The organism is Pedobacter sp. 05T44, assembly GCF_056395985.1.
In genome coordinates this window covers 1-57,671 of sequence record NZ_JBFTKO010000008.1, presented here as the reverse complement: position 1 = coordinate 57,671, position 57,671 = coordinate 1, and the positions used below count along the sequence as shown (strand labels likewise).

49 protein-coding genes (1 of these 49 running past the window's edge) are annotated in these 57,671 nt (G+C 38.0%); 29 read left to right on the top strand and 20 right to left on the bottom strand.

Translation table 11 applies throughout. From position 1 onward, the window contains the following. Positions 1-234 carry the end of a diaminopimelate epimerase gene (gene dapF, locus AC1DDK_RS14015; protein WP_288884290.1) on the top strand. 552 nt of this gene lie to the left of the window's left edge, so the window shows 234 of its 786 coding nt (coding positions 553-786); its start codon lies off the left edge, out of view; the stop codon is at positions 232-234. 5 nt (positions 235-239) lie between these two features. On the opposite strand, the gene AC1DDK_RS14010 is transcribed toward dapF, so the two are convergent. After that, the gene (locus AC1DDK_RS14010) at positions 240-2,534 is read right to left on the bottom strand and encodes a helix-turn-helix domain-containing protein (RefSeq protein ID WP_288884286.1); all 2,295 of its coding nucleotides are present in this window, start codon (positions 2,532-2,534) and stop codon (positions 240-242) included. 151 nt (positions 2,535-2,685) lie between these two features. Between AC1DDK_RS14010 and AC1DDK_RS14005 the strand changes: the two genes are divergently transcribed. Beyond that, the gene (locus AC1DDK_RS14005) at positions 2,686-5,493 is read left to right on the top strand and encodes an outer membrane beta-barrel family protein (protein ID WP_288884285.1); all 2,808 of its coding nucleotides are present in this window, start codon (positions 2,686-2,688) and stop codon (positions 5,491-5,493) included. 4 nt (positions 5,494-5,497) lie between these two features. Beyond that, positions 5,498-6,274 carry a GLPGLI family protein gene (locus AC1DDK_RS14000; protein ID WP_337717297.1) on the top strand — a complete coding sequence of 259 codons (777 nt, stop codon included), beginning with the start codon at positions 5,498-5,500 and terminating at the stop codon, positions 6,272-6,274. Here AC1DDK_RS14000 and AC1DDK_RS13995 read toward each other — a convergent pair. From AC1DDK_RS13995 to AC1DDK_RS13985, 3 genes are all read right to left on the bottom strand, one after another. Continuing rightward, positions 6,271-6,966, bottom strand: a complete 696-nt coding sequence (locus tag AC1DDK_RS13995) for a response regulator transcription factor (protein WP_172661814.1) — start codon at positions 6,964-6,966, stop codon at positions 6,271-6,273. The two genes, AC1DDK_RS14000 and AC1DDK_RS13995, sit on opposite strands and share 4 nt — an antisense overlap. Positions 6,967-6,976: 10 nt before the next feature. Continuing rightward, a complete protein-coding gene (locus AC1DDK_RS13990) occupies positions 6,977-8,818 on the bottom strand; it encodes a sensor histidine kinase (protein WP_172661815.1) in 1,842 nt (613 codons plus the stop codon). Between the two features lie 363 nt (positions 8,819-9,181). After that, positions 9,182-9,547: a DUF3127 domain-containing protein gene (locus tag AC1DDK_RS13985; protein WP_068887713.1), complete on the bottom strand. Its 366-nt coding sequence runs from the start codon at positions 9,545-9,547 to the stop codon at positions 9,182-9,184. 72 nt (positions 9,548-9,619) lie between these two features. On the opposite strand from AC1DDK_RS13985, the gene AC1DDK_RS13980 reads away from it, so the two are divergent. From AC1DDK_RS13980 to AC1DDK_RS13960, 5 genes are all read left to right on the top strand, one after another. Further along, positions 9,620-10,807 carry a THUMP domain-containing class I SAM-dependent RNA methyltransferase gene (locus AC1DDK_RS13980; protein WP_172661816.1) on the top strand — a complete coding sequence of 396 codons (1,188 nt, stop codon included), beginning with the start codon at positions 9,620-9,622 and terminating at the stop codon, positions 10,805-10,807. A gap of 4 nt (positions 10,808-10,811) precedes the next feature. After that, positions 10,812-11,459 carry an HD domain-containing protein gene (locus AC1DDK_RS13975; RefSeq protein WP_172661817.1) on the top strand — a complete coding sequence of 216 codons (648 nt, stop codon included), beginning with the start codon at positions 10,812-10,814 and terminating at the stop codon, positions 11,457-11,459. Between the two features lie 62 nt (positions 11,460-11,521). Beyond that, positions 11,522-12,550, top strand: coding sequence for a sensor histidine kinase (locus AC1DDK_RS13970; protein WP_172661818.1), 1,029 nt, complete (start codon positions 11,522-11,524; stop codon positions 12,548-12,550). Between the two features lie 84 nt (positions 12,551-12,634). Further along, positions 12,635-13,276 (top strand): DUF47 domain-containing protein, encoded by a 642-nt coding sequence (locus tag AC1DDK_RS13965; protein ID WP_048907832.1) that lies wholly within the window; start codon positions 12,635-12,637, stop codon positions 13,274-13,276. An 11-nt stretch (positions 13,277-13,287) separates the two neighbouring features. Then, entirely contained in the window at positions 13,288-14,298 is a 1,011-nt protein-coding gene (locus tag AC1DDK_RS13960; RefSeq protein WP_477633947.1) for an inorganic phosphate transporter, read from the top strand. On the opposite strand, the gene AC1DDK_RS13955 is transcribed toward AC1DDK_RS13960, so the two are convergent. Further along, positions 14,295-15,401 (bottom strand): hypothetical protein, encoded by a 1,107-nt coding sequence (locus tag AC1DDK_RS13955; protein WP_216854419.1) that lies wholly within the window; start codon positions 15,399-15,401, stop codon positions 14,295-14,297. The two genes, AC1DDK_RS13960 and AC1DDK_RS13955, sit on opposite strands and share 4 nt — an antisense overlap. Beyond that, on the bottom strand, positions 15,394-15,972 hold the full coding sequence (locus AC1DDK_RS13950) for an RNA polymerase sigma factor (protein ID WP_172661887.1): 579 nt from the start codon (positions 15,970-15,972) through the stop codon (positions 15,394-15,396). Before AC1DDK_RS13950 ends, AC1DDK_RS13955 begins: the two co-directional genes overlap by 8 nt. A 98-nt stretch (positions 15,973-16,070) precedes the next feature. Between AC1DDK_RS13950 and AC1DDK_RS13945 the strand changes: the two genes are divergently transcribed. The 9 genes from AC1DDK_RS13945 to AC1DDK_RS13905 all read left to right on the top strand — a co-directional run bounded on the left by AC1DDK_RS13945 (position 16,071) and on the right by AC1DDK_RS13905 (position 25,640). Beyond that, complete coding sequence (locus AC1DDK_RS13945; protein WP_477633946.1) at positions 16,071-17,966, top strand: YfbK domain-containing protein; 1,896 nt, start codon at positions 16,071-16,073, stop codon at positions 17,964-17,966. Next, positions 17,953-18,687: a DUF4197 domain-containing protein gene (locus AC1DDK_RS13940; protein ID WP_172661822.1), complete on the top strand. Its 735-nt coding sequence runs from the start codon at positions 17,953-17,955 to the stop codon at positions 18,685-18,687. The genes AC1DDK_RS13945 and AC1DDK_RS13940 overlap by 14 nt, the downstream gene beginning before the upstream one ends. Before the next feature lie 90 nt (positions 18,688-18,777). Continuing rightward, complete coding sequence (locus tag AC1DDK_RS13935; RefSeq protein WP_288884325.1) at positions 18,778-19,614, top strand: M23 family metallopeptidase; 837 nt, start codon at positions 18,778-18,780, stop codon at positions 19,612-19,614. Next, complete coding sequence (locus AC1DDK_RS13930) at positions 19,614-20,000, top strand: bactofilin family protein (protein ID WP_172661824.1); 387 nt, start codon at positions 19,614-19,616, stop codon at positions 19,998-20,000. The genes AC1DDK_RS13935 and AC1DDK_RS13930 overlap by 1 nt, the downstream gene beginning before the upstream one ends. Positions 20,001-20,055: 55 nt before the next feature. Continuing rightward, a complete protein-coding gene (locus tag AC1DDK_RS13925) occupies positions 20,056-21,288 on the top strand; it encodes a DEAD/DEAH box helicase (RefSeq protein WP_172661825.1) in 1,233 nt (410 codons plus the stop codon). A 46-nt stretch (positions 21,289-21,334) separates the two neighbouring features. Next, complete coding sequence (locus AC1DDK_RS13920) at positions 21,335-22,615, top strand: replication-associated recombination protein A (protein WP_337717295.1); 1,281 nt, start codon at positions 21,335-21,337, stop codon at positions 22,613-22,615. 1 nt (position 22,616) lies between these two features. Continuing rightward, positions 22,617-24,089 carry a DUF5687 family protein gene (locus tag AC1DDK_RS13915; RefSeq protein ID WP_172661827.1) on the top strand — a complete coding sequence of 491 codons (1,473 nt, stop codon included), beginning with the start codon at positions 22,617-22,619 and terminating at the stop codon, positions 24,087-24,089. A gap of 2 nt (positions 24,090-24,091) precedes the next feature. Next, positions 24,092-24,790 carry an ABC transporter ATP-binding protein gene (locus AC1DDK_RS13910; protein ID WP_172661828.1) on the top strand — a complete coding sequence of 233 codons (699 nt, stop codon included), beginning with the start codon at positions 24,092-24,094 and terminating at the stop codon, positions 24,788-24,790. 169 nt (positions 24,791-24,959) lie between these two features. Then, positions 24,960-25,640, top strand: coding sequence for a YiaD family glycine zipper/OmpA-like lipoprotein (locus AC1DDK_RS13905; RefSeq protein WP_099440429.1), 681 nt, complete (start codon positions 24,960-24,962; stop codon positions 25,638-25,640). Between the two features lie 78 nt (positions 25,641-25,718). On the opposite strand, the gene AC1DDK_RS13900 is transcribed toward AC1DDK_RS13905, so the two are convergent. Next, a complete protein-coding gene (locus AC1DDK_RS13900; RefSeq protein WP_048907844.1) occupies positions 25,719-26,063 on the bottom strand; it encodes a hypothetical protein in 345 nt (114 codons plus the stop codon). Between the two features lie 134 nt (positions 26,064-26,197). Here AC1DDK_RS13900 and AC1DDK_RS13895 point away from each other — a divergent pair, with 134 nt between their 5' ends. Continuing rightward, positions 26,198-27,211 (top strand): Gfo/Idh/MocA family oxidoreductase, encoded by a 1,014-nt coding sequence (locus tag AC1DDK_RS13895; protein WP_288884367.1) that lies wholly within the window; start codon positions 26,198-26,200, stop codon positions 27,209-27,211. A gap of 3 nt (positions 27,212-27,214) precedes the next feature. Then, positions 27,215-27,994, top strand: coding sequence for a M90 family metallopeptidase (locus AC1DDK_RS13890; RefSeq protein ID WP_288884366.1), 780 nt, complete (start codon positions 27,215-27,217; stop codon positions 27,992-27,994). Here AC1DDK_RS13890 and AC1DDK_RS13885 read toward each other — a convergent pair. Further along, positions 27,989-28,978 (bottom strand): alpha/beta fold hydrolase, encoded by a 990-nt coding sequence (locus AC1DDK_RS13885; protein ID WP_288884365.1) that lies wholly within the window; start codon positions 28,976-28,978, stop codon positions 27,989-27,991. The genes AC1DDK_RS13890 and AC1DDK_RS13885 overlap by 6 nt on opposite strands. Positions 28,979-29,066: 88 nt before the next feature. Here AC1DDK_RS13885 and hutH point away from each other — a divergent pair, with 88 nt between their 5' ends. After that, the gene (hutH, locus tag AC1DDK_RS13880) at positions 29,067-30,557 is read left to right on the top strand and encodes a histidine ammonia-lyase (protein WP_288884364.1); all 1,491 of its coding nucleotides are present in this window, start codon (positions 29,067-29,069) and stop codon (positions 30,555-30,557) included. A gap of 65 nt (positions 30,558-30,622) precedes the next feature. Here hutH and AC1DDK_RS13875 read toward each other — a convergent pair whose 3' ends face one another. From AC1DDK_RS13875 to AC1DDK_RS13865, 3 genes are all read right to left on the bottom strand, one after another. Further along, positions 30,623-32,944: a TonB-dependent receptor gene (locus AC1DDK_RS13875; protein ID WP_337717293.1), complete on the bottom strand. Its 2,322-nt coding sequence runs from the start codon at positions 32,942-32,944 to the stop codon at positions 30,623-30,625. 124 nt (positions 32,945-33,068) lie between these two features. Beyond that, positions 33,069-33,413, bottom strand: a complete 345-nt coding sequence (locus tag AC1DDK_RS13870; protein WP_288884283.1) for a hypothetical protein — start codon at positions 33,411-33,413, stop codon at positions 33,069-33,071. A 116-nt stretch (positions 33,414-33,529) separates the two neighbouring features. Continuing rightward, entirely contained in the window at positions 33,530-34,612 is a 1,083-nt protein-coding gene (locus AC1DDK_RS13865; protein ID WP_288884282.1) for an RNA-guided endonuclease InsQ/TnpB family protein, read from the bottom strand. Positions 34,613-34,771: 159 nt separating this feature from the next. Between AC1DDK_RS13865 and hutU the strand changes: the two genes are divergently transcribed. The 5 genes from hutU to AC1DDK_RS13840 all read left to right on the top strand — a co-directional run bounded on the left by hutU (position 34,772) and on the right by AC1DDK_RS13840 (position 39,606). Next, positions 34,772-36,424 carry a urocanate hydratase gene (gene hutU, locus AC1DDK_RS13860; RefSeq protein WP_288884281.1) on the top strand — a complete coding sequence of 551 codons (1,653 nt, stop codon included), beginning with the start codon at positions 34,772-34,774 and terminating at the stop codon, positions 36,422-36,424. A 111-nt stretch (positions 36,425-36,535) separates the two neighbouring features. Further along, a complete protein-coding gene (locus AC1DDK_RS13855) occupies positions 36,536-37,189 on the top strand; it encodes a TetR family transcriptional regulator C-terminal domain-containing protein (RefSeq protein ID WP_288884280.1) in 654 nt (217 codons plus the stop codon). Between the two features lie 6 nt (positions 37,190-37,195). After that, the gene (locus AC1DDK_RS13850; protein ID WP_477633945.1) at positions 37,196-38,497 is read left to right on the top strand and encodes an ABC1 kinase family protein; all 1,302 of its coding nucleotides are present in this window, start codon (positions 37,196-37,198) and stop codon (positions 38,495-38,497) included. Positions 38,498-38,680: 183 nt separating this feature from the next. Then, positions 38,681-39,109 (top strand): response regulator transcription factor, encoded by a 429-nt coding sequence (locus AC1DDK_RS13845; RefSeq protein WP_235207291.1) that lies wholly within the window; start codon positions 38,681-38,683, stop codon positions 39,107-39,109. Between the two features lie 20 nt (positions 39,110-39,129). Next, positions 39,130-39,606 carry a nuclear transport factor 2 family protein gene (locus tag AC1DDK_RS13840; protein ID WP_288884278.1) on the top strand — a complete coding sequence of 159 codons (477 nt, stop codon included), beginning with the start codon at positions 39,130-39,132 and terminating at the stop codon, positions 39,604-39,606. Here AC1DDK_RS13840 and hisS read toward each other — a convergent pair. The 3 genes from hisS to pdhA all read right to left on the bottom strand — a co-directional run bounded on the left by hisS (position 39,599) and on the right by pdhA (position 43,761). Next, positions 39,599-40,987, bottom strand: coding sequence for a histidine--tRNA ligase (hisS, locus tag AC1DDK_RS13835; RefSeq protein ID WP_337717291.1), 1,389 nt, complete (start codon positions 40,985-40,987; stop codon positions 39,599-39,601). The genes AC1DDK_RS13840 and hisS overlap by 8 nt on opposite strands. Before the next feature lie 96 nt (positions 40,988-41,083). After that, positions 41,084-42,736, bottom strand: coding sequence for a pyruvate dehydrogenase complex dihydrolipoamide acetyltransferase (locus AC1DDK_RS13830; protein ID WP_337717288.1), 1,653 nt, complete (start codon positions 42,734-42,736; stop codon positions 41,084-41,086). 29 nt (positions 42,737-42,765) lie between these two features. Beyond that, complete coding sequence (gene pdhA, locus AC1DDK_RS13825) at positions 42,766-43,761, bottom strand: pyruvate dehydrogenase (acetyl-transferring) E1 component subunit alpha (protein ID WP_172661841.1); 996 nt, start codon at positions 43,759-43,761, stop codon at positions 42,766-42,768. A gap of 233 nt (positions 43,762-43,994) precedes the next feature. Here pdhA and AC1DDK_RS13820 point away from each other — a divergent pair, with 233 nt between their 5' ends. Together AC1DDK_RS13820 and AC1DDK_RS13815 are read left to right on the top strand one after the other, a co-directional pair. Continuing rightward, positions 43,995-44,549, top strand: coding sequence for a C40 family peptidase (locus AC1DDK_RS13820; RefSeq protein ID WP_172661842.1), 555 nt, complete (start codon positions 43,995-43,997; stop codon positions 44,547-44,549). A gap of 69 nt (positions 44,550-44,618) precedes the next feature. Then, positions 44,619-45,731, top strand: coding sequence for a CapA family protein (locus tag AC1DDK_RS13815; protein WP_288884276.1), 1,113 nt, complete (start codon positions 44,619-44,621; stop codon positions 45,729-45,731). Here the strand turns inward: AC1DDK_RS13815 and AC1DDK_RS13810 are convergent. After that, positions 45,728-45,985, bottom strand: coding sequence for a hypothetical protein (locus AC1DDK_RS13810; protein ID WP_246269628.1), 258 nt, complete (start codon positions 45,983-45,985; stop codon positions 45,728-45,730). The genes AC1DDK_RS13815 and AC1DDK_RS13810 overlap by 4 nt on opposite strands. A 22-nt stretch (positions 45,986-46,007) precedes the next feature. Here AC1DDK_RS13810 and AC1DDK_RS13805 point away from each other — a divergent pair, with 22 nt between their 5' ends. Next, positions 46,008-46,940: an SPFH domain-containing protein gene (locus AC1DDK_RS13805; protein ID WP_172661844.1), complete on the top strand. Its 933-nt coding sequence runs from the start codon at positions 46,008-46,010 to the stop codon at positions 46,938-46,940. 71 nt (positions 46,941-47,011) lie between these two features. On the opposite strand, the gene AC1DDK_RS13800 is transcribed toward AC1DDK_RS13805, so the two are convergent. From AC1DDK_RS13800 to AC1DDK_RS13780, 5 genes are all read right to left on the bottom strand, one after another. Continuing rightward, a complete protein-coding gene (locus AC1DDK_RS13800; RefSeq protein WP_288884347.1) occupies positions 47,012-49,201 on the bottom strand; it encodes a carboxy terminal-processing peptidase in 2,190 nt (729 codons plus the stop codon). A 162-nt stretch (positions 49,202-49,363) separates the two neighbouring features. Continuing rightward, a complete protein-coding gene (locus tag AC1DDK_RS13795) occupies positions 49,364-50,068 on the bottom strand; it encodes a tetratricopeptide repeat protein (RefSeq protein WP_172661846.1) in 705 nt (234 codons plus the stop codon). Between the two features lie 53 nt (positions 50,069-50,121). Beyond that, on the bottom strand, positions 50,122-52,653 hold the full coding sequence (locus AC1DDK_RS13790) for a phosphocholine-specific phospholipase C (protein ID WP_172661889.1): 2,532 nt from the start codon (positions 52,651-52,653) through the stop codon (positions 50,122-50,124). A gap of 140 nt (positions 52,654-52,793) precedes the next feature. After that, positions 52,794-53,636, bottom strand: a complete 843-nt coding sequence (locus tag AC1DDK_RS13785; RefSeq protein WP_172661847.1) for an isoaspartyl peptidase/L-asparaginase — start codon at positions 53,634-53,636, stop codon at positions 52,794-52,796. Between the two features lies 1 nt (position 53,637). Beyond that, entirely contained in the window at positions 53,638-54,513 is an 876-nt protein-coding gene (locus tag AC1DDK_RS13780; protein WP_172661848.1) for a cyanophycinase, read from the bottom strand. 361 nt (positions 54,514-54,874) lie between these two features. Between AC1DDK_RS13780 and cphA the strand changes: the two genes are divergently transcribed. After that, complete coding sequence (gene cphA, locus AC1DDK_RS13775) at positions 54,875-57,490, top strand: cyanophycin synthetase (RefSeq protein ID WP_172661849.1); 2,616 nt, start codon at positions 54,875-54,877, stop codon at positions 57,488-57,490. Positions 57,491-57,671: the final 181 nt, after the last annotated feature.

The following is a 57,671-nucleotide window of genomic DNA, read 5'->3' as shown; positions in this document are numbered from 1 at the left end:
GTCCGCACTTTTGAAAGAGGTGTAGAAGATGAAACCTATGCCTGTGGAACCGGTGTAACTGCTGTTGCGCTATCAATGGCTCAGCACAATCATCAAATTGGACATATAGAAACTCCAATTAAAGTTCTTGGCGGAGATCTGAAAATCCAATTTGATTACGATGGAAAACAGTTTACCAATGTATTCTTGTGTGGTCCGGCCGAACAAGTTTTTGAAGGGGAGATTAGTATTTAACAATACTATCTCTCTGCAAGATGAGCTGCTACACCTATCTTAATTTCCCCGAAAGAATAATCCCGTCCAAGGTAGTCTCTAATGGGACTCATCTGCAGGGTTTTCAACTCTGTTATTGCATCCAGTATTTTATCCAGTTTTTTCGATCCAATAATATCTTTAGCCGAGACCTCTTGCCTGGCAACATAATGTGCAAGATGCCCTTCAATAGTCCCTATTACCATTTTGCGTTCGGCTGCAATTTCAGCTATCGTTTTTCCCTCCTTTAATAATACAAGCGACAGCTCTTTGGTATCAACTTTAGGTGCCTTTTCTACCTTGGCTTTACCAACACCCGATTTCGGCTTAGAGGTCTTAGATTTCTTTTCTGTAAAATCAAGCTTACCCGGCATAGCAAATACTTTTTCCATCTGAGACGCTCTCTTTGCCTGATCAATGAGCTCACTAACATCCTTCTTGGTAAATTCAACACCATTTATGGTTGCCTTTAATAATGCCGTTGCTTTACTGATTTTCTTTACCTGCTCATAAAACAACCCTTCCATCTCTAATAGCTCTGTTAAAAAAGCCACTACTTGCTTATCCTGCTTTACCAATTCCATTCGTTCAAAGATCCTCTTTGAAAATCCGGACAGTAAAGGATTAAAATAGTTCTCAGCTGCAACAGTTCTATCGAATAATGCAGACAACCCTTCTTCTGTTTTAAGTTGCGACAGTCGTTGTATTTGTCCTAGAAATTTATTTGCATGTGCCTTCAGCTCACTTAGATCCTTTAACAGCTGTGCAGCCCATTTATGATGTTTTTGCTTTGCAGATTTATTGATATCCTTGGTATAAGAATGCACGTGGTCGTAAACGTAATTATCAAGCGGATTCAGATCAAAACACTGCAATAGATAAGAACGCAAAAACGCGTCACTTTCTTCCTTTATCTGCGCTTCCAGCCGGGCTGGTTCCTGCTTATTTCTCGAAAAGAAAGACACATTCTGATCTTGTCGTATACCCGATCCTGAGATAAGAGAGGTAAGAATCAGACCATCTAATGAACGGAGACGAGAAAGCGCCACGTATATCTGTCCGGGCGCAAATGCATTCCCAATATCAATAATCGCCTTTTCAAAAGTTAAACCCTGACTTTTGTGTACTGTAATTGCCCAGGCCAGTTTAAGAGGATATTGTGTAAAAGTACCTGCCAAGTCCTCATGAATTTCGCCTGTAACCTTATCAGTAGTATACTTTATATTCTTCCAGGTATATTTTTCCAGAATGATCTTTTCGTTACTGCCTTCTGCCTGCACTTCAATCAGGTCGGTTTTTAACGCAGTAACGACGGCTATCTTACCATTAAAGAAGCGTTGCTCACCAGTTGGGTCATTTTTAATAAACATTACCTGCGCCCCAACCTTTAACTCTAAAATATGTTCTGCAGGATATGAATACTCACTAAAATCATCTTCAATTTTTGCCACATATAAATACGAAGCAGCCTTTAGCTCTTCAAGACTTTGCTTATTCAGCGTATCGGCCTTATTATTATGTGTAGTTAAGGTAATGTATTTGTCGTTTATCGAGGGCTTAAAATCTGCCTTGTAATACTTTTCAAGCAAAGCTACATCCTGCGCAGTTACCGTATTATTACGTAAATTATTAAGCAGGTTTATAAAAACTTCATCGGCCTGCCTATAAATTTTTTCAAGCTCGATATATATCGGCGGATTGTTTTGCAGAGCAAGTGCATCAAAGAAATAAGCGCTTTTATAAAATTGCCCAAGTAAATTCCACTCAGTCGATTTTACAACCGGGGGTAACTGATGCAGGTCGCCAATAAACAATACCTGAACTCCACCAAAACTTGCCGAATTGTTTCTTCTGATATAACGTAAAATCATGTCTATTGCATCCAGCAAATCTGCACGCAACATACTCACCTCATCAATAATCAGCAATTCCATATCAATAATAACCTTACGTTTTGCTGCGGTCATGTTTAAATGCCTTACAATAGATTTCGGTGTATTATATTGCTGATTGTAGTGATCTCCATCCGCATCCGGCTGTTTTGGCAAATAGGTTCCAAAAGGCAGCTGAAACAAAGAATGTATGGTAACGCCTGCTGCATTTATAGCAGCAATACCTGTAGGAGCAGCAATAACAGCTTTCTTGTGCGTAAGCTCAATTAACCTTCTTAGAAATGTTGTTTTACCCGTTCCTGCTTTTCCCGTAAGGAATATATGCTTAGAAGTATAATTCACAAACCTTGCAGCAAGTTCCGCAGGATTAGCACTTTCAGAATTCGACATGCTACAAAGTTAATAAGAACTTACTACTTAAACCTAATCGGTAAAAAATGCGTTACAATCTGCGTTTTAACATTCTTTAACAAACTTTAACAATTCCCTAATTTCATTACTAAACTTTTAGTTATATCTTGTACCCAACAAAACTCCTAATATGAAATTAACCTCTCTAACACTCCTGCTGGTGTTCAGTTCGATGTTATTGTTTGCTCAGAACCAATATTCGATCAAGGGGGCTGTAGTAGATACTGCTGCCACCTATAAGATGGTAAACACAACAATAACGGTATTAAATCAAAAAGATTCCACACTTGTAAAGTACACACGGGCCACCCCCGAAGGCACATTTGCTTTAAACAACCTAAAAGCTGGAAAATTCATCCTCATGGTAACCTACCCTGGTTATGCCGATTATATTGAAGATTTCGCTCTAGACTCTGCCAAATCAACTAAAGACTTTGGCAACATTAGCGTAATCCTTAAAGCTACCCTACTTGAAGGGGTAATTATACAAGGAAAAGCCGCAGCAATTAAAATTAAGGGAGACACAACCGAGTTTAATGCCGCCAGCTTTACCATACAACCCAACGATAAAGTAGAGGACCTGCTTAAACAACTTCCCGGCATACAGGTCGATAAGGACGGAAAAATTACTGCGCAGGGTCAAACCGTACCAAAGGTATTGGTAGATGGCGAGGAATTTTTTGGTGATGACCCAACTCTGGTAACCAAAAACCTTCGTGCCGATATGGTTGATAAAGTACAGCTCTATGACAAGAAAAGCGACCAGGCAACATTTACAGGAATTGACGATGGAGAAAAGACAAAAACCATTAATATAAAATTGAAGGAGGACAAGAAAAACGGTTACTTCGGAAAAGTTGAAGGCGGCTTAGGCACAGATAAATTCTATAAAAGCCAGGCCATGTTTAACGCGTTTAAGGGGAAACAAAAGTTCTCTGCTTATGGCATATCAGGAAATACCGGCCAAACCGGGTTAGGCTGGGGAGATAGAGATAAATACGGAGGCTCATCCAATAATATGGAGTTTAGCGATGATGGTGGAATATATTTCTATGGGAACAACGACGACTTTGACTCTTTCGACGGACAATACAATGGGCAAGGTATTCCATCAGCTCATAGCGGTGGGCTGCATTATGAAAACAAATGGGATAGTGATAAACATGCCATCAACTCAAACTACAAAATAGGCTCAATTGGTGTTGAGGGAACAAGGGATAACCTCACTCAAAACAACCTGTCTAACGGCGTTACAAACAGCAGTTCGCATCAAAAGTTTGACAACCTGATGTTCAGGCAAAAAGCAGACTTTACGTATACCATAAAGCTAGACACAACATCAACATTAAAAATAATGGTTGATGGAACATTAAAAAACAGTAAAACAAGAGATAATTTTATCTCATCAACCTTAAGGGGAGACAATTCGTTACAAAACTCGACCGACAGAGAGCTAAGTAATGATGGCGACCAGAAACTATTCAACGCAAGCGCCTTATGGACTAAAAAGTTAAAAAAGAAAGGAAGAACCCTCTCAATAAATGTTAAACAAGCAGTAAATGAAAACCAAACTGAAGGACACCTTAATTCAACAAGCGAATTCTTTAATGAACTTGGCGATAAAACCCAAACAGAATCAGTAAACCAATTCAAAACCAACAACACACACAACCAAACATTTAACTCCAACATTACTTACACCGAGCCACTATCCAAAACAATAACACTTGCATTAAGCTATGGTCTGGGTGTTAACAACAGCAATTCCGATCGTAAATCATTTAACCAAACCGCATCAGGAGCGTATGACGAATTGGATAGAGAGTTCAGTAATAACTTTGACCTGGATCAGCTTTCGAACCAGGGAGGAATAACATTCAATTACAAGAAAAATAAATCGACAATAAATATTGGCACCAAGGTAAGTGATGTAAAGTTTCAACAATTCGATGCATATACCGATAAAACCTTTAAAAGAAACTTTACAAACTGGAACCCTCAATTTACTTATCAATACAGGTTTTCTCAACAAAAATCTCTGTATTTCGGGTACTATGGCAATACCAACCAGCCTAGCATTGATCAGATTCAGCCAATTAGGGTAAATACAGATCCATTAAATGAAACCATTGGTAATCCCGATCTAAAACCGTCTTTCAGAAGCGGCCTTAACTTGTATTACAACTCTTACAAAATACTGAGCGACCAATATGTATACTTTAGCAGTAGCTACTCTTTTACCACTAATCCGATAGTAAACCACACTACAACAGATCGTCTTGGGAAAAACTTTTATCAGTCTATTAATCTAAGCGACAAAAGTCCGTACAACTATTATTTCAATTTCGGAACAAGCAGAAAGATCAAATCTATAGATATGAGTGTGGGCCTAAACCTTAGTTCAAACGGAAATGTAAATTATACAAGAGTAACAGACACGGTAAGAACAGAGCTAAACACTACCAAATCGTATGGTTATTCAGGAAGCTTGAACATATCCAAATACAAAGAGAAAAAGTTTGATTTCCGGATTTCCGGAGGACCAAGCTACAACGTTATCAGCTCTTCTTCAAGAAACAGCACCAACAACAAGGGCTGGGGATTTCAGGGAAATGCAAACTTTAACATATACCTACCCGGCAAAATACAAATTGGCTCTGATGGTAATTACCAATTCACCGGAAAGACACAAACCTTTAACGAGGATCTGGAACGCTTTATATGGAATGCAAGCATCACCAAAAAGTTCTTTAAACAAGAAAACCTAAGGGTTTCACTATCCGGAAACGATTTACTTAACCAAAACGTAGGCTTCAGCAGATATGCCAGCGGCAACATGGTTAATCAAAACAGCTATACAACTATACAAAGATATTTTATGTGCACAATTAGCTGGGATTTCAGCAAAATGGGCGGATCAGCACCTACTAAAAAATAAGAATATGAAACACAAACTAATTATACTCAGCTTCTGCTTCTTATTAAATGTAAGCAGCCTGTTTGCACAAAATGTAAGGTTTGCTACAGATGGCGTAATAGAATTCGAAAAGAGCTCTAACATGTTCGCTATAATGAAAAGACAAATGGAAAAAAGCTCCAGCGGATTTATGCAACAAGCGTACGAAGCATACAAAAGAAACCAGTCACAATTCAAGGTATTAAAAAGCACATTAGCCTTTTCTAAAGATAAAACCCTTTATACACCCATAGCCGATGAAAATAATTCAAGAAATTATTTCTTTAGCGATCCATCAACGGGGCAAAGCAATACCATATATACAGATCTTGCCTCAGGGTTGTTTACCACGCAGAAAGTAGTATACGAAGAAACGTTTTTAGTAAAAGATACCACAAGAAAAATAAATTGGAAAATTACCAGCGAACTAAGAACTATAGCAGGCTACGAATGTCGCAGAGCAAATGCCGTTATTTTAGATTCTATTTATGTAGTAGCCTTTTATACCGATAAGATTCCTGTATCCGGGGGGCCAGAATCATTTACCGGCCTGCCGGGAATGATCCTTGGTGTTGCACTTCCTCATGAAAACATAACATGGTTTGCAAAAACAGTAACAGACAAGCCTGTTACCCCAAATGAACTAAAGGTACCTACCAAGGGTAAACCAGTAAACAATAAAACCTTAAGAGAAACTATAAATTCGGCTTTAAAGGATTGGGGAGACTATGCCCAATCAGCCTTAAAGGCTTTCCTGCTTTAATTTACAAGCAGCTTATACCCCTTGCCATGAACATTAAGAATCTCTACCTTAGGGTCTTCCCTAAGGTATTTTCTTAGTTTACTTAAAAACACATCCATACTACGACCGTTAAAGTAGTTGTCGTCATGCCAGATACTCAACAGCGCTTCCTCTCTGGTAAGAACAGCATTCTTCTTTAAGCATAACAGCTGAAGCAATTCGGCCTCCTTTGTCGACAGCTTTTGCTGTTGTCCTTTATAATCTATAAGTTGGGTTGTATAGTCAAAGCTATAGTCGCCAATTTGAAACAGTGTCTGAGCTGCTCCTGATTCTGGTGTTTCCTTTACCGCTACCCGCTTTAACAGCGCATTTATTCTTAAAAGCAACTCTTCAATTCTAAATGGCTTTGTGATGTAATCATCTCCACCCAGGTCATATGCCGATGCTTTATCTTCCATCATGGCCTTGGCTGTTGCAAAAATAATAGGCACATCCTGATTGATCTTTCTAATCTCTTTACCTAACGTAAATCCATCCTTTTTAGGCATCATCACATCAAGTATGCACAGATCAAAATCCTGCTTTGTAAAAGCCCTTAACCCTTCGTCACCATCAACACACAGTACAACATCAAATTTGCCTTTAAGCTGTAGGTAATCCTGTAAGAGAAGCCCTAAATTCGGATCATCTTCTACCAATAAAATTCTTTTCATGTGTGTGTCGTTAATTATGGTTTAATGGTAAGCTTATTTCAAACACAGTTCCTTTATCCTTTTCACTATGCACCTTTATTGTTCCACCCATCTGATTAATGATGTCCTGCACATAGTTCAGTCCTAAACCAAAGCCTTTTACGTCATGTAAGTTACCTGTTGGCACCCTATAAAACTGGTCAAAAATACGCTTGGTCTGATCTTTAGTCATCCCTATTCCTTCGTCCGCAACTTCAATAATCAGGTGCTTACCTGTATTTCTTGTACTTATATTTATTTTAGGGATCTCTCCGCTATACTTATTTGCATTATCGACCAGGTTGTAAATTACATTAGAGAGATGTAGTTCATCACCATAAATGATAGATTTTCCAGCATTCAGGTTTAGGTTAATTGCAGCATTTCTTTTTTGTAACTGAAGCTCCATACTATCTACAACTGCAGCAACAACATCATTAACATCAACTTCACTCTGCTCCAGCTTTAACTCCTTTTTCTCTAATCTTGCAATACTTAAAACCCGCTCTATATGATTCCCCAGACGAACATTCTCGTCATATATAATACCGGCTAATCTACTGATGCGGTTTTTATCTTCAACAATCTCCGGATCTTTGAGTGCCTCGCTGGCAATCATAATTGTAGCCACCGGAGTCTTAAATTCATGAGTCATGTTATTAATGAAATCCGTTTTCATTTCCGAGATCTTTTTTTGTTTCATTATTGCATAAATGGTATAGGCAAAAATAAAGATCAGCACAAATAACAAGGCCGCAGACGAGGCCATAGTAGCCCACATATTGCTAAGGATTAAAGAATTTTTGTCGGGAAAACTGATGTAAAGCATTCCCGGATCTCTAATGATATAACTATAAAGAGTAGCCTTGAATGTATTTTTAGGCAACACATTATCAATATTGGTCGAAGCTTTTACATATACTAGCGAGTCCTTTTCTGCAAGGCTAACCCAGAAATCATAGTTCAGTGTTATATTTCTATTTAAAAGTTCCTTTTGAATTAATGTATCCAGGCTTTCCTTTGATATCATCTTGCTGAGCGGGACATTCGCTTCTCTCATCTCCTGCGCTACATCTTTAACCTGAGTTAGAATATCAGAATCACTTTTTAAGGGAATTGTATCAGACATCAGCCTATTCAATCCATCATCATACCTTCTTTTGGCAAGGTTATTTTCAAATTGAAATTTACGTGATAGCTCATTGCTTACTGTGGGTACACTAATGAGCACGCTTTTTCCTGTTGCCGGGTTAACGGCATGGTATCTGATTGTATCGGGCAACTGATTAGAAGCAATGATGAATGATTTTGTTTCCTGCGGCACAAAGGTTGATCTGAATTGCCCGTTGATCAGGTTCCCGTAGGCATCTAAACCTACATTCACATCAACGTGCACTGGCGACTGCAGTGGGTTATTCAAATCAGATGCCGCAAGGTATTCGGCTTCGGTAATCAGTATTGGGTTGGCATAAGACTTTTTAATCTCTAAATCATTCTGATTTAAATCGGCAACAATTAATTTACGCTGCTCAAGTAATCGTTTTTGTTCCTGATCTTTAAAGCGTTCCTTATATTCTACCAGCTGTTGTGCCTGATTGCGAACTTCTGCTTCGCGATCACGTTCCAACTGCTGGTCTCTTTTAGTAATGTAAAGTGCTGCATTACGTTTTTGCACTTTATTAACTACGCTATTAAGTGCCTGATTTACATCCTGTTCAAAAAGCTGTGATTTAAGACTATATGCCTCCCTTATATAATACAATTGCATTACAAACACCCCAAGCAAAGCTATGGTCATAAGGCCGGTGATTAACCAAAGGCTTCTTTTTTTCATATCGGATATTCAAAATTAACGAAGCATTAACACAAAAGCTTTAATTTAACAAATTTTAACAGTCAAATCAGGCAATATCTGCCTTCATGTCTATGAACCTTTCAAAGTTTACTCACCATGATTCGCTATTTGATATGTTTAAACAGGCACTTCGGCTTGGACAGAATCAAGGCAGAATAAGGACTGGAAGCACATTTCTTCGGAAAACAGGTACCTTTTCCCGAAGAAGTCTCGAACCAGCCTTAACGCAGGCCTAAGTTTGATCCTACCAATGTGGCTAGGAGCCGCGGTCTGTGCAAAAAAAAAGTGCCGCCCTGAATCAGGACGGCACGGTGGTCAATTTGTTTATTTAAAAAAGATCTTTTAAAAAGGAAGATCATCTTCCTCGCCCGGTGCGCTGTTTAAATCAGCTGGCGGAGCATATTCTGGAGTAGATGCCGCTGCACTGTTTGTTAATGCATTAATACGCCATACTACTAAACTGTTAAAATAAGATGTTTTTCCGGTTTTATCAGTCCACGGACGACCACGTAAATTAAATGCTACTTCTACATCATCGCCTGGTTTTAAGCTATCAAACAAAGCTGTTTTATCTTGTAAAGCCTCAAACCTGATGTATTCAGGATAAGTAGGGTTTTCTGCATATTCTATGATAAGGTCGCGTTTCTTAAAAGTCTCACTCACCTGCTGTAATGCACCAATTTCATGCACTTTTCCTTTTAATTCCATAACAAATACTATTTTATTCTACTACGAAGTTCAAATCTCTATATTTTTATTGATAACTTCGTACAATTAATTATGCAAGTTTTCCACACAAAAAGTAAGGTTATCATAACCTGCAACAAGCGTCTGTCGCCGTATTTACTAGAAGAAGTTAAAGCCCTTGGCTATGACATAGTAAGAGATTTCTCTACAGGCTTAGAATTAGACATCACTTTGTCTGAATGTATTCGATTAAATTTGAATTTAAGGTGCGCCAGCCAGATTTTATACTGCTTAAAGAGTTTTAAAGCAGCAAATCCGGAAGAGCTTTACCGCGAAATGGTGGAGATGCCATGGGAAGAGTTAATTGATTTTTCAGGTTATTTTTCTGTTACCTCAAATGTTGATAACCCAACTATTACCACTCCTCTTTTTGCCAACTTAAAGGTAAAAGATGCAATAGTTGACCGCATTAAAGACAAGAAAGGTATCCGTCCGAATTCAGGTTCTGATGCCAATAAAGCTGTAATTCATCTATACTGGAAAGATAATGATGCCGACGTATTTATTGATACTTCTGGCGAAACACTTGCTAAACACGGATACCGTAAAATTCCGGGAAAAGCCCCAATGCTGGAAGCACTTGCTGCAGCAACAGTATTAAGCACTAAATGGGATCAGAAGTCTCCTTTTGTAAACCCAATGTGTGGTTCCGGAACATTGGCTATAGAAGCCGCTCTTATTGCAACCAATCGCAGACCAGGTTTATTTAGAATGAACTATGGCTTTATGCACATTATTGGCTACGATGAACAAGTATTTTTTGCTGAAAGAAGAATCCTGAAAGATCAGGTGGTAAAAAATGCTGATCTTCAGATCATCGCTACCGATATTTCTGAAGACGCTGTAGATGTAAGTCGTAGAAATGCTAAAACAGCAGGTGTGGATACATTGATCACCTTCGAGGTATGTGATTTTGCTGAAACACAAGTTCCCGAAGGAGGCAAGGGTGTAGTAGTATTTAATCCGGAATATGGCGAGCGCCTAGGTGTACATTCTAAACTGGAATCAACCTACAAACGTATGGGTGATTTTATGAAGCAGGAATGCAAAGGATATTTTGGATATATCTTTACAGGAAATCCTGATCTTGCCAAAAAAATCGGATTAAAAGCCACACGTAAAATAGAATTCTACAATGGAAAACTAGACTGTCGTATGCTCGAATACGAGTTGTACGATGGCACAAGAAGACCTGAAGGCGAAAGGCTCATTAAGGAATAGGCCAATGGATCCAATAATCAAAAAAACTATTCAATTTGTTAAGGAAACGCTTGCAGATGCAGAAGCAGGCCACGATTGGTTCCATATAGAACGTGTCTACAAAACAGCTTTAACCATTAATGCGCAAGAAAAAGGCGACGAATTAATTGTTGCACTGGCAGCCTTGCTGCACGATATTGCAGATCCTAAATTTAATGACGGCGATGAGGAAATCGGCCCACGTATAGCAGGTGAATTCCTTGAAAGTATTAACGTTGATCCATCAATCATTGAACATGTAAAACAGATCATCATCAACCTAAGCTACAAAGCCAGCTTAGGCATTGTGACATTTCATTCAAAGGAACTTGACATTGTGCAGGATGCAGACAGATTGGATGCTATTGGCGCCATCGGAATTGCCCGTGCATTTACTTACGGAGGTTATAAAAACCGGGTGCTTTACGATCCGGAGATTAAGCCCAACCTGAGTATGAGTAAGGAAGAATATAAAAATAGTACCGGCCCTACCATTAACCATTTCTACGAAAAACTCTTTTTACTTAAAGATTTAATGAAAACTCCGGCAGGAAAAAACATAGCTCAAAAACGTCATAATTTTATGCAAGAATATCTTGATCAGTTTTATGACGAGTGGGCAGGAATGAAATAAAATAATTGTAAATTGCCTGCACCCTGTAAGCGCTCTATCTTACAGTTAATTTGAGTAAAAKAATGAAATTAAGTGTATTAGTTTTAATTGCAGCATTAGCAGTTGGTATTTCGATAGGTCTTGTAAATTTCTACTTTCAGCATAGCTGGTATTTTATGCTGATGTCATTTGGCGTGTCGTTTTTAACATGCTTTATTGTTTTCTACTACCTGCTCGAAAAATACATTTACTCTAAAATAGTTCTTATATATAAGCTTATCCACAATTTAAAATTGGGAAAGGACCTTAAAGATGCGCTTGGCGAATATGTGAGCTCTGATCCAATTAATGACGTTGAACAAGAAGTAAAAGAATGGGCAGGGGCAAAAAAACGTGAAATTGATGTTTTAAAGAAACAGGAACAATTCAGAAGGGAATTCCTGTCTAACGTTTCGCATGAGTTTAAAACGCCTCTTTTTGCCATACAGGGCTACATAGACACCTTACAGGATTGCCTTGTGGATGATCCGGAAATGGCTGCTAAATTTTTAACAAAGGCAGGTAAGAATGTTGAAAGGTTAAGCTATTTAATAAATGATCTTGACTCTATCTCCAAATTAGAAACAGGTGAGATTCCAATTAACTATGAGAAATTTGACTTTGTGCTGCTTGCAAAAGAGGTAATGGAAGGTCTGGAAGACAAGGCAAAACTCAGAGAGATTACACTGTCATTTAAAGAAAAATATACACACCCTGCTTTTGTAAACGCAGATAGAGAAAAGATCAGACAGGTAATGATTAACCTGATCCAGAATTCACTAAAATACGGCAGAGAACATGGTGGTTCAACTGCCATAAAGATCTTTGAACTTCACGATCAGTATCTGATCGAGGTAACTGATGATGGCATAGGCATCGACGAAAAACACCTGCCTCGCCTATTTGAGCGCTTTTATAGAATTGACTCGCACAGATCAAGAGAAGAAGGTGGTACCGGACTTGGGTTGGCTATTGTAAAACACATACTTGAAGCCCATCAGCAAATCATATCTGTAAGGAGTACTTTACAGATCGGAACAACATTTGCCTTTACACTTGAAAAGGTTGGCTAATCATAATCCGCTTAGTTAAAAAAACTTAACACTTAACATTAACTTAACATTGTACTCATACTTTTGTATCATATTTTATAAAAGATGAATAGTATTTTTAAGTTCTTCACCCCTAAAGACAAAAAGTTCCAACCGCTATTTGAACAGGCTGGAAGTAACGTATTGAAAATTTCTGAAGCTCTATTGCTTGCATTAAGTGCAACTGATACAGAAAAAAGAAAAGAATACATTAAGGAAGTTGAACGTTTAGAGCACGTAGGTGATGACATTACCCATTCGATTTTCCTTGAACTTAGCAAGAACTTCATCACTCCTTTTGACAGGGAGGATATCCATGCGCTCGCCAGTGCAGTTGATGATATTGCAGATTACATCCATGCTTCGGCTAGTAACATTGAATTATACAATGTTAAAAATGTAGGTGATGCAATGATCAAACTTGCTGAATTATTGGTAGAGATGTGTACCGATTTGGATAAAGCAATTAAAGAATTAAGAAGTTTTAAAAATATTCGTGTTATCGCTGATGCCTGTGTAAGGATTAACAGCGGCGAAAATCAGGCTGACTACGTTTGTAATTTGGCAATAGCCCGTTTGTTTGAATTTGAAACCAACGCAATTGAATTGATCAAACAAAAAGAGGTTCTTCAAACTCTTGAAATGGCTACTGATAAATGTGAAGATGCGGCTAATGTGCTGGAATCTATTTTGGTAAAGAACGCTTAAACCTTCAAAAAATGGTAACTACCTTATTGGTTGTTGTAATCGTCCTCGCAATAGGATTCGATTATATAAATGGCTTTCACGATGCGGCAAATTCAATTGCTACTATCGTTTCTACAAAAGTGCTTTCTCCTTTTCAGGCAGTGCTATGGGCAGCAGTATTTAACTTTGCTGCTTATTTTTACTTTACAGACCATAAAGTGGCTAATACTATAGCCAAAACTGTAGTAGAGAATTTTATAACGCTTGAAGTTATCCTGGCTGGTCTTATCGCCGCCATTACCTGGAATCTTTTTACATGGTGGTTTGGTATCCCTTCAAGCTCCTCGCACACCCTGATTGGTGGTTTTGCTGGTGCTGGTATGGCTAAAGYGGCTACGGTAGGCGCAAGCGTAATGTCGGCAATTAACCTTGCCCCCATTTTAAAAGTGGTTGCGTTTATTGTTCTGGCACCCGTAATTGGYATGGTGATCTCGGTTATTATATCCATTATCATTTTACATATATCTAAAAATGCCCGGCCTTCTGTAGCTGAGAAATGGTTTAAAAGATTACAGCTGATCTCTTCTGCTGCATTAAGCTTTACACATGGTGGTAACGATGCTCAAAAAGTAATGGGCATCATCTATGTTTCTATGGTTGCGGCAAATGTACTACACACCGGAGATGCAATGCCTGAATGGATTCCTATTTCATGTTATGCTGCAATTGCATTAGGTACCATGAGCGGTGGCTGGAAAATTGTAAAAACTATGGGCTCTAAAATTACTAAAGTAAATGCTTTTGAGGGTGTAGCTGCAGAATCTGCAGGTGCAGTAACCTTAGGTATTACGGAACACTTTGGTATCCCGGTTTCTACAACCCACACTATTACAGGTTCAATTGTAGGTGTTGGTTTGTTAAAAAGAGTATCGGCAGTACGCTGGGGAGTTACCGTTAGCTTACTTTGGGCATGGGTATTAACCATTCCGGTTTCTGCAACGCTAGCAGCAATTGTTTACGGAATTATACATTTGTTTTTTTAGAACTCAATTGTAAGAAATACGATTGGATGTGCAGTGTCCTGCACATCCCAATCTGGCCCTGTCTGTATAAGGCGAATCACTTCCTCATCGAATCTTTCTGAAAAGCCGCGTATCACGGCAACATTTATAGGTCTGAGATCTTTGATTTCAAATCTGAATTCAACAGACTGCCCTTTCTTCGCATCTGTTATATAGCTATTTTTTTCAGTAAGGTAACCGTTGAACTTTGGCCACCCAATTACAGGATGGGTAGTTTCAGACTTTGAATCTTTAGCTACACTCTGCAGTAACTGGTTTTGACGGGCAACTGGAATATCATTAATATCTTTGCTATTGATTGTGAACCTCACGGCATAGGTATCATCAAATTCTTTTTGAGGGGTTGCAAGCCCTCTAATTCTTACGGTACCTTTTACTCCAGGTGCACCTAAGGCTTGCTTAGCAGTTTTTTTCCCATAAGCAGCAACAACAACTTCATTTAATGCAGCACTTGAATCATCTGATACCCTTGCTGCTGATGCTGGAGCTGCTGCTAAAGTTGCCTCAGCAATCGGCGTTGGTTCAGTACTGTTTGCAATGGATTTTGATTTAGGCTTTGAATTGGCAGCATAACTGTTAGTTTTGGCTGCTTTTATTGCTTTATCAATTTCAGAAGAAGCTTTATCTGTACTTTCTGTTTTAAGTGTGGCTACGGCATCTGCATTTTCGATCACACTATCGCTGCTCGGCTTTGGAGCTATGTTTACATCAATCTTTTTAGGTCTTTTGGATGCCATCTCCTGATAATTCACCTGTTTCATCCAGAAAATAATTCCAACAGAAATAAATATCACAGCAGCAGCAGCGGCAATACTTAGGCGTTGCCAAGTTATTACTGTTGCTTTTTTAGCAGAATGATGCTCTGCAACACGTTCATGCAATTGCTTTTGAAGCAAAGAAAGGGATTCAAGAGATCGCTTAGGCGACATGCTTAAGCCAGCCAGCGCTTCGGCTACGAAAGGATCCTCGAGCGCTTCACGCTCTACCCTGTTCATAGTCTTTGCATCAAGCTTACCATCAAGATAATCTTCTAAAACTGCTATATCTAACCAATCGTTATTCACCACTATTCTTTTCTATACAAATTTTTAAGTTCCTTTTACCGTTCTGGATATAGCTCTTAACTTTTAGCATATCGTAGCCGGTAATATCCGCTACTTCTTTATAACATTTCTCTTGCAGATAGAACAAGTCTACACTTACGCGCTGTTCTTCGGGAAGTGTTTCCATACACTTTTCCATAACGGTAAGTTTAGTCTCTTTTGTATCATCAATATCAAGATGCACAAAATCTGTGTTTTCCACAAAAGTATCTTCTAATGAAACGGTTGTATTTTTTGAATTCTTACGAAGGGCCATTAAGCAATGGTTACGAGATAATACATGCAACCAACTTTTAAAGTTCTGTACTTCGTGAATTTTGAGCTTAACCACAAGTTCTTCAAAAATCTGCATTACTGCATCTTTACTTTGCTCCTCGTCTTTTAAATAGTTTAAACACACACCAAATACAAGGTGCATATACTTGTTATAAAGTATACCCAATGGTTCCAGATCACCGCTTTGCCTATAGCGCGTAATTAAAGCAGTGTCGTCCTGCTCCTGGATTTTGGCGTTATTCTTTATGAACTTCAAAGGGTCTTTCAGGTATAATTTTCTCAAGTATAAAAATATTTTTCGACACTGGTGTGGAATTTCTGCAAAGCTTACATCATTTAGAAAAACAGACGATTATGAAAAAGCTATTGTTACCAATATTTATTGTTTTACTGTTTACCGCATTCAAAGCTCCCAGAAATTCGGTTAGGACTATTAGGGGTATAGTAACTGACAGAAATGACAAAACACCTCTCGCGGGCGTTGATGTGTTTTCACATGACAAAAGGATTAGTGCATCAACTAATAAAAATGGGTTTTATACCATTTMAGTTCCGGAAAACGAACAAACTTTAACATTTGAATACATTGGCTATAAACCTTTGACGTTAAAAATTAACGGTACTGTTTTAAATGTTAAATTGGAAAAAGAGAGCATTTCTCTGAAAGAAGAAGTTATAGTTGGTTATGGCCAAAAGGCAATGGCAGCTCCGGGATTAAGAGGAGCGGTTCATATAAGAGGCATCAGCCAATCGACCGTTGTAATGAACTCGCTTCCAGTTACTGAATCATCAGAATCTTATGCTTCTATTAACGAAAATCGATTCAGGGATGCCATAAAAAACCCMCTTTCAACATTTTCTATTGATGTAGACGCCGCATCTTACACTAATATACGCAGGTTCATTAACAACGGAGCCCTGCCTCCTGCTGATGCTGTGAGAATAGAAGAAATGGTGAATTACTTTGATTATGACTATCCGCAGCCTAAAGGTAAAGATCCGATTAATATTGTAACCGAGATAGCTGATGCTCCCTGGAACACAATGCATAAACTGGTAAAGATAGGCTTACAGGGTCGTAAAATTTCTACTGAGAAGTTACCTGCCTCAAATTTGGTATTCCTCATCGACGTGTCTGGATCAATGGCCCAGGCAAATAAACTTCCTTTACTCGTGTCGTCATTTAAATTATTAGCTGAACAACTTAGATCTTCAGATAAGGTAGCCATTGTAGTATATGCAGGCAATGCAGGTTTGGTTTTACCCTCCACTCCTGGAGATCAGAAGATCAAAATCAAAGATGCACTGGATAAATTAAGTGCAGGGGGATCTACAGCAGGCGGGCAAGGTATTGAACTGGCTTACAAGGTGGCTTCAGAAAATTTCATAAAAGGCGGAAATAACAGGGTGATTTTGGCTACCGATGGTGATTTTAATGTGGGTGCATCGAGTGATGATGATATGGAAAAGCTCATTGAGAAAAAACGCAAAAGCGGAATCTTTTTAACCACTCTTGGCTACGGAATGGGAAATTACAAGGATAGTAAAATGGAAGTGCTTGCAAATAAAGGAAATGGGAACTATGCCTATATAGACAATATCACCGAAGCAAGGAAGGTTTTAGTAAATGAATTTGGCGGAACATTATTTACCATAGCTAAAGATGTAAAGTTGCAAATAGAATTTAATCCATCGAAAGTACAATCCTACAGATTAATTGGTTATGAAAACCGCATGCTGAAAGCTAAAGATTTTAATGATGACCAGAAGGATGCAGGTGAACTTGGCTCTGGTCACACGGTAACAGCATTATATGAAGTTATACCTGTTGGTGTAAAGAGCATTTTTTCGGGTAGTATAGATGATTTGAAATACCAGAAAAACGACAAGCCTGTCATTTCAGGAAATAATAAGGAATTGTTAACTGTTAAACTTCGTTATAAACAACCAGATGGAAATGTGAGCAAGCTAATTGAACAACCAGTAATTGACAATAGAATTGCTTTCGACAAAACCACTAACAACTTTAGATTTAGCGCTGCGGTTGCTGAATTTGGGATGTTGTTAAGGCAATCCGATTTCCGCCAGAACTCAAGCTTTGACCAGGTAATTCGTAATGCACAAAAAGCGATGGGAAATGATAATGAAGGCTATCGGTCTGAATTCATCAAATTAGCTAAATCAGCCAAATTATTGGCTAAAGATTTGCTAAGTTTGGAGGATAAGACAGCATTAAATGAAAAAAACTAAAATTTATCTGCTCGCATTAGTAGCCGCAACATTAAGCAGTTGTGACGTACAGAGCCAGGCTCAAATTGGAAAGATATTAAATCAGGTTCAAACAGGTGGCACCCCAACAACAAGTGAAATGGGCTTAGGGATTAAACAAGCTTTGGAGTTGGGCACATCGCATGGAGCAGATCTGCTCTCGGCAAAGGATGGTTTTTTAGGCAATATGGCCGTTAAGATCCTCTTTCCTCCTGAGGCACAAAAGGTAGAGAAAACGCTTCGCAGTGTTGGGTTAGGTTCTCTTGCAGATAATGTAATTACCAGTTTAAACCGTGCAGCAGAGGACGCAGCCAAAGAAGCTAAACCAATATTTGTATCTGCAATAAAACAAATGACTATTGCTGATGCCACCAACATACTTTTTGGAAGCAAAGATGCTGCAACTAATTATTTTAAAAGAGTAACAACAGCTCAACTGATGGAAAAATTTAAGCCTGTTATTACAACAAGTTTGAATAAGGTTGGCGCTACAAAATATTGGGGCGATGCCGCCAATCAGTATAATAAGATTCCGTTGGTAAAACCAGTATCTACAGACCTTTCAGACTATGTAGCACAAAAAGCTATCGACGGAATGTTTATACAGGTAGCCCAGGAAGAACTGAAAATCAGAGACAATATAGGTGCCAGATCTACACCTTTGTTACAGAAAGTATTTGGCTACGCTGATAAGAAAAAGTAGCACTAATATCTTTGCCAAATTGTACGGATGCTTTTATATAAACCTGAAAATGATATATTTGCATCCGTACAAATTTTAAATTCTTAAACTATGGCAAGGAAGAAGGATAGAACAACCATCATCTTTGTAAACAACAATCAGAACTCAAATAAGCCAATACAGGTTCCAAGCAGTTATATATTACATTGGAAAAAATATGTATTTGGATTACTAGGTACTTTTGTTTTTTTACTTGGAATGATAATCTATCTGTCATACAATATGACATTAGTTGAATCATCAAAAGAACTCTTGAGCAAGCAATTGCGGGAGAATAAAAAAGAAGCTACAGTTCTCGATACTTCTGCCCTAAAAAAACACTACGAGTCCATCGACAAGAAGTTGCTTACAATAAATAAATTTCTAAAAGCAAGAGGTATAAAAACCATTGTTAAAAATGAAGGAGGCGAGGGGAATTCTGATATCCTTTCGGTTGAAGAAATAGGTGAGTTCTACGAAGGATACCTTAATAAGATGATTGACTATGTGGCTTTTACACCAATGGGCTATCCCCATTTCGGAGCCATCACTTCTGGCTATGGCCATCGTGAAAATCCTTTTACCGGAGAAAATGTAGAGACGCATAAAGGGCTAGATTTCAGGGGGAAACGTGGTGAAATAGTTAAAAGCACTGCAAGCGGACGGGTAACCTATGCTGGTAGAAGAGGTGGATATGGCAATTGCATTGTGATTAATCACGGCAATGGATTTGAAACCTACTATGGTCATTTGTCAAGGATATTAATCACTGAAGGAACACAAGTAAAAGCAGGCGATAACATAGGAAAAATCGGTTCTACAGGCAGATCTACGGGTCCGCATTTACATTACGAAATCCATAAAAATGGTAAAATAATCAATCCCAGATCTTTTTTAACAATAGAATAATGTTTAAGAAAACCAAACAGTCTCAGATACCAGACATCAATCAACAGGAAATTTCGACATTAATAGGCGACGGTTTTGTTGTTACCGGAGAGCTTACAGGAGCATCGGTTATAAGAATTGACGGCAAAGTAACAGGAAACGTAAAGACTGGAAATGGCATTATTTTGGGCGAAAAGGGCATTATTGTAGGTGATATTGAAACTACGTCAGCCATTATTTACGGAACGGTAAACGGAAAAGTAAAGGTTAGCCAACTTGAAATAAAAAAAACGGGGAGAGTAAACGGTGATATTAAAACTGAAACGCTGGAGATAGAATTCGGTGCGCAATACAATGGAAATCTGGAGATGAAAAAGCTAATTCAGGTTGAAGAGAAAACCGTTTGATGTGTGGCAGAAAAAGGTTACTTTTATACGGATAATGCAAACAACATAAAGTATATTGGATTTTAAAGATTTTAATTTTAACCCTGATTTGTTTGAAGGGTTATCGGCAATGGGTTTTCGTGATGCCACACCTATTCAGCAACAGGCAATTCCTTTAATTTTAAGCAAAAAAGATTTAATTGCCTGTGCACAAACAGGAACCGGAAAAACCGGAGCCTACCTTCTGCCAATCATGAATATGATTGCCGGAACAGAAGAACGTCATAATAACACTTTGATCCTTGCTCCTACACGTGAGCTTGCTCAACAAATAGATTTACAGGTTGAAGCGCTTTCTTACTTCACAAACATCAGCTCTTTAACTGTATATGGTGGTGGTGATGGGATTGCCTATGAACAGCAAAAGAGATCGATGCGTGAAGGGGTGGATATTATTATTGCAACTCCTGGTCGTCTGATTTCTCATCTTTCATCTGGCGTTTTAAAGCTGGATCAATTGCAGCATTTGGTATTGGATGAAGCGGACAGGATGCTTGATATGGGCTTTTATGATGACATTATGCGCATTGTAAGCTATCTTCCTGAAAATAGACAAACTGTAATGTTTTCTGCAACTATGCCTCCAAAGATCAGGAAGCTGGCAGGAACACTGCTAAAACACCCTGAACAAATTAACATAGCCCTATCTAAGCCGGCGGAAGGGATATCGCAACAGGTTTATCTGATACATGATGAACAAAAAGTGCCATTGCTTTCTTCTATTCTAAAAACAGATGAGTATAAGAGCATTATTGTTTTTGCATCGACAAAAGAAAAGGTAAAAAACCTGGGTAAAGTTTTTAGAAACCTGGGACTTAAAGCTGAAGCTTTTCATTCGGATCTTGGCCAGAAGGAAAGAGAAAGCATATTATTAAAATTCAAAAACAGACAATTGCCTATAATAATTGGTACAGATGTTCTAAGTCGTGGTATTGATGTAGAAGGAATTGATCTGGTAATTAATTTTGATGTACCTCACGATGCAGAGGACTATGTACACCGTATTGGAAGAACTGCCAGGGCTGCAACTAAAGGTACTGCAATTACTCTGGTTAATAACAGGGACAAGCGTAAACTGGCAAGCATTGAAAAATTGATTGAAAAACAAATAGAAAGAATGTCTTTACCGGAACATCTTGGTGAAGCCCCTCTGGAAAGTGCAGCTGATTCTTCGGAAAGACCTGTTCGCCACGACAAACCAAAACGTAAATTCTGGAAGAAAAAGCCCGCTAAAAACACGGGATCATAGTATAAAACTATGATATTTTAAACTGGGGTTTTGTATCTTTACTTTTATGCAAAACCTCCCTCCTTTAGCTGAACGCATGCGTCCGCAAAATCTGGACGAATATGTMGGCCAGAAACATTTAGTGGGGCCTGATGCTGTACTAAGAAAGGCCATACAAAGCGGACAATTACCCTCAATGATTTTTTGGGGTCCTCCCGGTGTTGGCAAAACTACCCTTGCATATATCATTTCTCAAACACTTGATCGTCCATTCTTTAATCTAAGTGCTATAAACTCAGGAGTAAAAGATATAAGAGATGTGATAGACAGAGCCGCTCAACTTAAAAACAGTTTAATGGGATTGCCCATTTTGTTTATTGATGAGATCCATCGCTTTAGCAAATCACAGCAAGACAGTTTATTGGGTGCTGTTGAACGGGGCCTGGTAACGCTAATAGGAGCCACAACAGAAAACCCTTCTTTTGAGGTAATCTCAGCTTTGCTTTCCAGATGCCAGGTCTATATTTTAAAAGCACTGAATGAGGAAGAGCTCTCTGGTTTATTACAGACCGCCATTAAAAAGGATGTTGTTTTAAAAGAAAAGAAGATCACCATTAAAGAGCATGAAGCATTGATCAGGTTATCTGGCGGAGATGCCAGAAAGTTATTAAATGTTTTGGAGATTGCAGTTAATGGAATTGGTGGCAATAAATTAACGTTGAATAATGAAAACGTTCTGGCTCATGCTCAGCAGAATCTTGCCTTGTATGATAAGGCTGGTGAACAACACTACGACATTATATCGGCTTTCATTAAATCTATAAGAGGAAGCGATCCAAATGCGGCTGTTTACTGGTTGGCTAGAATGATTGAAGGTGGCGAAGATCCTTTGTTTATTGCCAGAAGGCTACTAATCCTTTCATCGGAAGACATAGGCAATGCCAATCCAAACGCATTGCTACTTGCAAACAATTGCTTTCAGGCAGTAAATGTGATAGGGTATCCAGAAGCCAGGATTATCCTCTCTCAAGCAGTTACCTATCTGGCATCTTCGGTAAAAAGCAATGCTTCTTACGAAGCGATAAATAAAGCTCAGGCTTTGGTGAAACAAACAGGTAACTTACCAGTCCCACTACATATCAGGAATGCACCAACCAAGCTCATGAAAAATATTGGATACGGTAAAGATTATGAATATTCGCACGCTTATGAGGGAAATTTCTCCGCTCAGGAATACCTTCCGGAAGAAATTAGCGGAACCAAATTATACGACCCCGGTAAAAATCCGGCTGAGGAAAAATTAAGAGAAAAACTAAAACAGAACTGGAAAAACAAATACAATTATTAATATGCTCATCACTTTTCTACATCATCAATGGAAAGCCTTTTGGCGCTCTAAGAATAAAGGGGGATCCATTGCTGCACAAATTTTTATTGGCTTTATCCTTCTGTATTTGCTTGCAGTAGCAGTTATTGCCGGACTTAGCCTCGAGATTCTGATTGAAAAATCCTTCCCTGGAAAAGATATATTCGGTGTATTTAATGGGTTTATTTTATATTATTTTGCCATCGAAATGATGATGAGGCTTCAGTTACAGGATTTACCCACCCTGAGTATTATACCTTATTTACATCTAAAAATCTCAAAACAAACTATAGTTAACTTCTTAAATGCAAGAGCATTATTTTCTGCTTTTAATATTTTGCCGTTATTCTTATTCGTTCCCTTTTGTGTAACCGCAATAGCCGATGTGCATGGTTCACTTGTAGCAATAATGTATATTGTTTCTATTATTTCCCTTACACTTTTTAATAATTACGCAGCGCTTTACATAAAGAGAATGAGTATATCCAATTTAAAGGTTATACCTATAATGCTTGCTTCAATTTTGACACTGGGGCTATTAGAGTATTTTAAAGTTTTTTCTATTTCGGCAATATCGAACCGCATATTTAATGTGATTTCTTTACATCCTTTAGTTGCGCTAGGGTTTAGTGGGATTGCCCTGGTGATATTTCTTGTGAACTCCAGATATCTTCGTAATAACTTATATACAGAGGAGTTAAGTAAAAATGAAGAGAAAAAAACGAGTACGGATTACCCTATCCTTGGTCGTTTTGGAGAAATAGGCACTTTAGTTGCCCTAGAGCTAAAATTAATTCTTAGACATAAAAGGACACGATCTAGCCTCATTATGTGTGTGATCTTTGTTTTTTATGGCTTCCTTTTTTACAAGAAAGATTTTTTACAGAAGGACAATTTTGCCGCCATGCTATTTGCTGCTGTTTTTATGACTGGCAGTGTAATTAGTATTTACGGTCAATTTATGTTTGGCTGGCAGGCCGCTCATTTTGACGGGCTATTGGTTAACAAAATTGACTTTAGAAAATTCATTAAAGCTAAGTTTTTACTATTCACTGTAATGTCCAGTTTTACCACATTGATCATAAGTCTTTACGGGTTTATCAGCTGGAAGATTTTGGCTGTTCAGTTTGCTGCTTATCTATACAATATTGGCATAGGAACTATAATAGTTCTCTATTTTGCAACTCGCAACTATAGGGCAATAGACCTGACCAAAGCTGCAACATTTAACTTTCAGGGGGTGGGCGCAAGTCAGTGGGTTTTAGGATTACCTTATTTCTTGCTACCTTATGTAATATTCTTGCCTTTCTTCTTTGTTGATCACCCTTATTGGGGCCTTGCTGCATTGGGAACATTGGGTGTCCTTGCTCTTTTAACCCGGGAATTCTGGGTAACCTTTTTAGTGAATCAATTTAATAAAAGAAAATATAACATTGCCGAAGGCTTTAGAGAATAACCATGATGCTAGAAATTTCAAATCTAAAAAAGATATACGGGAATAAAACCGTCGTAAATATTGAAGAATTACAGATCAATGCCGGAGAAACCATCGGCCTGGTAGGAAATAACGGAGCAGGAAAAACAACGCTATTTCGAATGCTGCTTGATCTGATTCGCCCAAATGCAGGTCAGATCCTGTCCAAAGGAGAGAATGTTGCAAAACACGATAAATGGAAAGACTACACAGCATCTTATCTTGATGAGGGTTTTCTGATAGATTATTTAACTGCCGAAGAGTATTTTACTTTTATTGGAGGTCTGCATAATTTTAGTCCGGCCCATGTAATGGATTATCTAAATCAATACATTGAGTTCTTTAATGATGAAATCCTTAATAAAGGCAAATATATTCGTGATTTTTCAAAGGGCAATCAAAATAAGATTGGTATTGCCGCAGCGCTTATGCAGAACCCCGAATTGTTAATATTGGATGAGCCTTTTGCTAATCTTGACCCTACTACTCAAATTCGGTTAAAATCATTAATTAAGAATTTGAAACAGGAGCACAAAATGACAACGCTAATATCCAGTCACGACTTAAATCACGTTACAGATGTTTGTGACAGGATTATTCTTTTAGAAAAAGGCCTGGTAATTAAAGATTTTCTTACAGATGAAAACACCTTGAAAGAATTAGAAGAATATTTTTCAGAATAATAGGTGGTTGTACTGAATTTTGGTCGCTTTCATACAAATTAAAATACGCCATTGTCCTTTTGTAACATTTATGTTTGCAAAAATTGACGGTGCAGGACAATAAAAATATGAAACAATAAAACTGGCATTAGGTTTGAGTTAGGCTCAAAGTAAAACAAACAATTATATTATGATTACTTCAAAATTTAAAATAGCAACATTTAGTATCGCTCTTTCTCTTGGTGCAATGGCATTTCAAGGTTGCGATAGTTTAACAAAAACACAAAAAGGAGCAGGTATTGGAGCTGCAGCGGGTGGTGTGATTGGTGCTATTATCGGTAAAAAAGCGGGTAATACAGCGGTAGGTGCTATTATTGGTGCTGCAGTTGGTGGTACAGCCGGTGGATTTATTGGTAAAAGGATGGATAAACAAGCTGCTGAAATACAGAATGCTATCCCAAATGCTGAAGTTATCCGTGAGGGTGAAGGTATTATCGTTAAGTTTGATAGTGGTATTCTTTTTGGTTTTGACAAATCAGATTTAACTGCTCAGGCTAAAACAAATATTAAATCTTTAGCTGGGTCAATAAATCAATATCCTGGAACTGACATTAAAGTTATTGGTCATACTGATAACAAAGGTACTGAAACCTATAACATGGCATTATCTGAAAGAAGAGCTGCCGCTGTTAAAGCGTATGCAGTTTCTCAAGGTGTTCCTTCATCACGTTTGATCACTTTAGGTAAAGGTTTCTCTGAGCCAATTGCTGATAATGCAACTGAAGAAGGAAGAGCTGCTAACCGTAGAGTTGAAGTTGTTATCGTTGCTAACGATCAATTGAAAAAAGAAGCTCAACAACAAGGCAAATAAGAACATTTACATCTACCTATAAAATAAAAACCCGTCGTACTATGTACTTCGGGTTTTTTACTTTTTATGATATTCTTCCTATTGGTAGATATCTTCAAAATAATGTATAGCAAGGGATTTAAGGAGTAATTCCTGCTCCATCATTGCAAACGAAGGAACCGGCTTTACAAGTTTCCAATGAGGCCATCCGTCCTGATCCAATCCTTCTAACTCGTAGAATCCCATTTCACTTAATAAACGACAGGTGGCAATATGCATTAGCTCCTCTTTTTGACGTTTACTATATTTTCCCGGACCTTTCCCTAACTCCTGAACACCAATCAAAAACAGTATAACTTTTAGATCAGGTACATCAGAATCAAATTCCTGTGCTATCTTTTGTTGCAAAATTTTCCATTTCGCATGTATTTCTGCAGGTTTCATATTACAAAGATACAATTAGACATGAAGCTTTATTACAATAATATTAAGCGTTTAGTAAAGTGATTTCTTATTTTTAGCACAATGTTACGGAGGTTATAATAGCTTCGAAGGATTAAAAGGAAATTTATATTAAAATGGAAAAAAAAATTATAACAGGCTTAATGGCCTACGGAATGTCTGGAAAGGTATTTCATGCCCCTTTTGTTGATGCACACCCAGGTTTTAAATTACATGCTGTAACTGAACGCAACCAAAAACAAGCCGCGGATGATTATCCTGGTGTAATTAGTTATAATACAATAGACGACTTAATAGCTGATGAAGCTATTGAACTTATCATTATAAACACGCCGAACTATACCCATTTTGATTATGCTACCAAATCGCTAAGTGCTGGAAAGCATATCTTAGTAGAAAAACCATTCACTGCTACATCAGCAGAAGCAAAGGAACTTTTCGAATTGGCTGACCGTATGGGTAAAAAAATATTCTTTTACCAAAACAGAAGATGGGATAGTGATTACATAGCTGTACGTGAAGTTATAGAAAGTGGAAAGCTTGGAAAACTGAACGAAGTTCACTTCCGCTATGATAGATATAGATTAGCCATAGGACCTAAAACCTTTAAAGAGGAACCCATAGCAGCAAGCGGATTAATGTATGATCTTGGACCGCACCTATTAGATCAGGCAATTAGCATATTCGGAAAACCAGAAACATTTCATAAAATTCTAGGCAAAAACCGTAAGGATACTAAAGTTGATGATTACTTTTCTATCCATTTAGGTTACCCAAATAGTGTCAATGTTTTTGTCCACTCTAATTTGCTATTGGTTGATCCACTTCCAGCTTTTGTATTACATGGTGAAAAAGGATCTTTACATAAAGAAAGAACTGATATTCAAGAAGAGCAGCTGTTAAAAAGAATGAAACTTTCTGACAGCGCCTATGGAATTGAACCTGAAGGAAAAGAAGGCAAATTGACATTAATTGATGAGCAAGGAAATAAAACGGTGCACTCAGTACCTTCTTTAAGAGGAAGCTACCTACCTTTATTCGAGGCAGTTTATCAGAGTGCTGTTAATGATGTTCCTTATCCGGTTACTCAAGATCAGGTGATTACTCAATTAGAAATTCTGGAAGCATAATAAATGGAAGGTTTATTTATTCTTATCCCAATATTACTTCTGGTAGTTTATTTTATACTTAGAAAAGATAACCGCCATAATTATGTGACCTTAAGCGAGTGGGATAAACAGTTGTTATTTAAGAATGTAAATTATTATCAACAACTGGAAGTAGACGATAAACCCAGATTTGAACAGAAACTTTCCGAGTTTTTAAGCTACGTCCGAATTGAAGGTGTTGGAACTGAGATTACCGTTTTAGATAAACTTTTAATTGCTTCGAGTGCCATTATTCCAGTCTTTGGTTTTGACAACTGGAAGTATAATAATTTAAGCAATGTAGTTTTATATCCAGACACCTTTAATACTGAATTTCAATACGAAGGTGGAGAAAGAAGGGTTATGGGGATGGTAGGTAACGGATTTATGAACGGGCAGATGATCTTATCGAGATCTGCCCTTCTTCAAGGTTTTTCAAATAGTGCAGATAAAGAGAACACTGCAATTCATGAGTTTGTTCATTTGCTGGACAAGTCTGACGGAGCAACCGATGGAGTACCTGAGAACTTATTAAAACACGAGTATACCATTCCGTGGGTTAAAATGATCCATGAGGAGATACAGCGCATTGAAAATGGCAAATCAGATATTAACCCTTATGCCATAACCAATGAAGCAGAGTTTTTTGCCGTAGTTTCAGAATATTTCTTTGAAAAACCTGAACAGTTTAATGTAAAACATCCTGAACTATACAACATCTTATCTAAAATATTTTTACAGAATCCGGCAAAGAAAACATTATAAACTACCCAATAGCGCTACATTAAATTCAGTAGATATTTCTATATGTGGAATATGGCCACAAGCTTCGAATTCAATAATTTTCGCACCTGGTATTTTAGCAGCAGTCTGTTTACCCAAAAGTTTATATTGTCCGTATAAAGCTTGTTGATCAGGACTAAGCAGCCCCTTTCCAACTATGGTCTTATCTTCCTTACCAATAAACAGTACTGTTGGCACCTTAATGTTATAGAATTCATAAACCACAGGCTGTTCATAGATCATAGTATACGTCATGGCTGCAACTTTTGCCCACCGTGGAAAATCACCACTATAGGTTACTCCTCCGGCAATACGGACTAGTTCCTCATACTCGGCTTTCCAAACAGTAAAATAAGACCCTTGATAATATTTCCTAATGCTTTCAGCGGTTGCTGTTAATTCCCTTTTATATTGTTCTTCGGTAGTCGAATAAGGTATAAAACGACGATAATCTTCTAATCCAATAGGGTTTTCAAGCAATAGTTTCTCGGTTTTTTCAGGATACATTAGTGCAAATCTGGTAGCCAGCATGCCCCCCATAGAATGGCCCAGAACACTAACTCTTGTAATACCTAAACCATCCAACAACTCTTTATTCCATTTGGCCATTTGATGAAAGCTATAATGGATAAAGGCCTTTGACGACTTACCAAACCCGATCTGATCGGGTACAATAACCCTAAACCCTCTGCTTGTGAGTGCTTTTATAACATTTGTCCAGTAATATCCTCCAAAGTTTTTACCATGAAACAACACCACTGTTCTTCCGTTATTAAGTTGGGTTGGAGGAATATCCATATAAGCCATGCGAAGGTCTTGCCCCTCTGTATTAACGGCAAAATATTTTACGGGATAAGCATATTTAACATTTTCTAAGTTGATGGAAATGGTATCTGTTTTTTGAGCAAATACTGAGGCAGCTGCACAGAATAAAAGAAAGAAGGATAAGGATATTGTTTTTAACATAGGTTAGTTTTAAAATGAAACAATAATAAGGTAGTGAAAGTTCTAAACTTAAGCATTATTTATAATTTTGCTAAAATATAAACAAAGAATGAGCATTCATTATTTAGGTCAGGAAAGGTTATGCCTTGCCCAGATCACAAAAATCATCGCCGAAAAGCAAACCATCGAACTATCTGACAGTGCTATTGAAAAAATTGAAAAGTGCAGAAAGTATTTGGACGATAAATTAAATCATAATGACGCTCCGATATATGGAATAAATACGGGTTTTGGATATTTACAAAATGTAAAGATCGAGGCCGAAATGCTATCTCAATTACAGCATAACTTACTTCTATCTCACGCATGCGGAACGGGAGAAGAAGTTCCTGCAGAAATTGTAAGGCTAATGCTTTTACTGAAAATACAATCGCTTAGTTATGGACATTCTGCAATAGCATTAACTACGGTTGAAAGACTTATAGCCTTTTACAACAACGACATTCTACCTGTAATCTATACCCAGGGATCTTTAGGTGCATCTGGAGATTTAGCTCCTCTGGCACACCTTGCTTTACCACTAATAGGTGAAGGTAGTGTAATTTACAAAGGAGAAAAGATTGCAACTGCTGATCTGTACCTTACATTGGGCTGGCAGCCACTCGTTCTACAATCGAAAGAAGGGCTTGCGCTAATAAATGGCACTCAATTTATGAGTGCCTATGGAATTTACTGCATTTCTAAAGCGCAGCATCTTGCAAAGTGGGCAGATGCCATAGCAGCTACTTCTATTGATAGTTTTGATTGCAGAATAGATCCATTTGATGACCTTAGTCATCTCATAAGGCCTCATGTAGGCCAGCTTCAAACTGCTGCTAATATTAGCAAATGGCTAGAAGGGAGTGAATTGATTAAGCAAAAAGGCAAACAAACGCAAGATCCTTATTCGTTTAGGTGTGTACCCCAGGTCCACGGAGCAAGTAAAGACAGCATTAATTATATACAATCTGTTTTTGAAACGGAGATTAACTCGGTAACAGACAATCCGAATGTTTTTCCGGATGAGGACAGGATCATTTCTGCCGGTAACTTCCATGGGCAACCATTGGCATTAACGCTGGATTTTATGTGTCTTGCTTTAGCAGAATTTGGATCAATCTCCGAAAGAAGAACTTTTCAACTGATCTCCGGACAAAGAGGCTTACCTCCTTTTCTGGTTAAAAATGCAGGGTTAAATTCAGGGCTGATGATAACGCAATACACTGCGGCATCCATTGCCAGCGAGAACAAGCAACTGTGCACACCGGCATCCGTAGATAGCATCGTATCTAGTAACGGGCAAGAGGACCATGTGAGCATGGGTGCAAATGCAGCAACTAAATGCTTGAGGGTTGTAAATAATTTAGAAAGAATTCTTGCAATTGAGCTGTTAACCGCAGCGCAGGCTTTAGAATTCAGGAGACCTCTTAAAACTTCTCCTGAACTGGAGAAGTTGATTTTTGCTTTCAGGCAAGAAATTCCGGCCCATGAAAATGACAGACTACTTTCCATAGAAATACAAAAATCTGTACAGTTTTTAAATGTATATAAGGGAGTATGATAACTTAAAAATAAGAGAGGAGCAAATTTGATATTTGCCCCTCTCTTATTTTCCTCATCAATGGGTTACTTTTTTAAAGTAAACGGGATGTTCACTCCAAATGTAACATTTCGTCCCTGATTATAGATACCAAGAGTTGGGTCCTCATCACTTAACCTTCCAGGCTTAAATCGACTTAAGTGATCATAATAAGCTTTGTCCAGCAAGTTTTTACCAGCAATATAAACCGTAATATCTTGAGTTTTACTCAACTTAACGGTTGTTCCAATTGCTGCATTTAAAAGCGTGTAGCCAGATGAAGGCTGTTCAAAACTGTCAATTTTACTCTGTTTAAAGAAATTATCAATACCAACAGAAAGATAAGAATGTTCGGTGCCATTTATTTTTGGCTCGAAACGCAATTCGTTGCGTAAAGTTGCCGCAGGAATAAAGGGCAGAGATTCCTTAGTAGTACGATTGGTGGCTCTTGTAAAGGAGAATCCATTCTCTAAGTGAATAAAACTTACAGGATGTAATGTTAAGGAGGCCTCTATACCTCTTAAAAAGGCATTATCTTGAACAAAGTTGTAGACTGGGAAATTTCTGCCATCAACTTCTTTCGTTTCCCCGCTGGTATTATAATAGATATAATCATTAATATAATTTGCAAAACCACCTAAACTGGCACTTAGATACTTGTTCTCGTAATCAAAAGAGGCATCAAACTGATAACTCTGCTCTGGCTTAAGGTTTGGATTACCTACCTCATAACGAAATACTCCTTCATGTACGCCGTTAGATGATAACTCTGCAATATTTGGTGCTCTAAAAGCGCTTCCGGCATTAGCCTTAAAACTTAATGCATCATTAAATTCATGGGTATAGCCAAGGGCCCCGGTAATGTGCGAAAATTTGTTGCTAAACGCACCAAAATCTACATCATCAGTATGAAAATCTTTGCCGATCATTTTTCTATAATCGAACCTGGCACCAATGTTAAAAGTGTTTTTGTCCCATGTTTTCTTAACAAAAGCAAACCCTCCAAATGCCTGACTGTCAAAATCTGGGATTAGCTGCTCTTGTCCACCTGTATTTAAACTATGAATGAATTCGCCCGAAGCACCTACTACAGGAGCCCAGCCATTCACTTCATTAAAAGAGTATTTTAAATCATAGCTATAGGTATAACTATTTAAAAACAAAGCGGGATCTTCCTCTGCCGCCTCCAGTTCTCTTCTTAAATTGTGCTGATAGCCCAAAGTTGCTTTTAGACTGCCTTCACCTAATAAAATATTACTGTTTAAGGCAACTTTATAATGACGGACATCTTGTTTTGGAAATGCTAGCGTCCTGTCTTTATTCTGCTCATCTGTAAATGGAGCTCCATCTTCGTTCACAAGTTGCCCATCTTCATTTCTCGCCGGTTCATAGAACCCAATATTAGTGCGGAAACTCGATGCATCCAAATGCGCATAACCCCATCTTTTGTTTAACCCGATCTGTCCTTCAAAGTTAGATTCATTAAATCCTGAGTTGGGAACATATTCTGTTGGTGTTTGATAAGAATAAGCATTTTTATACGAACCCCTTGCTCTATAAACAAATCCGTTTTCGTTACCTTGAAGCATTAATGAGCTACCCGTCAAACCATTGTTGGTGGCATAATTCGTTAAAAACTCTCCTTTTATGGTCCCTTCTGGAGCCGGTAGCGCATCAAGGATATTAATAACCCCACCTAAAGCGTCAGATCCATACATTAAACTTGCCGGGCCCTTTAATACTTCAACCCTGTCTGCACTGTATTGATCAATTTCAATTCCGTGCTCATCTCCCCATTGCTGTCCTTGTTGTTTAACACCATTATTTAGTGTAACTACCCTATTGTAGCTTAAGCCACGGATAACCGGCTTTGATATTCCAGCTCCAGTTGTGATTTGAGATACGCCAGGTGTACGAGATATAGCATCTATTAAGTTGGTTGAAGGACGATACAGCAAATCAGCCTTGCTTACGGTTGCTATAGAGGTGCTATTTTTTTTGTTATCGGAACTATTTGCCGATCCTGTTATAACTACCTCCCGCCCCTCTATTACGCTTGACTTTAAGGCAAATTCCATCGACCCTACATTCTTAAAGTCGACAATTTGGGTTATTGTTTGATAACCTACATATCTAATCTGTACAAGGAAGCTTCCGCGAGCGGGTACATTTTTTAAGGTAAATTCACCCGATTCATTCGTCATAACAGAAACCCGAAGGTCTGGAATTAAAATCGATGCCCCTGGTAACGGTTGTTGGGTTTCTGCATCCACAACTTTACCTTTCAATTCTATTAATTCAGCAGCAAAACCAGTTGCAGAGAAAAACGTATATAGTAGTACAACTATTAAAAATTGTATCTTTTTCATGAATATAATTATATGATTACAAACCTCCCTGAATGTTCAAGTCGGCTTCAATTGAGTGTATAAAATCATGATGCAACGCACAAAATCCATGCAGCGTCATGACAAGTAATAAATTAAAGAAATATTAAGCTATCGGTGGGCCTCTTAACCCTAAACGGATTAAGTCAGCATAAGAATTGCTGATTGCCTCTACAGGTTTTAAACCAGATTTGCTAACCTGATATAAAGTGTAATGAGAGTGAGTGGTGATGTAGTCTTTTTCGAAATGAGCCGCACATATTAAACAAGTATCAGCATGCGTGCGCACGTGAAATTGATGTTTACAGGTCTCTCCATTTTTTGCACATTGTGTCTCCTCCTCATGATGACTATGAAGAATGCTAAATGGCGTAAGTGCAATGGAAAAGACCATTAACAAAACGATCGAGATAGCTTTATTGATATGTAAAACCTTTTCTTTCAATTTCAAAAACCAAACTTAACCAATTCTATATAATTATATACATTTGTCTGGTAACATTGCCTTTATATGACTGCTATTGTAAACTACCCAACCGCACTTTGTGATGGATTGGGCTTTAGACATCAATAATGTACAGTACAACTATACCTATCGTATCTTTCGGGCAGATTTACAGCAACCCCAAGCAAAGCAATGTTTTGAGCAGCATTAAAGTCCGCATCGATCACATCCACTTTGCAATTTTTATTTGTACACTTAAAAACCTTATTGGTTCTTTTACCAATGTATCTACAGTAATTACAGGTTTGAGAAGTGTATCCAGGTTCTACAACGACCAGCTTAACAGCATTCAAACGACATTTGTATTCCAGAAAAGAACGAAGCTGTGCAAAAGACCAACGACCAAGTTTTGTTCTAAACTTTTTATTTCTCGGTTTAGAACTAAATCGGATGTTCGTCAGGTTTTCAATAGCAATTCCTTTTCTTTGATCCTTAGCGGATTTTACAATCGATTTGGAAATGGTGTGGTTGATTATAGCAGATGTAGTTCGTTCCTTGCCACTAAGCCGTTTGCTCAACTTTTTGGAGTTGCGTGTGCCTTTGCGTTGAACAGAACTACGAACCTTTTGTCTTTTTTCTCTGTATTGATTCATCCAGTCAGCGGAGTGTTTACCGCCATCAGAGGTAACGGCTATATCGGTCAATCCAAAATCAACACCGATAAATCCCGATATATCCTGTGCAGCTGGTTCTGGAATGTCCAGGGTTTGATAAAGAAAGAATTTGCCTTTTTTATAAACCAAATCAGCTTCACCTTTGAGGTATGGAATATAATCGGGGTTGTGACAAATAAAGCGAATGTTTTGACGACCACCTATGCACCACAAAGAGACCACATGATCCTGCTTGTATGTCATGATACGCGCATCATAAGTAATGCTTCCCATTGTTTTAAAAGCGCGTTTGGTTTTCTTATCCAATTTATAAGCATGGGCAACTTTTGTAAATGCGCGTACAAGCATTTGGGAAGAAAGCCCAAATTTACCTTTGTAAGAATCGTAAAGCTGGTAATGGAGTTTGAATTTATTGAAAATACGCTTTTCCCAAGCGACCTCAGAAATCGCATTGCAAGCAAGGTTTGCTTCCCGAAAGGTTTCCAGAAGCAACTCGGTTTGTTCAGCAGTTGGAAGCAATTTTATTTTCAATACCAATTTCACAATACTAATGTACGGACTTAATTAAATAACTAAAAACAATAGCTATATTGACTAAAAACAATAGTAATATTTTAATTTTAAAATTAGGGGATAGCTGCTTTCCCCCCACCCACGCTTAGGCGATGAGTGGGTTTCCGCAGCCTTTTTATGAATTTAAATCTTGATCTCAGTAAAAAAAATACACCAATCGGCACCACATTAACCTGCAAAGGGTGGGTACAGGAAGCCGCGTTGCGAATGTTATTGAATAACCTTGATCCAGAGGTTGCAGAGCGTCCGGAAGAGCTTATTGTTTACGGTGGCAGAGGCAAAGCAGCAAGAAATAAAGAAGCCTTAGCGTTAATCATTAAAGCTTTACAAAACCTGGAAGACACGGAGACGCTGTTAATACAGTCTGGCAAACCAGTAGGAATATTACCAACGCATAAAGATGCACCAAGGATATTGATATCGAACTCCCAACTAGTACCAAAATGGGCTACCCAACAGCACTTTGATGAGCTGGAAGATAAGGGCTTGATGATGTATGGTCAAATGACAGCGGGTTCATGGATTTATATAGGCTCGCAGGGCATCGTACAAGGCACTTATGAAACCTATTCGGCATTGTCAAAAAAGCACTTTGGCAGTAACTTAAAAAACACTTTAAATGTTACGGCTGGACTTGGGGGTATGGGGGGTGCCCAACCACTCGCAATAACAATGAACATGGGTGTATGCCTGGCAGCTGAAGTCGAAGAATGGCGCATTCAGAAAAGATTAGAAACTCGTTACATCGACGAAATTGAACATAACATAGATGCTGCAATTGACAGGGCATTGCAATACAAACAAGAAGGTAAAGCATTATCCATCGGTGTGGTTTGTAATGCAGTTGAATTATTACAGCGATTGATAGATAGAAGTATTACACCTGATACTTTAACTGATCAAACTTCGGCACACGACCCTTTAATTGGATACTTCCCTGAAGGATTGAGTGTTTCGGAAGCCAATGCTTTGCGTACTGCAAATCCTGATAAGTATGTAGAGCGCTCTTATGCTACAATGGCTAAGCATGTGCGGCAAATGCTGGAATTACAGAAAAGAGGAGCCATCACATTTGATTATGGCAACAATCTGCGTGGGCGCGCACTGGAAGTCGGTGTTAAAAATGCATTTGACTTCCCTGGTTTCGTTCCAGCTTATATTCGTCCACTTTTTTGTGAGGGCAAAGGTCCTTTTAGATGGGCGGCTTTAAGCGGGGATTCACAAGACATTTACGAAACAGACAAATTGATCCTCGAATTATTTCCTGAAAACGAAAGTTTAAAACAATGGATTACCATGGCCCAGGAACGAATTGCATTCCAGGGTTTACCTGCCAGAATTTGCTGGCTTGGACAGGGAGAACGCGAAAAAGCTGGCGTTGCATTTAATAAATTAGTGGCCGAAGGAAAGGTAAAAGCTCCGATTGTAATCGGTAGAGATCATTTAGATACAGGTTCTGTTGCTTCGCCAAACCGGGAAACAGAAGCAATGCTGGATGGTTCAGATGCTGTGGCAGACTGGCCCATTCTTAACGCATTAATTAATACCGCTGGTGGAGCAAGCTGGGTTTCACTTCATCACGGTGGAGGAGTTGGAATTGGATATTCCATACATGCTGGAATGGTAATAGTTGCTGATGGTACTGCCGATGCTGAAGCGCGAATTAAACGTGTGCTACATAATGATCCGGCACTGGGGGTTATAAGGCATGCTGATGCGGGATATGATATTGCAAAGGACACCTTAAGAAAACATCGTTTAGGCCTGTAAAATCCAGCTCCGTTCAACGTTTTATTACAAAACGATGATAGAATAATTCAATACCTTTAATTGGTTTTTGAAACATGCTAACTACTTATACGTTATATAAATAAAAAGGAAATGGCAACTGCTCAGCAAATTCGAAATGGTTACATCGATTACGTTTTAATGAACGATGAGAAACCTAAATCAGTTTATAGTTTTGTTAAAAAATTAAAGATATCTGAGTCCGATTTTTATGAGTTTTACGCCTCTTTTGAAAGTATAGAAAAGATTATATGGGTAGAATTAATAGTAGAAACCATTGGTACTTTACAGCAGCAGGAGGTCTGGAACGAGTACTCATCCAGAGATAAAATCCTTGCTTTTTTCTATAGCTATGTTGAAGTACTCAAAAAGCAAAGAAGCTTTGTAATTTATAGCCTTAAAACAACTAAAGATAGATTCTCGACCCCTGACGCACTTTCGGGAGTAAAACCAATATTTGAACATTTTGCTGAAGAGATCTTGAACGAAGGCCTGGAAACAGGAGAATTGGCAGAAAGAAAATTTTTCAGCAAAAGGTATAAAGACGCCCTTTGGATTCAATTTGCTTTTATAGTAAAATTCTGGGTTAGTGATGATAGTACGGGATTTGAAAAAACTGATGAGGCAATAGAAAAAGGCATAAATGTAACCTTTGACCTATTTCAAAGATCACCTATCGACAATCTGTTGGAATATGGAAAGTTCCTCTCAAGGAACGGGCATTTTAAAGAGAAGATGAGATTTTAAGATCAAATGAAAGAGCAAAGCAGTATCCCGGTAACTAAAACGCAGAGGTCAGCAAAATTTGTAAAAACAGGATTTCAGATCGGTGGCAACTACATCAAACACTATTCTAAGAAACTATTTAATCCACAACTGACTAATGATGAGTTAAATGAAGACAATGCTACAGACATTTATAAATCACTTAGTGAACTAAAAGGAAGTGCATTAAAGATTGCCCAAATGTTAAGCATGGATAAAAATATCCTGCCTAAATCTTATATTGATAAGTTTACACAATCACAATATAATGCTCCTCCACTGTCAGGGCCACTTATTGTAAGAACTTTTACCAAAAGCTTTGGGAAAACTCCAGAAAAAATCTACGACAAATTTAATCTCAGATCAACCAATGCCGCATCAATCGGCCAAGTTCATACTGCTGAATTAAAGGGGAAAAAACTTGCAGTGAAAATTCAATACCCAGGTGTTGGCGATAGCATCTCTTCTGATCTTAAAATGGTAAAGCCCTTTGCTTTTCGTTTATTAGGTATGAGCGAGAAAGAATTGAATATTTATATTAAAGAGGTTGAAGAGCGCTTATTAGAAGAAACCGACTATGAACTGGAAGTAAAACGTTCTATCGAGTTTTCTGAAGCCTGTAAAAATTTAAATAATGTTGTTTTCCCAACTTACTACCCGGAACTGTCGGGAAAGAAAATAATCTCGATGGATTGGATAGATGGTCATCATCTAAAAGAATTTTTAAAGACAAAACCTTCACAGKAATTACGAAATAAAATTGGTCAGGCCCTTTGGGACTTCTATAATTTCCAGCAACACGAATTAAGAGCAGTTCATGCTGATCCACATCCCGGAAATTTTTTGATCACTCCGGAAGAAAAACTAGGGGTTATCGATTTTGGATGCATCAAAGAAATGCCCGATGACTTCTATTATCCCTTTTTCTCACTCATATCTACTGATGTGATTAAAGATAAAGCTAAAACAATTGAAGCATTTCGAAAACTAGAAATGATTCATAAGGAAGATAATGCTGAACAGATCGAATTCTATTATCATGCTTATCGTGAAATGATTGAACTATTCGCGAGGCCATATACAAGCGAAGTATTTAATTTTGACAATCCGGATTTTTTTGCACGGCTATATTCCTATGGCGAAAAGATTTCTAAGATGGCTGAGTTTAAACAAGCAAGGGGCGTTAAGCATTTTATTTATGTAAACCGGACAAATTTTGGTCTGTATGCCATTTTACAAGAGCTTAAAGCGATTGTAAATACAACTACATACAAACCTCATTTGAAATAAGAAAGGGCATAGTCGCCACAACCACACCCATTCTAACCTAAAACTCTATTCTTGGACTTTAATAATGTAAAAAGGTTCAATGAAACTCCCAGATTATTTTAACGTCGCAGCAGTAACCATTAGGCATACTATTGCAATAATTTGTTCAAATTTCTCAAATAAACAATAAACAAATCATTCTACTTGAATATATTTGTACTACTAAATATCTCTATTTTGGCAAAAGGCTCTACAATTTACAAAAACATACTTGTTATTGAGGATAATCACGCTATCCTTGATGTGATCACCTTGATTTTACAAAGTGAAGCATATAATGTAACAGGCCTTAACAAGAGCGCAGATATGATGTTTCATATTGAGCAGCTTAAACCGGATTTACTTATTCTTGATATCATGTTGCCTGATGGAGATGGCCGCGAATTGCTAAAAACACTTAGGTCTGATGCAACTACGGATCAAATCCCTGTATTGATGATATCTGCGAGATATACAGCTCAAAATGTTGAACATGGTGAATACAAGCCAAATGGTTTTCTTGCTAAACCATTTGACATTGATGATCTTTTGGACAAAATAGAAGGTATTTTGGCCGGTAAAACTTACATCTAAACCAGATAAACGTTGCTGTTATGACTCAAAATGAAGAATTGATCCGCCACTTTTACGCTAGCTTTCAAAATAAAGACGTAAAGGCTATGCAAGATTGCTACGCCGATAGTGCTACCTTTAGCGATCCTGTATTTACTAATTTAAATGCAAAACAGGTACGTTCTATGTGGGCTATGCTTATCAAAAGCGGCAAGGATATGCGAATTGAGTTTAAAAATATTTCGGGAAATGAGATGGGGGGAAGCGCCGAATGGGACGCATATTATACTTTTTCCGCTACAGGAAACATGGTAGTTAATAGAATTAAAGCCTCCTTTCTAATAGAGAACGGGAAAATAACAAAACATACTGACCAGTTCAATTTTTACACATGGGCTAAACAAGCTCTTGGATTTACAGGGCTTTTATTAGGATGGACAACCTTTTTAAGAAATAAGATCAGCACTAAAGCAAAAAGAAATTTGGAGAACTTTATGGCTTCCTCAAAGACTAATTAACTTTTAACAGTTCAACAACAGCAGCAATAGTTAGCTTTTCTTGTTGCCCGCTTTTCATGTTTTTCAATGTTAAGACATCATTGCTCATTTCTTCACTTCCGATGAGTATTACGTAAGGAATATGTTTATCGTCAGCATAGCTCATCTGCTTTTTAAGCTTCGAAGAAGATGGATATAGTTCCGCAGCAATATTTGCCCCACGCAGTTGCTGTAAGATTGGCAGAGCATATCTTTCGGCTTCCTTATCAAAGTTACTGATCAGAACCTTTGTGCCTGCAGCTGCAGATTCAGGGAAAAGATTCAGTTCCTGTAATACATCATAAATTCTATCCGCACCAAAAGATACCCCAACCCCGGTTAAGCCCTTTAAACCAAACATACCGGTTAAATCGTCATATCTTCCTCCTCCTCCAATGCTCCCCATAGAAACCTCATTGGTTTTCACTTCAAATATGCAACCTGTATAATAATTCAATCCTCTTGCCAGCGTAATATCTAATTCAACATTCGGATTCATAGACGAGTCTGCTTTAAGCATTGAATTTACATAGTCAAACACCGCCTCTATCTCTTCAACGCCTTTAAGTCCTGTTGCTGAAACAGACAATACTGTTTTTAAACTATCCAGCTTTTGTTCGTTAGTACCTTCAAGCAAAATAACCGGCTTTAACCTATCTATATCTGCTTCAGTAAACCCACGCTCCAATAGCTCTTTAATTACGCCATCTAAACCTATTTTATCAAGTTTATCAATAGCAACAGTCATATCTATAATTAATTCAGGCTTACCTACAACTTCAGCAATTCCTGATAATATCTTGCGGTTATTGATCTTTATTGTAAAGTCCTTTAACCCAAGATTGCTTAACGCTTCCTGATAGATCAATATAAACTCAGCCTCGTTTAATAAACTATCAGATCCAACAACATCCACATCACACTGATAAAACTCTCTGTAACGTCCCTTCTGTGGTCTGTCAGCACGCCATACAGGTTGTACCTGGAACCGTTTAAAGGGGAGAGAAATATCATTCTGATGCATCACAACATAGCGTGCAAAAGGCACCGTTAAATCGTAACGTAAGGCTTTTTCGCTAATGGATGATGTAACAGCATTTGAATTTGCTTGCGAAAGCAGTTCCGGCTTTACCTTAGAAAGGAAATCACCACTGTTTAATATCTTAAATATAAGTTTATCGCCCTCATCACCATATTTACCAGTTAAGGTTGATAGATTTTCCATTGAGGGCGTTTGTATCTCTGCATAGCCATATTTTTTAAACACCATTTTAATGGTATCAAAAATATAGTTACGTTTTACCATTTCCTGTGGAGAAAAATCTCTGGTTCCTTTAGCTAAAGAGGGTTTGATATTCGACATGAGCGCAAAAGTACAAAAAGTAACAAGCATAAAAAAGCTTGCCTGTATTATACACAGGCAAGCTCAATATTTAAATCTCCTTGAAGAGAATTCTGATTAAACTAATAACCTAACAGGTTCTTCCATTAGTGCTTTAAATGTTTGCAGGAATGCAGCACCTGTAGCGCCATCAACCGTACGGTGATCACAACTTAAGGTAACCTTCATTATATTTCCTGGAACAACAGCACCATTTTTAACAACCGGTACTTGTGAGATTCCGCCTATAGCAAGAATACAAGAATCAGGAGTATTGATGATAGCAGTAAATTCATCTATACCAAACATACCTAAGTTTGAAACAGTGAAAGTTGAACCTTCCCAATCAGCAGGCTGTAATTTTTTAGCTTTTGCACGTTGTGCGAAATCCTTAACCTCAGCAGAAATACGGGATAATGATTTTCCATCAGCAAAACGTACTACAGGAACCAATAATCCATCTTCAACAGCTATAGCTACACCTATGTTTACATGCTCGTTGTAACGAATTGCATCTCCTCTCCAAGAAGAGTTTACATTTGGATGTTGTTTTAAAGCCACAGCTACTGCTTTTAGAACTAAATCATTGAATGATAGTTTAACAGGCGAGAATTCATTCATCTTAGTGCGTGCGGCAATGGCAGCGTCCATATCGATAACCATGGTAAGGTAGAAATGCGGCGCAGTGAATAAGCTTTCGCTTAAACGCTTAGCAATTACCTTACGCATTTGAGAAACAGGTTTCTCAGTGAATTTCTCTTCGCCTAAATACTGTGCAAGTACCGGTGCAGATTTTTCTGCAGGGGCACCTGATTCAGCTGCTTTGGCAGCAGGCTTAAAGTTTTCAATATCTTTTTTAATAATACGTCCACCATCTGCACTACCAGCAACCTGACTAAGGTCAATTCCTTTTTCCTGGGCAATCTTTTTAGCTAACGGAGATGCTTTTACGCGATCAGTGCTTCCTGAAGCAAGAGGAGCTTCTTCTTTCTGAGACACTGGTGAAGATTTCTCTTCAACTGGAGCATCAGATTTTTTATCAGCAGCAGGTTTTGCCGGAGCGTCGCCCTGGCTAAGTATTCCACTAATGTCAGTTCCTTCCGGACCTACAATGGCAATAATCCCATTAACTTTAGCTGCCTGCCCTTTTTCAACACCAATGTGTAATAAAGTTCCTTCAGCATAACCCATTACCTCCATAGTAGCCTTATCGGTTTCTACGTCAGCAAGGATGTCATCATTTTTAACTTTATCACCTACTTTTTTATGCCATTCAGCAATTACGCCTTCAGTCATAGTATCACTTAATAAAGGCATACGAACAACCGTAACACCTTGTTTCTCTAAATCTGCATCAGTTATTGCCGGAGCTGAGGCAGATTCCTTTTTCTCTTCAACAGGTTTCTCCGATGATGATTTATCTGCAGCAGGTTCTTCTTTAGCAGCAGGTGTTGCACCGCCTTCCGCGTCAAGGGCAGCTTTGTAATCTTCACCCTCTTTACCAACTACAGCAATAATAGCATCAACAGGAACAGCTTTACCTTCTTCTACACCAATGTACAATACGGTACCATCCCAATATGATTCTAAATCCATGGTTGCCTTATCGGTTTCCACTTCGGCCATAACATCGCCGCTTTTAACTTTATCGCCAACTTTTTTATGCCACTTAGCCATAACACCTTCTGTCATGGTATCGCTCATTTTGGGCATTCTAACTATTTCAGCCATTCTATATATCTATTGAAATGCGTTCTAAATTAATCTTGTACGTATGGGTAGTCTTGTTGCACATAAACATCAGTATATAATTCCGATGCTTCAGGCCAAGGAGACTCTTCAGCAAATTTCACAGATTCATCAACAATCTGTTTTACTTTATTTTCAATTTCTTCGATCCATGCCTGATCAGCATATTTCTCTTTAAGAATCACTTCTCTTACTGTTTCAATAGGATCTTTAGCTTTGTACTCTTCTAATTCGTCTTTTGTACGATATTTAGCAGGGTCAGACATAGAATGTCCGCGGTAACGGTAAGTTCTCATCTCTAAGAAAGTTGGGCCTTCACCATTTCTTGCACGTTGAGCAGCTTCATCCATTGCGTTGTGAACTGCAACAGGGTCCATTCCATCTACCGGGGCACATGGCATATCGAAACCTAGTCCTATTTTATAAATATCAACCATGTTTGTAGTACGCTCCACAGAAGTTCCCATTGCATAACCATTGTTTTCGCAAACAAATATTACAGGTAATTTCCAAAGCATCGCCATATTGAAAGCCTCATTTAAAGCTCCCTGACGAACGGCTCCATCACCCATGTAGCAAACATTTACATTTTTAGTGCCTTTATATTTTTCAGCAAACGCAATACCTGCTCCAAGAGGGATTTGTCCACCTACAATACCATGGCCACCATAAAAATTAAATTCCTTACTAAACATGTGCATAGAACCACCTTTGCCTTTTGAGCAACCTGTAGCTTTACCATACATCTCGGCCATAATGCTATTTGCACTTACGCCTTTTGCCAAAGCATGAGCATGATCACGGTAAGCAGTTATCATGGAATCTTCCGGCTGTAATGCAGAAATAGCTCCTGCAACAACGGCCTCCTGGCCAATATATAAATGACAAAATCCACGGATTTTCTGTTGTCCGTATAGTTGTCCAGTTTTTTCTTCGAACTTGCGCATCAGCAACATCGACTCAAACCACTTCAGATAGGTATCTTTATTAATTTCTACTGCACTCATTGTTGGGTGTTGATTTTTATTTACGAGAGCAAATCTACTTCTTTATTGCAACATATCGAAGAAAATGATGTAAAATGCACACTAAGGTTACAAAAAATGTTAATAACTTTTAATATTAGGTCTATGACATTTGGATAACATTTGTAAAATACATATGTTTGCCATCCAAACAATAAGCCCTAGTGGTGTACGTTTAAGTGTAAGTGCCTTTTACCCAAACTTAACAGTATAACATGATAAAAAAGTTTTTGTTGTCTTCCCTGATTGTATTGTGCAGCCTCTCGGCCCTCAACGCACAAACAAAAACAAAAGAAACTAATAAATTAGAGGATCCCGATAATTTAGCTTCGCAGTATTTTTCGCAGGTGATGGGTGTTGCTGTTGATGCAACTTCTAATATTAAACTCTACAAATTCATTTACGAATGGATTGGCACCCCTTACAGATTTGGGGGAAACACGAGTAAAGGGATTGATTGTTCCGCTTTTACAAAAGCTATTTACGATAAAGTTTTCAACACTACTATATTAAGAAATTCAAGAGACATTTTCAGCATGGTTGACCCATTGCCAAAAGATGAACTAAAAGAAGGTGATCTTGTATTTTTTAAAATAAAAAGCAGAACCATTACGCATATCGGTATCTATTTGGGAGATAATCGTTTTGCCCATGCTTCATCAACGCGTGGTGTTGTAATCAGTAATTTAAATGAACCTTATTACTCTAGATATTTTTATAAAGGCGGAAGAATAATTGATGCCGTAAAGAATGATCTGATTGAAGAATAAATCCTATTTGAATAGAAACGCATTTAAGTCTTCCTAATATTTTAGGAAGACTTTTTTTATAAAATAATAATGAGACTTCTAAGCATAAGCCTTTTAAATATCGTAATCAGTTTAATCCTGTCAAGTTGCACTACCACGGCTTCAACTACTGACCTTTCACAGATTCAGGATATCATACAAAAGGATACTACAGCTTTAAAAAAAGATACCATTTCTATAATTGGCGTTGGCGATATTATGCTTGGATCAGCCTATCCTGATAAATCAAATTTACCAAAGGGCGATGCTATAAAGAGCTTTAAAAATGTAGATACCTTTTTAAAAGGAGATATCGTTTTCGGGAATCTTGAAGGATGTTTCCTGAACAGTGGGAAATCTACAAAATGCAAGGATACGACCGGAAATAGTTGTTTTGCTTTTAGAATGCCCGAAAGATATGCGGTAATTATAAAAAATGCTGGTTTCAATTTACTAAGTGTTGCAAATAATCATGTCGGTGATTTTGGCTTTAAGGGCAGGAAGAGAACAACCACAATTCTTGATTCACTAAATATAAATTACGCAGGCCTGCAGTCGCACCCTTCAGTAATTTTTGAAAAAGATAGTATCAAATATGCTTTCTGCGCATTTGCCCCTAATGAAAACACCGTTTCTATTAATAATCTTGACAGTGCAAAATCACTCGTTTCAAGATTAAAAGCACAAGTTGACATTGTTATTGTCTCCTTTCATGGTGGTGGCGAAGGAGCTAAATTTGAACACGTTCTCAGAGCCGATGAAATATTTTATGAAGAGAACAGAGGTAACGTATATGCGTTTGCACATGGTGTAATAGATGCGGGAGCAGATGTAGTTCTTGGTCATGGTCCGCATGTTACCAGGGCAGTAGAAGTGTATAAAAACAAGTTCATTGCATATAGCCTTGGTAACTTCTGTACTTATGGAATGTTTAGTCTTAAAGGGCCTAACGGATTTGCTCCATTATTACAGCTTAAGATCAAGTCGAACGGCGATTTTATTCTCGCAGACATCATTTCAGTAAAACAAGATAAAATCCACAATTTAACTATAGACAACAATTACACTGCCTTTAAAAAGATCCAGTGGTTAACCAATACTGACTTCCCCGAGCATCAGTTAACTTTCTCTGCAAATGGACGCATTGAATTAAAAAAGAACTAAGCTTCGTCCTTTGTATTCTTTATTAAGCCTATACCAGACACAAAGAAAATAATACCAATAATGGCAACTACAATCAATTCTCTTGTCTGAATGCTATGTTGAACATATCCGTACCCAGCATAAATAAGCGCTATTATTCCCAAAACAGTTAAGATAGTTCCAAAAGTTCGTTTAACATTCATAAGGTAAATTTTAGTTACATTAGTTACTAATACAATATCTGTGCCCGATTGTTCGTACCTTGACTTATTCATTATTCTAATTAATTATAACGCTATGGAATACACTTTTTACATTATCCTTTTTATCGCAGCTGTGATATTAATCAGTTCATTTGTAACGGTTAAACAAGGCACAATTGCAGTAGTAACTATTTTCGGAAAATACAGAAGATTATTAAGCCCGGGACTAAGCTTAAAAATACCCCTTATTGAGAATATTCACTCCAGAATTTCAATACAAAACAGATCTGTGGAGCTTTCTTTCCAGGCAGTAACACAAGATCAGGCCAATGTATACTTTAAGGCCATGTTGCTATACTCTGTAATTAATCATGACGAGGAGACGATTAAAAACGTTGCCTTCAAATTTGTAGATTCTACAAACTTAATGCAAGCCCTAATTCGTACTATAGAGGGCTCCATAAGGGCATATGTTGCCACCCAAAAACAAGCAAATGTGCTTGCACAGAGAAACGAAATTGTTGACCATGTTAAGCATCAGATAGATCAGGTACTAGAAAGCTGGGGCTATCACTTACAGGATCTGCAACTTAACGACATTACATTCGATGAAGAAATTATGCGCTCTATGAGTCGCGTTGTGGCCTCAAACAATCTAAAAGCTGCTGCCGAAAACGAAGGCCAGGCTTTATTAATTACAAAAACCAAGGGTGCTGAGGCAGACGGTAATGCTATTAAAATTGCTGCTGCTGCAGAACGTGAGGCTGCCCAGCTTAGAGGTCAGGGTATTGCGCTGTTTCGTGCAGAAGTTGCACATGGTATGACCAAAGCCGCACAAGAAATGGAAGAGGCTAATCTTGATATATCAGTTATTCTTTTTACTATGTGGACAGAATCTATTAAACAATTTGCCGAGAACAGTGAAGGCAATGTTATTTTCCTTGATGGATCTACTGAAGGTATGAATCGAACAATGAAAGAAATGATGGCCATGCAGATGCAAAAGACCTCTGACAATAAGAAATAAATATAGGAAGATGGTCTAAAAAAAGAGCCTTGAAAATCAAGGCTCTTTTTCGTAAAACTACAAATAATCCTTTATTGGAATTCTTTTACAGTTTTAACAACACTCTTATCTTTAGGATTTGCTGACTTCATAAAATCAAGCATTACTTTTAAACTCTCTTCTTCAACAAAATCAAAGCTTTCTTCCTTAGCAATTTTGGCGCCTTTCTTTATTGGAGCAAGTCCTCTTTCTGCCCTCAACAGATTTGTTTTCTCTAGCGATTTAGCTTCAAGACTGTCGCGCTCTGCTTTAAGTTTGCTTTCATTTAAAGTTATCGAAACCTCTTTTTCTCTGTTCTTCATGTCAGCTATATCCTGGTTAAGTATCTTGTAATCTAAAGACTTAGCCATTCTTTCCTGATGAAGTTTGATCAATTCTGGTTTAATAGGATTAAGATCTGCAACTGCCATAAAATTAGATTTCTTCACTTCATCCCAAGGTAATGCTGATTTCTCAGTGTCTTCTCCAATTTTATCCATTGGATATACAGAAGGGAACACTATATCAGGCATTACACCCTTATGCTGTGTACTGCTACCCGTTACACGATAGAATTTAGCCATTGTTAAATTGATCTGACCGAGTTGAGGTGGAGCAACTCCATCTTTACCCGCAGCTCCGCCTGCTACATTTTTACCTACTAAAGCAGCAAGTCTTTGCAGGATCGACGGATTTACAAGCTGATTCATGTCAATCGAAGATTGTACGGTTCCCTTACCGTAAGTCTGAGTTCCCATGATAATTCCACGTCCATAATCTTGAATTGCACCCGCAAAAATCTCCGAAGCAGAGGCACTCAATCTATCAACCATTACACCAAAAGGTCCTTCCCAAATTGCACCTGCATTTGTATCCTCATTAACTTCAATCCCCCCTTTAAGATCTTTAACCTGCACAACAGGCCCTTTATCAATAAATAAGCCCGTAAGATCAATAGCTTCTACCAGAGAGCCTCCACCGTTGGCTCTTAGATCCATAACTATTGCATCAACCTTATCACGATTTTTAAGGGTATCAATTAATAATCTTACATCACGGGTTGTACTTTTATAGTTAGGATCTCCGGCTCTAGCAGCTTTGAAATCCGCATAAAATGCCGGAACCGTAATGATACCAATCTTATATGGCTGCCCGTTAGATTGTATTGTTTTAACTTTTTTCTTAGCAGATTGTTCTTCCATAACAATCTTTTCCCTCAGCAACTCAACAATCACCGGTTTCGAAGAAAGATCCATTCCTACAGGAATTATTTTCAATCTAACTTTAGTTCCTTTAGGACCCTTAATTTTTGCTACAGAGTTTTCTATTCTCCATCCAATGATATCTTCAAATTCAGCATTTCCTTGTGCTACACCAACGATTCTATCTCCTGCACTTAGCAGTTTGCTTTTAAAAGCCGGGCCTCCAGGAATGATCTCTGAAATTTTAAGCACCTCATTCTCCAATTGCAATCGTGCTCCTATACCTTCAAATGAGCGAGCCATGTCTTCATTAAAGGCCTGTGCATTGGCCGGATTAAAGTAATTAGTATGCGGATCTATTGTCTCTGTAAAGGCATCCATAATGGTCTGGAATATATCCTGATTATTAACTTTAGATGCCTGCGACTTTAAATTCTGATACCTCTTGGTTAAGGTTTCAACATTTTTAGCTTCGGTTGTGCCTGCAATTCTTAGGTTAACAAGCTCATATTTTACTTTCTTTTTCCAGATATCGTTCAAAGCTGTTGAAGACGTTGCCCACGGCATTTTTTCACGATCAAAAGTATAGGTATCATTTTGATTGAAATCATACTTAGCTTTTATCTGATTTAAAGAATATGCCAGCCATTCGTTATATCTTTTCAGATAAACATTAAATATATAAAAAGGGGCATTTAGATTTCCACTCCTAAAATCATCATCTAAAGAAAACCTAAATTTTTCAAACTCTTTTATGTCTGATGATAAGAAGTAATACTTATAAGGATCAAGATCCTTTATATATTTATCCAAAATCAAAGAAGATATTGAATCATTAACTTTTATTTTTTTGTAATTCCAGTTTTCAATAAGCGTAACTATTTCTTTGCATACCAGTGCTTGTTTTTCATCGGGCACAATATTACTTACACCCTGAACCATTTGCTGAGGTTGCGGTGATGCATGACATGCGAGTACAGCTGCGGTAAAGGTTACCAATAATATTCTTTTCAACATCTCTTTTACTAATTTAAAATCCATTTTATAATTACACACTAATATGATACCAATTTCATAAATAAACAGAAAAGAGACAGTAATAATACTGTCTCTTTTCTGTAAACTTACGAAAGTTATGGAAATACTATTAAAAAAACTAAACTAAAAACACCTTCAAATACAGAAGATTACAATTATGTATTTTTATTTCTTTTTTGATGATTTCTTTACCGTTTTAGTGGCTGCTAGTGCAGGGAGCATAGATCGTGCCTCTTTAATCTGATTTTTGAATTCATTGGTATTTGCAGCTTTTGCTAAAAGCTCAGCTCTATTAATATCTTTAGTTGCTAAAGTGTATTCTTTTTTTCTGATTTTTACATTCGCGGCGCCCAACACAGACTCTATATAAGCGGAACTATTACCTATTTGCTTTGCCAATATCCCTTGCTGGGTATAAAACCATAAAGACTGAGTAGGCTTATTCAATGCCAGATAAATTCTACCCAACTGGCTATAAGACTCCATTTGACCATTTCGGCTCCCGATTTTTGAGTAATTTTTTAAGGCAACATTTAAAACCACTTGTTCTGCTTCACTAAAATGAGCCAACTGATAATGAACGTTACTTAATCTCATCAAAGCCTCACCATAACGGGCAAATTGTTTAGCACTATTATATTCAAAAGCCGCTTTCCCAAATAAGGTTACTGCTTCGTTAAGTTCTCCATTTCGTTCATTTTTCTCAGCTTCAGCAAAATATGTATCTCCTTCGTTCTCATCCAGATTGGATACCACAATATTTATAGCTCCACTTCCCTGAGGGGGCTGCTGAGGCAGAAAATGACTGGTTTGGGTCATCGCTTGATTTGATATAATCAGAAAAATGATTGCTAACCAACTCTTGTTCATATGGTAAAGATATAACAAAAGTAATAAACAACACTATATCATCTTTATCAACCCTAGACAATCCCACCCATTAGGGGGTCTGTTTTAGCTTCAATACCGCTTTCTACTCTTCCCGCAAACCGCTCTTCAAAAACATCGTTTCCTTGTAGTTTTACACTGATATCGTACCAATGGTAAGATTTTGAAAGGTCCAGAACAATGCTCGTCTTACTGCCAGCCGCAACTAATTTAGTTTGGCGACCTTTGCCATAACTATTGTCTATTATAATCAATGTCTGAGCTGTCGCTCCATTATTAACAATATCAAGTTTAATATTGCCAGTCAACTTAGCCGGATTAAGTCGATTATGCTCATAATTAGCATGTAACCTTACTTGCGGATTATTCTTGTTTCCAATAAACTCTCTATAAAACCCATTAGGCCCATGAATGCGGAGATGATAGACACCACTTTCAAATGCATTAACAGGCCAGCTATAATTTAAATGATCTCCAGCAGAGACAGCGAATGACCAATTTCTGGAGATTTCATCTTTACTTATTTCGTCGTTGTACTTGACAGGGACACTTACAGTAAATGGAGATCCAAGTGCTTTTTTATCGAAAACCCTATTCCCAGACATGAAATTGATCTCAAAACCTGTCTTGTCCTCACTTAGCCCTCCGTCAACATATAGTTCATAAGGCAAGGCGCAAGATGAGCGTATTCCTTTTTCCTGAATCAACATTCCTGCCTTTTGGCCTTCAATTTTCCTGATCTCCGCATCCGAAAGTTTTTTGAATCCTATGGGATTACCTTTAAATTTAGCATTATATATGGTTTCAACATTTTTATTCCTGTCAAGAAAAGCGATCTTTTCTAATTTATCGCCATTATAAGGAGTAAAAGCAGAGGTAAGATCCCCACAAATTGTCCGACGCCATTCGCTAATATTATCAAGCTTTATATTCTTTTTGAATTTCTTATTTACAAATCCTTCCAAAAATTGTAAGGTTGAAGTATGGTCAAAAACCTGTGAACACACCTTACCTCCTCTAGTCCAGGGAGATGCAATAACCATCGGCACCCTAAAACCTAAACCTATAGGAGCTTCGCGCGCCTGACTTTTAGGAATTCCCTGTTTTAACTCGTTTTCCAAACGTACATGTTCTATCTCAGTTTCTATACCTACAGAACATTTTCCGGTTCCTGGTAATTTAGCATCTGAAATCGAAAAAGGGGGAACATGGTCAAAATAACCATCGTTTTCGTCATATGTAACAATGAATATTGTTTTCTTCCAAACTTCAGGATTCTTAGTTAGAATATCCAAAATCTCTGACACATACCATGCCCCATACCATGGAGCACTTGGATGATCCGAAAAGTTTTGGGGTCCTGCAAGCCATGACACAACCGGCAGTTTTCCAGTATTTACATCTTGCCTGAATTGATGAAGCAAATCTCCTTTTGGCACAGTCACCTTTCGTTGTTCGCTTTGATCATTATAGGTTAAAGCGGTAATAGATCGAAAATCAGGATCTCCGGAATTGATTACAAAAGCTCTTTTGTAAAGGTTCTTTTCTTTCTCCGATAGCTTTTCATAACTTTCCTTGTTCCACTTCGAAAGTTCACTACGAGCATTATCCAACACTTCCTGCTTTTTTCGAACGCTTTCAAGAGCCTTTTTCCCATCCTCTTCACTAGATGGAGTTCTTTCCTGCAATTTATTAATCTCTCCGGGAAGCTCTTCCGCTTGCTTCTGTAGATTTTGTATATACCGCTCGGAGAATTTAACATTATAAGCTTTAAAGAATTCCAAAAGATTACACCCGAAGTTTGACAACCAGGACCTTTCTTCACCGATAAATCCACCTCCACAGCTTAAATCATTTTGATAAAATTTCCAGGGGATATTATTCTCTTCCAACAGTTCCGGAAAAGTACTCCATGGCATATTCCCATAACCAAAATCTGTATTTCTGATGTTGGCTTTAGGAATGTCATTCTCATCATGAGTAATTTTGCCCGTCCAAAAAAATGAACGATTAGGTGTAGTACTGGTCATTGCAGAGCAAAAGTTCTGGTCACATACCGTAAAAGCGTCGGCCATGCTATAATTAAATGGTAAGTCCTCACGGGTATAATAGCCTAATGTTAAAGGCATATCCGCATATGCTTTATTCCCCGATCGTTTTGCTGGGAGCCATTTATCATATTTCCCAAAATTATTAGCATCTACTTGGCTAGCTCTCGAATGAGGGAGATCTCCCATCCATGTAACTTTTGTATCTTTTATATTTAATCGAAATGGCGAGTAGGTACTACCAGTTGCATCCGTTTGCAACCATACAGGTTTTTTATCCGGCAGGTAAACAGCGCGTGGATCATTAAACCCTCTTACTCCCTGCAAGGTTCCAAAACAGTGATCAAAGGAGCGGTTCTCCTGCATTAGTATAACCACATGTTCGGCATCAAGATAGGTACTACCTATTTCCGGATTTATAGCAAAAGCCCTTTGTATTGCAGAAGGCATCATGGTTGCGATGGCCGTACTGCCTGATAATAACGCTACCTTTTTTAAAAAGTCTCTGCGTGAGTCAATTTCGTTCATAATTAAGTTTTCGTGCGACAACGTCACAGGTCAAATATCTTTCACGAAATTAAAATTAATGTTAGCGCGTAGTTAATCTATAAGAAAAACAGTATTATAACTGTTACGTTATCACAACCAGCGATGTGTTATTAGGGAAATACCTGCAACCTGTCATCAAAAGCAGCCCAAACCATATAAGGATGAGAGTCTAAGTGATAAATTTCTCCTTTTGATGAAATCCCTATTACACCTGCAAAACCATCAATAAGTTTCAACTCTGCAAAAGATTTATCACAAGCATCTTTCAGACTAAACCCATCCGTTACACGAGTAACTATTTTTGCTGCCATAGCAACGTTAACAATATCCTCTCCCACACCCGTACAAGAAATACCAGCAAACTGATTTGCAAAATTTCCCGCTACAGTGGCAGAGTCACTTACTCTGCATGGGATTTCAAAGCCCTTTCCCCCTGTCGAAGTTGCCGCAGCAATATTGCCATCAGCGTCCAATGCCACACAACCTACAGTTCCTTTCCTTTCCTGCTGGTTCAATTTTGCCTCGTACTCTTGTTGTCTTTGGGGGGTAATAGGATCAAAATAGTCAAAGCCGTTTTTGGCGGCAAAAGCACATGCTCCTTCACCACTTAATACCCTGTCTTCATACTTGAGTAATTTCTCAGAAACCTGAATAGGATTTTTTATGTCCTCAATATTGATAACCCCACTAAATTTTTGAGTTTTACCATCCATTAAAGATGCACTTAAACGCACCTTGCCGTCACTTTGTATCTGGGATCCCAAACCTGCATTAAACAATTGGTCATCTTCAAGCAAACTAACGGCATAAACTACCGTTTCTAATGCCGTATGTGTTTTCAAATAATTATGGGCTTGGCTAACTATAGAAGCCAAGGCTTGTTGCTTTGACTTTTTTGTTTCCTGATTGGTACCAGATTCGCTAAAAAAACCGCCATGTATAATTACTTTCATCCTAATCTGTTGAAACAACCTTTGGGTGATGAATGGTCAACTTATGCTCAGTAAGGTTATAGGTATCTCCATCACACATCACATGTACAATCATATTTTTAATAGAAACCGGCTGCCCCATCTCAACATCTGTTAAATTGGTATCGGCCATATCTCTGCCATCAACCAAAATGACCATTCCACTGCCTATAGCTTCCATCTTATTTCCTTCCGAAATATACAATCCTGTATCTTCACCTAACCCTATACCCAGAATCCCCGGATTACTTGCTGTAGCATATAACAGACGACCGATTCTACCTCTTTGGACAAAATGTGTATCTACAATTACACCATCGATAAACCCTAGTCCGCCGGTAATTTTCACCTCTCCTTTCAAAAGTGCATCCTTGGAACTTCCCTGATAGATCATATTTTTTGAAGATGCTGCAGCTCCTGCTGATGTCCCCGCAATTACTACAGGTTCATTCTGATACTTATCTAATAAGATCTGATGAATCGATGTCCCTCCAAATATGGATGACAAGCGAAGCTGATCTCCTCCTGTAAATATAATTACATCAGCCGCCTTAACCCTCTCGCAATTCTCATTTGAATTAGCTTGTTCCCGACTACTAATATTTAATACACCAACGTCATGTACATCAAGCTGTGCAAATGCCTTTATATATTCTTCTCCGACTTTCTCTGGAATAAGGGAGGCTGTGGTAATGATTTCAAATCTGGATTTACTATCTCTTACAGATTCAACAGTGATTTTCTTTAAAATACCCCTTTCAAAAAAGTTCATATTTTGGGGCAACCCGAACTGAGTTTCGGTAAAACTTCCGGTATTTATTGCACCCCCTATAATAATTAATTTACCCTTCGGAGTCATTTTAAATATTTATATTTCCAATAGGGCCAAACTTAGATAAAATTGATTTGTAATGCAATTTTAACMCAATTAACAATTTCATTATTTAAACTTTACTTCCAAATTATTTATATAAAATATATTCACAACAAATTGGATTAACAACTGCATAATTCTCAGAAAATTTTTATACTTTAATCTCTCCATTTAAAGCATAAAGTAATCCGGGTAAAAGTTCGAAATACTTTTAAAAATATGCTGTAAAAAAGCCAAGGGCATTTTCTTCAAAGAGAGCAACAGTAAACAACAAACTTATTTAAGCTTAGCGTGTTATAGAACTAACGCTAGGTGGATTTAATCATTAAAGAACAAATTTATACCAATGAAAATATTAGGCATACAGGTGCTTCGTGGACCAAACATTTGGTCGATAAACAGAAAAAAGTTGATTCAGATGAGGCTGGATCTTGGGGAAATGGAGCAGAGGCCTACCAATCTTATCGATGGTTTTAGAGAACGTATTGAAAAATTGATCCCAACCTTGCAAACTCATCGATGCTCCAAGGGCGAACCAGGTGGTTTTTTAGCAAGGATTGAGGAAGGCACCTGGATGGGTCATGTAATTGAACATATTGCATTAGAAATTCAAACCCTGGCAGGTATGGACACTGGATTCGGAAGGACCCGACAAACCAAAACGGAAGGCATTTATAATGTCGTATTTAGTTACATTGAAGAAAAGGCAGGAATTTATGCTGCCGAAGCCTCTGTTCAAATTGCTGAAGCATTAATAAACAACCATGAATACGATCTGGAAACAGATATACAACGCATGCGTGAGCTTAGAGAAATGGAAAGACTGGGCCCAAGTACAGGTTCTATTGTAGCTGAAGCAATCTCAAGAGATATCCCGTGGATAAGGTTAAATAAAAGTTCCCTGGTCCAGTTGGGATATGGTAAAAATCAGGTTCGCTTTCGCGCTACCATGACGGAAAAAACCAACAGCATAGCGGTTGATATTGCCGGCAATAAAGATGAAACTAAGAGACTGTTACAGGATTCTGCTATTCCAGTTGCTAAAGGAGTGACCATATCAGACATCGAGGACCTTCCCGATGCTATAAAAAAGGTAGGCTTCCCACTGGTATTTAAACCACTGGATGGAAATCATGGCAGAGGTGCCACTATAAATGTCAAAACTGTTAAGGCGGCCACTGAAGCTTTTGAATATGCTAAGAATTATTCAAGAAGAATAATCATTGAACGGTTTATTACCGGATACGATTTCAGGGTACTGGTAATTGATCATAAAATGGTTGCAGCTGCTCTGCGAGTTCCGGCACATATCACCGGCAACGGACAAGATACTGTTCAGCAATTGATAGACAAAGAAAATGAAGACCCACGAAGAGGTTATGGCCATGAAAACGTCCTAACTGAAATTACGGTCGACAGGGATACCTTAGACTTACTGGCAAAAAAGGATTACACATTAGATTCTATACCTCCACAGGGTGAAACAGTTTATCTAAAATCAACGGCAAACTTAAGTACAGGTGGTACGTCAATTGATGTTACAGATCTTGTTCATCCGCAAAACGTTTTTATTAGTGAGCGCATTTCAAGAATAATTGGCTTAGATATTTGTGGTATAGACATCATGGCCGAAAACTTAACCCAGCCACTTCCAGAAAACGGAGGGGTTGTTTTAGAAGTAAATGCAGCTCCTGGTTTCAGAATGCACCTTGCGCCTAGTGAGGGCTTACCAAGAAACGTAGCCGCCCCTGTTATTGACATGCTATATCCGCCAGGCAAGGACGCAAGGATTCCAATTATTGCGGTTACAGGAACCAATGGAAAAACTACCACTACAAGATTAATCGCTCATATTGTTAAAAGCAATGGAACCAGGGTTGGCTTTACAACATCAGATGGGATTTACGTGCAAAATACAAAACTCATGAAAGGCGATACAACTGGTCCAGTTAGTGCAGAGTTTATTTTAAGAGACCCTACTGTAGAATTTGCGGTATTAGAAACTGCCCGTGGAGGTATTTTGAGAGCCGGGCTAGGATTTAACAAGTGTGACATCGGTGTTGTTACCAATATTCAGGAGGATCACCTTGGAATATCCGACATCCATACACTAGATGATCTTTGCAGGGTAAAAGAAGTAGTAATTGGTGCAGTAAAACGAACCGGATGGAGCGTACTTAATGCAGATAACAAATATTGTATAAAAATCGCGAACAATGCAGATAGCAATGTCGCTTATTTTAGCATGGACGAGAAAAATCCCGTTATTAAAGAACATTGTAAAAAAGGTGGTATTGCCGCTATTTATGAGAACGGGTACATCACTATCAAGAAGGGCGACTGGAAAATAAGGGTAGAGAAGGTTACCCACATCCCATTGACTTTTGGTGGCAGCGTTGATTTTATGATCCAGAATGTCCTCGCAGCTACCCTTGCTACATTTTTATGGGGATATAAAATCGAAGATATCAGAATGTCGTTAGAAACATTTATACCTTCGGCAGCTCAAACACCGGGCAGAATGAATACCTTTAAATTTAAGGAGTTCAAGATCCTGGTTGATTTTGCTCATAACCCTGATGGCTTTAACGGAATAAAAGCCTACTTACAAACCATTGAAGCAACCGAACATGTAGGAGTAATATCAGGCACTGGCGACAGGAGAGATGAAGACATAAAAGAGACTGCCCGAATTGCTGCACAGATGTTTGATAAAATCATTATCTGTCAGGAGAAATACCTGAGAGGTCGTGATCAACAAGAAATAATTAATCTGTTGATAGACGGAATCCATGAAATAAAGCCAAACATGGAAATCATTATCAATAATAATGGAAATGATTGCTTGAAATATATTATAGCAACTGCAAAATCAGGATCATATGTTACCATTTTAAGTGATACTATTGACAATGCTATTGTTAAAGTTTCTGAATACTTAGATAAAGAATTCGGGGTTTAAAAAAATAGTACATCATAAAAAGGCCGGGAATCTCCCACGAATGGTCGGAAGATTAACTCTTCCGACTTTTTTTATTTTTAGGCAAGCTTAATTTTGTTTCAACTATCTGATTATCAATTATTTATTTGCAATTCTCGTTGGTTTTAAGTATATTAAATGCTGTAAATCAATAAGATATTGG

What these genes read in the sequence shown, in the direction of transcription:
- AC1DDK_RS14010 (WP_288884286.1), bottom strand. Translation starts at nt 2,534, where the DNA reads ATGTCGAATTCTGAAAGTGCTAATCCTGCGGAACTTGCTGCAAGGTTT.
- AC1DDK_RS14005 (WP_288884285.1), top strand. Translation starts at nt 2,686, where the DNA reads ATGAAATTAACCTCTCTAACACTCCTGCTGGTGTTCAGTTCGATGTTA.
- AC1DDK_RS14000 (WP_337717297.1), top strand. Translation starts at nt 5,498, where the DNA reads ATGAAACACAAACTAATTATACTCAGCTTCTGCTTCTTATTAAATGTA.
- AC1DDK_RS13995 (WP_172661814.1), bottom strand. Translation starts at nt 6,966, where the DNA reads ATGAAAAGAATTTTATTGGTAGAAGATGATCCGAATTTAGGGCTTCTC.
- AC1DDK_RS13990 (WP_172661815.1), bottom strand. Translation starts at nt 8,818, where the DNA reads ATGAAAAAAAGAAGCCTTTGGTTAATCACCGGCCTTATGACCATAGCT.
- AC1DDK_RS13985 (WP_068887713.1), bottom strand. Translation starts at nt 9,547, where the DNA reads ATGGAATTAAAAGGAAAAGTGCATGAAATTGGTGCATTACAGCAGGTG.
- AC1DDK_RS13980 (WP_172661816.1), top strand. Translation starts at nt 9,620, where the DNA reads ATGCAAGTTTTCCACACAAAAAGTAAGGTTATCATAACCTGCAACAAG.
- AC1DDK_RS13975 (WP_172661817.1), top strand. Translation starts at nt 10,812, where the DNA reads ATGGATCCAATAATCAAAAAAACTATTCAATTTGTTAAGGAAACGCTT.
- AC1DDK_RS13970 (WP_172661818.1), top strand. Translation starts at nt 11,522, where the DNA reads ATGAAATTAAGTGTATTAGTTTTAATTGCAGCATTAGCAGTTGGTATT.
- AC1DDK_RS13965 (WP_048907832.1), top strand. Translation starts at nt 12,635, where the DNA reads ATGAATAGTATTTTTAAGTTCTTCACCCCTAAAGACAAAAAGTTCCAA.
- AC1DDK_RS13940 (WP_172661822.1), top strand. Translation starts at nt 17,953, where the DNA reads ATGAAAAAAACTAAAATTTATCTGCTCGCATTAGTAGCCGCAACATTA.
- AC1DDK_RS13935 (WP_288884325.1), top strand. Translation starts at nt 18,778, where the DNA reads ATGGCAAGGAAGAAGGATAGAACAACCATCATCTTTGTAAACAACAAT.
- AC1DDK_RS13930 (WP_172661824.1), top strand. Translation starts at nt 19,614, where the DNA reads ATGTTTAAGAAAACCAAACAGTCTCAGATACCAGACATCAATCAACAG.
- AC1DDK_RS13915 (WP_172661827.1), top strand. Translation starts at nt 22,617, where the DNA reads ATGCTCATCACTTTTCTACATCATCAATGGAAAGCCTTTTGGCGCTCT.
- AC1DDK_RS13910 (WP_172661828.1), top strand. Translation starts at nt 24,092, where the DNA reads ATGATGCTAGAAATTTCAAATCTAAAAAAGATATACGGGAATAAAACC.
- AC1DDK_RS13905 (WP_099440429.1), top strand. Translation starts at nt 24,960, where the DNA reads ATGATTACTTCAAAATTTAAAATAGCAACATTTAGTATCGCTCTTTCT.
- AC1DDK_RS13900 (WP_048907844.1), bottom strand. Translation starts at nt 26,063, where the DNA reads ATGAAACCTGCAGAAATACATGCGAAATGGAAAATTTTGCAACAAAAG.
- AC1DDK_RS13895 (WP_288884367.1), top strand. Translation starts at nt 26,198, where the DNA reads ATGGAAAAAAAAATTATAACAGGCTTAATGGCCTACGGAATGTCTGGA.
- AC1DDK_RS13890 (WP_288884366.1), top strand. Translation starts at nt 27,215, where the DNA reads ATGGAAGGTTTATTTATTCTTATCCCAATATTACTTCTGGTAGTTTAT.
- AC1DDK_RS13885 (WP_288884365.1), bottom strand. Translation starts at nt 28,978, where the DNA reads ATGTTAAAAACAATATCCTTATCCTTCTTTCTTTTATTCTGTGCAGCT.
- hutH (WP_288884364.1), top strand. Translation starts at nt 29,067, where the DNA reads ATGAGCATTCATTATTTAGGTCAGGAAAGGTTATGCCTTGCCCAGATC.
- AC1DDK_RS13875 (WP_337717293.1), bottom strand. Translation starts at nt 32,944, where the DNA reads ATGAAAAAGATACAATTTTTAATAGTTGTACTACTATATACGTTTTTC.
- hutU (WP_288884281.1), top strand. Translation starts at nt 34,772, where the DNA reads ATGAATTTAAATCTTGATCTCAGTAAAAAAAATACACCAATCGGCACC.
- AC1DDK_RS13855 (WP_288884280.1), top strand. Translation starts at nt 36,536, where the DNA reads ATGGCAACTGCTCAGCAAATTCGAAATGGTTACATCGATTACGTTTTA.
- AC1DDK_RS13840 (WP_288884278.1), top strand. Translation starts at nt 39,130, where the DNA reads ATGACTCAAAATGAAGAATTGATCCGCCACTTTTACGCTAGCTTTCAA.
- hisS (WP_337717291.1), bottom strand. Translation starts at nt 40,987, where the DNA reads ATGTCGAATATCAAACCCTCTTTAGCTAAAGGAACCAGAGATTTTTCT.
- AC1DDK_RS13830 (WP_337717288.1), bottom strand. Translation starts at nt 42,736, where the DNA reads ATGGCTGAAATAGTTAGAATGCCCAAAATGAGCGATACCATGACAGAA.
- pdhA (WP_172661841.1), bottom strand. Translation starts at nt 43,761, where the DNA reads ATGAGTGCAGTAGAAATTAATAAAGATACCTATCTGAAGTGGTTTGAG.
- AC1DDK_RS13820 (WP_172661842.1), top strand. Translation starts at nt 43,995, where the DNA reads ATGATAAAAAAGTTTTTGTTGTCTTCCCTGATTGTATTGTGCAGCCTC.
- AC1DDK_RS13815 (WP_288884276.1), top strand. Translation starts at nt 44,619, where the DNA reads ATGAGACTTCTAAGCATAAGCCTTTTAAATATCGTAATCAGTTTAATC.
- AC1DDK_RS13810 (WP_246269628.1), bottom strand. Translation starts at nt 45,985, where the DNA reads ATGAATAAGTCAAGGTACGAACAATCGGGCACAGATATTGTATTAGTA.
- AC1DDK_RS13805 (WP_172661844.1), top strand. Translation starts at nt 46,008, where the DNA reads ATGGAATACACTTTTTACATTATCCTTTTTATCGCAGCTGTGATATTA.
- AC1DDK_RS13800 (WP_288884347.1), bottom strand. Translation starts at nt 49,201, where the DNA reads ATGGATTTTAAATTAGTAAAAGAGATGTTGAAAAGAATATTATTGGTA.
- AC1DDK_RS13795 (WP_172661846.1), bottom strand. Translation starts at nt 50,068, where the DNA reads ATGAACAAGAGTTGGTTAGCAATCATTTTTCTGATTATATCAAATCAA.
- AC1DDK_RS13785 (WP_172661847.1), bottom strand. Translation starts at nt 53,636, where the DNA reads ATGAAAGTAATTATACATGGCGGTTTTTTTAGCGAATCTGGTACCAAT.
- AC1DDK_RS13780 (WP_172661848.1), bottom strand. Translation starts at nt 54,513, where the DNA reads ATGACTCCGAAGGGTAAATTAATTATTATAGGGGGTGCAATAAATACC.
- cphA (WP_172661849.1), top strand. Translation starts at nt 54,875, where the DNA reads ATGAAAATATTAGGCATACAGGTGCTTCGTGGACCAAACATTTGGTCG.